The sequence below is a fragment of the Micromonospora sp. DT62 genome (assembly GCF_049847285.1).
GTDB classification, from domain to species: domain Bacteria; phylum Actinomycetota; class Actinomycetes; order Mycobacteriales; family Micromonosporaceae; genus Micromonospora; species Micromonospora reichwaldensis.
The window spans coordinates 1-57671 of record NZ_JBNCOB010000032.1 but is presented as its reverse complement, the minus strand read 5'-3'; the positions used below and the strand labels follow the sequence as shown (position 1 = coordinate 57671).

Sequence of the window (57671 nt, the reverse complement as noted above, 5' to 3'; positions counted from 1 at the left end):
TACCACGAACGGCAAGCTCGACCGCGCGGCGCTGCCCGCGCCGGACCTGACCGCGACGGTCGGCGGCCGTGCGCCCCGCGACCACCGCGAGGCGGTCCTGTGCGGTCTCTTCGCCGACCTGCTCGGCCTGCCGGAGGTCGGCATCGACGACGACTTCTTCTCGCTCGGCGGGCACTCCCTGCTCGTCGCCCGGCTGATGGGCCGGGTACGCGCCGAGTTCGGCGTGGAGATCAGCATCCGGACGGTGTTCGAGGCGCCGACCGTCGCGAAGCTCGCGCCGGCGCTCGCCACGGACGCCGGCGGCGGCTCGACGGAGGTGCTGCTCCCGCTGCGGACGCGGGGGAGCGGGCCGCCGCTGTTCTGCGTCGCGCCGGCGACCGGGCTGGCGTGGTCCTACGCCGCGCTGCTGGCGAGCCTGCCCGACCGCCCGGTGTACGGGCTCCAGTCGGTCGCCGCCGCCGAGTGCGCGAGCGTCGCCGACCTGGCCGCCGACCATGTGCGCCGCATCCGTGAGATCCAGCCCGCCGGGCCGTACCACCTGCTCGGCGCGTCGTTCGGCGGCCTGGTGGCGCACGAGATGGCCACGCAGCTCGCGGAGGCGGGCGAGGCGGTGGCCCTGCTCGCGCTGCTCGACTCGTATCCGGTGCCGGCCGCCTGGCGGGAGTTGCCGCCGCCCGCCGAGCACGACGCCGCCGCAGCCGTACTCGGTCAGGCCGTGCTCGGCGGCCTCGACGAGGCGCAGCGTCGCCTCGCGTACGACGCCTTCGCGCGCAACTCGCGGCTCGCCGCCGACTGGACGCCCCGGCGCCTCGGCGGCGACGTGCTGGTCATCGAGGCGACCGACGGCAAGACACCGGACTGGCCCGGCCCGCGGAGCTGGGAGCCACACGTCGACGGGCGCATCGACGTGCACCGGCTGGACTGCACCCACGACGGCATGCTCGCCGCCGGTCCCCTGGCGCGGGTCGGCGCCGTACTCGCACCTGTCGGCGACCTTCGGAGGGCAACATGAGCGAACGGCGTGAGTGGCTCGGACTCGGCGCGGTTCTCGCCGCGACGTTCATGACCCAGGTGGACGGCTTCGTCGTCAACGTGGCCAGCCCGTCCATCCAACGCGACCTCGACGCGGGCTTCGACCAGATCCAGTTCGTCGGCGCCGCGTACGTGATCGCCTTCGGGGCCCTGATGGTCACCGGCGCGCGGCTCGGCGATCGGATGGGCCACCGCACGGTGTTCCTCTGGGGCGTCGCCGGCTTCACGGTGACCTCGTTGCTGTGCGGCGTCGCGCCGGACGCCGACCTGCTCATCGTGGCCCGCTTCCTGCAGGGCGCCACGGCGGCGTTCATGGCACCCCAGGTGCTCGCGATCATCCGGGCCACGATGCAGGACCCGGACCGGCTGGCGAGGGCCATCAGCGTCTACGGCGTGGTCATCGGCCTGGGCGTGATCAGCGGCATCGCCGGCGGCGGTCTCATCGTCGAGGCCGACATCCTCGGGCTCGGCTGGCGGCCGGCGCTGCTCATCAACGTGCCCGTCGGGATCGCGATCCTGGCGCTGGGCGGGATCCTGCCGCGTACCGTGCCGAAGGCGCCGCACCGCCTCGACCTCGCGGGCGCGGCGCTCACCATCGTGGCGGCCCCCGCCCTGCTCGTGCCCCTGGTCTTCGGGACGGACGGCTCGCCGTGGCTGTGGCTCGGCGTGCCGCTCGCCCTCGTCCTGTCCGTCGTGCTGGTGCGCCAGCAGCGGCGCCTGCACCGCGAGGGCGGCGAGCCGCTGTTCCCGCCGCGGGTCGTCACCGCCCCCGGGATGCGGCTGTCCCTGGTGACCGTGCTGGCGCTGTTCGCCACGAACTCGGGGCTCTTCCTCGTGTTCACCTACTACCTGCAGACGGGGCTGCGCTTCACGCCGCTCACGGCGGCGCTGATGTTCGTACCGCTCGGGATCGGCTTCTCGCTGGGCTCCGCGGCGAGCCGCCGGGTGGCACGCCTGGTCTCGGCGCCGACCCCGGCCGTGGGCTGCGGCCTGCTCGCCGCCGTCCTGCTGGCCAGCGCGGCCGTCGTCCAGGCGCCCGAGTCCGCGCAGGCGCCCATGCTCGTCGCGGTGATCACGCTGGCCGGCTTCGGGCAGGGCCTGGTCGTCTCACCCCTGGTGGCCGGGATCCTCGGCCGGGTCAGGCCCGCCGAGGCGGGCGCGGCGTCCGGCATGGCGACCACCGTGACGCAGTTCGGCCTGGCGTTCGGGGTCGCGGTCGCGGGGGTCTGCTACCGCACCGTGCTCGGCGCGACGCCCGGCGACCCCGACGTGCCCTTCGCCGACCACGCGACGGCCTTCGCGGTCACCGCGCTCCTGCTCGCGGCCTCCGCGATCTGCGCCGGCCTGGTCAGTGTCCGTCTGCACCACCTGCCCAAGCCCGCGGCCGCGGCAGCGGAACCGGAAGAGGCGGCGGCGCCGTCGCCCGTCGCCACGTCAACTGCTCGGAGGACCGGATGAAACTCAAGCGACTCCCCCTCGCGGCGGCCATCGCCGCCCTGCTTCTCACGACGGCATGCTCGACGGCCAAGAGCGAGGCCGGCCAGTCGAACGACCCGCCGAAGGCGGGCTACCCGGTGACGATCACCAACTGCGGCAAGAAGTACACCTACCAGCAGGCGCCGAGCCGCGTGGTCGTGATGAACGGCGGGTCGGTCGCGGAGGTCTCCGCGCTGCTGGAACTCGGCGTCGCCGACCGGATCGTCGCCAACGCGCAGTCGTACGGCGCCTCCGAGGTCGACGGCCGGGTCGACGCGATCAAGAAGCTGCCGACGGGGAACATCAAGCTCAACGACATGTCGGACATCCCGCGCGAGGCCATGATCGGGCTGACGCCCGACTTCGTGATCTCCACGTACGACGGCGGCTTCCGCGCCGAGGCGGGCTTCGCCACCCGCGACGACCTCGCGGCCGTCGGGGCCAACACGTACGCCCCGAAGAGCTCGTGCGGCGAGGTCGGCACGGTCTCCGGCACGCCGACCGTCGAGGACAGCTACGCGCTGCTGCGCGACCTCGGGGCCATCTTCGGGGTGTCCGAGCGCGCCGAGAAGATCATCGCCGACTCGAAGGCGCGCATCGCCGAGGTCGGGACGAAGACCGCGAGCCTGCCGAAGCAGAAGGTCATGCTGATCATCCCCGGCATGGCGATGGGCGGGGAGTTCAGCTCGGTCGGCGGCAACGGGATCTGGAACGACATCATGGCCAAGTCGGGTGCGGTGAACGCCTTCGAGGGCGCCACCGACCAGATGTTCGCCAACCTCTCCCGCGAGCAGGTCGCCAAGGCCGACGTGGACGTCCTGCTCGTCGTGAACTACATGTCGAAGGATCCGGACGCGGACGCGAAGAAGCTGCTCGCCCAGTTCCCGCAGTGGGACGCGGCGAAGAACAACCGCTACGTCGTGTTGTCCGACTCGATCTACCTCGGCCCCAGCAACCACCTCGCGGTCGCCAAGATCGCGCAGGCCGCGCACCCCGAGGCGTTCTGAGCGTCATGACCACCTTGTCGCGTTCCACGAACGGCCGGGTGTCGGCCGCGCCGAAGGGCCACACCACCCGGCCGGCCCCCCTGCACGGCGCGCCCCTCCCGCTGTGCCTGCTCGTGCTCGGCGTACTGCTGGTCGTCCTGATCCTCGTCGCGGCGGCCGTCGGCTCGGTGCCGGTCTCCATCGGCGACACCGGCCGGATCGTCTGGGCGCACCTGACCGGGGCGACCCCCGCCGTGGACCCGGCCCACGACCAGATCGTCTGGACCTTCCGGGTCCCACGGGTGCTGCTGGCCGCGCTGTGCGGCGCCGGGCTCGCGGTCGCGGGCGTCGTGCTGCAGGCCCTCGTGGCCAACCCGCTCGCCGACCCCTTCATCCTCGGGGTGTCGGCGGGCGGCTCGGTCGGCGCGGTCACCGTGATGGCGCTGGGCGCCGGCGCGGCCGGCGGACTCGGAGTGTCCGGCGCGGCGTTCGTCGGCGCGATGCTGGCGGTGGCGCTGGTCTTCACCCTCGGGCAGCAGCACGGCCGGCTCAACCCGGTGCGACTCGTGCTCGCGGGGGTCGCGATCAGCTACGTGTTCACCTCGATCACGAGCCTGCTCCAGTTGCAGACGACGCCCAACAACATGCGTCAGATCATGTTCTGGCTGCTCGGCAGCGTCGCGGGCGCCCGTTGGGAGCAACTCCAGGTCGCGGGCGTGGTCGTCCTCGCGGTGACCGTGCTGCTGACCCTGTACGCCCGGCAGTTCAACGCGCTCGTCACCGGCGACGAGTCGGCGACCGCCCTCGGGATCGACGTCAAGCGACTGCGGATCGTGTCGATCGTCCTGACGTCGCTGCTCGCGGGCGTGCTCATCGCCGTGGCCGGCGGCATCGGCTTCGTCGGGCTGATGGTGCCCCACCTGGTACGGCTCGCGTTCGGCGTGGACCACCGCCGGGTGCTGCCCCTCGCGGCCCTCGTCGGCGCGGTCTACCTCGTGGTCGTCGACCTGCTGTGCCGGACGGTCGACCCGCCGAACGAGTTGCCCCTCAACATCCTGACCGCCCTCTTCGGCGCACCGTTCTTCATCTGGCTGATGCGCCGGGATAGGAGCCTGTCCCACTCTTGACTTCCTACCCACGTCTGGAGGCGGGGGATTTCAGCGGTCGCCCGCTGGGTTTCCTGCTTCACCGACGGCCGCCCCGTCCGGACGTTCGTCCGTTGGGGTCTTACACCGCCTCCACAGGCAATCACGGAGAGCCCCTCCGCGAGGATGTTGCGGGCCGCGTTGACGTCGCGGTCGTGGGTCTGCCCGCATCGGCAGGTCCACGACCGCATGTTCAGCGGCATCCGCTGCGCGAGCGCACCGCACGCCGAGCACAGTTTGGACGACGGGAACCAGCGGTCCACGACAACGAGGTTGCGGTCGTACCAGTTGGTTTTGTATTCGAGCAGGGTGCGGAACTGCCGCCAGGCCGCGTCGCTGATGGCGCGGGCCAGGCTGCGGTTTTTGACCATGTTGCGTACGGTCAGGTCCTCGACGACGATCGTTTGGTTCTCACGAACGAGTCGAGTGGTCAACTTGTGCAGATGGTCCCGCCTGCGGTCGGTGATCCGGGCGTGCACGCGGGCGACCTTGAGTCGGGCCTTGGCCCGGTTCGCGGAGCCCTTCTCCTTCTTGGACAGGTTCCGCTGCGCCTTGGCGAGTGCGGCCCGGTCGCGGCGTTCGTGCTTCGGGTTGACGACTTTCTCACCGGTGGACAGCGTGAGCAGGCTGTCCAGGCCGGCATCGACCCCGACGGCCGGGCTCGGCGCCGGAGCCTGCTCGATCCGGTCGTCGCACAGCAGCGACACGAACCAGCGACCGGCCGAGTCCTGCGACACGGTCACCGTGGACGGCTTCGCGCCCTCGGGCAGCGGCCGGGACCACACGATATCCAGCGGCTCGGCCATCTTCGCCAGCGTCAACTGGCCGTCGCGGTAGCGGAACCCGCTGGTGGTGTACTCCGCCGACCGGCGCGACTTTTTCTTGCTCTTGAAGCTCGGGTACCGGGCGCGCTTGGCGAAGAAGTTCGTGAACGCGACTTGCAGGTGCCGCAGCGTCTGCTGCAACGGCACGGACGACACCTCGTTGAGGAACGCCAGGTCGTCGGTTTTCTTCCACGCGGTCAACATCGCCGACGTGGTGTTGTAGTTGACCCGTTCCTGGCGCAGCGTCCACGCCTCGGTGCGGGCCTGCAATGCCATGTTGTAGACCAGCCGGACACAGCCGAACGTGCGGGCAGGCTCACAAGCCTGCTCGGAGCTCGGGTAGAAGCGGAACCTGAAGGCCCGTTTCACAGCCCTGGCCATGGCTCATGGCCTAGCAAGATAGCCAGTAAGCCTTGCGGTGACATGCGGGTGGACGCCCATCCTCCTTGGCCGCGGATCGGCCTTTCCTGTCCTGCTCCGCAGGAGTTCCGTTTCCTCTCCACGGCTAAAGCCGGGGGTTTCCACGGAGGTTTTCGATGAAGCTTCAGGTGCAGCAGGTGTGCGTCTCCATCGGTGGTACGCCGATCCTCCGCGACGTCAGCATGGAGGTCGCGCCCGGCGAGGTCGTCGGCCTGATCGGCCCCAACGGCAGCGGCAAGTCCACGCTCCTGCGGACCATCTACCGGTCGGTCCGGCCCGCCGGCGGGCAGGTGCTGCTCGGCGACGAGGACGTCTGGTCGCTGTCGGCGCGGGCGGCCGCGCGGCGGACCGCCGCCGTGTTGCAGAACAGCCCCACCCCGCCGGGCCTGACCGTGCGGGAGGTCGCCGCGCTGGGCCGGACGCCGCACAAGGGGGTGTTCGACCGCGAGACGGCCGACGACCACGACATCGTCGTCGACGCGCTGGAGCGCACCGGCATGCTGGGGCACGCGGAGCGGATCTACGGCTCGCTGTCCGGCGGCGAGCGGCAGCGGGTGCTGCTCGCCCGGGCGCTGGCCCAGCAGCCGCAGCTCCTGGTGCTCGACGAGCCGACCAACCACCTGGACATCCGGGCCCGGTTCGAGCTGTTGGAACTGGTGCACACGCTGGCCGTCACCACGTTGGCGGTGCTGCACGACCTGGACCTCGCGGTGCGCAGTTGCGACCGCCTCGTCGTGCTGGACCGCGGGGAGGTGGTCACGTCGGGCCCGGTGCTGGAGGCGCTCACGCCCCAGGTGCTGTCCGGGGTCTTCGGGGTCACCGCCGAGACGGAACGTCACGAGGACGGGGTCGTCCGCGTCACGTACGGCGCCCGGCCGCTCGCCAAGACGGGCTGAGCCGGGTGCGGCGGACGTGCCCGCCGCCCGGCCGGACCCGGCCGGGCGGCGCCTCGACGGGCGGGCGGCGCGCCCCGGGCGCGCGGCCCTCGTCGGGCGCGCGCCCGTCGCCGCCTTCCCCGCGCCCGTGCGCCGCGCGGTCCCCGGGACGCCCGGCACGCTGGTCGAACGGTTCCATCGAATTCTGGTTCCCGGCGATGAGGCCGGCTGGACCGCCGCTGGAATCCGTTCTCCTCGGCATCCCGCATGGTTACCGTGAATTCATGTCGGAGCCACTGGAAGAAAGCGCGGTCACGGCTCTGGCCCTGGCCGTCGGACGCGGCGACCGTTCCGCGGCGGATCCTCTCGTTCGCAGCACGCAGCGTGACGTCTGGCGATTCCTGGTCTACCTGGTGGGGCACGCCGACGCCGAGGACCTGACGCAGGAGACGTTCGTCCGCGCGCTGGGCAGCGCGCACCTGTTCACCGGGCGCCACCACGCACGGTCCTGGCTGCTGGCCATCGCGCGGCACGTGGCCGCCGACCACTTCCGCGCCGCCGCGAGCCGGCCCCGGATCGTGTCCGGCCAGGACTGGCAGGCCACCGCGGAGCGTTCCGCGGCCCACCATCTGCCCGGCCCGGACGACACGGTCGCGCTCAACCTCGCGGTACGCACGCTGCCCGCGGCCCGCCGCGACGCGTTCGTGCTCACCCAGGTCGTCGGCCTCGGATACGCGGAGGCGGCCGAACTGTGCGGCTGTCCCGTCGGCACGATCCGCTCCCGCGTCGCGCGGGCCCGCCGCGACCTCGTGTCGCTCCTGGCACCGGCCCCTCGGCGGCGTCCGGCGCTGCCCCGGTAGGCCCTGTCCGCCGCGCGGCGGCCCCCGCGTCAAATGTCCCTACTAGAGGATATGACGTGACGGTGGCAAATGTTCCCTAGCATCGATTAGGACCCTTTCGCGCTGCGGCGGCCAGGGGTGGACAGCTTGACGGCCGTCATTTTTCTGTGGAAAGGTCGACACTCAAGGGGGAAGGTGTCCGTAAGGGCACATCGCAATTCGGGGCTGGGAATCCGTCAAAAACGTTTGCGTTGCGTAACAACTCTGTGAGGTGCGACGCCTGTCGGCGTCCGATCGGCCGCACCGGGTTCTTGCGCGGGTCGACGAGGCATTCCCGACCTCGGGTCGATCACTGGGGAGCGTGTCGTGGTTGTTGGATCGACGCCCGTTACCGGGCATCGCGGCTGGCGGGGGGCCGGCCATACCGGGTACGGGGCCGGTTGGCCTCTGGGCGTACTCCGGCTGCGCTAGAGCAAACGAGAGCGCTGCTGCCGTGAACCTCTCCGTCACACCAGGGCGCTCATCATCGCGAGGGGCCGCGCCGCTACCGGCGCCCCGGGTCGCGATGGGCGTCGTCACCGCCGTCTTCGCAAGCATCAGTCTCATCGGCTTCATCCACGTCATGTTCCTGCCGGTCGGTCCGGTCGCCATCGCGCTGTCGTTCACGTGCATCGCCGTCCTGATGACGATGCAGTTGCTGTGGTACGGCCGGGACAACGGACGCCTGCGCACGCCGCTGGGCTACGGCGTCCTCGCCACCCAGGCCGCGCTGGTCTACCTGCCGATCCTGACCTTCGGGCAGGCGTGGGTCGGCATGCCGGGCTTCCTGGCGGGCAGCGTGCTGCTCGTGCTGCGGGCGGTCACGGCGTGGGTGACCTTCGTCCTCATCGTCGCCTCGATGGCCGTCGCACAGTGGATCTTCACCCGCGCGCCGATCGACATGCTCTACACCGCGATCTCCACCGTCACGACGGGGCTCGTGGTGTACGGGTTGTCCCGGCTGACCGCCCTCGTCGTCGAGGTGCAGGAGAGCCGTGCGGAGATCGCGCGCATGGCGGTGCTGCGGGAGCGGCTGCGGTTCGCCCGCGACCTGCACGACCTGCTCGGCTACAGCCTGTCCGCCATCTCGCTCAAGATCGAGCTGGTGCACCGGCTGATGGAGAAGTCACCGCAGGAGGCGAGCGACCAGCTGCTGGAGATCCTGGAGATATCGCGGGTCGCGCTCTCCGACGCGCGGACCGTCGCCAGTGGCTACCGCGAACTGTCGCTGGAGGAGGAGTGCCGGTCCGCCGTGTCCGTGCTGTCCGCCGCGGACATCCAGGTGCGGCTGGACAGCGACCACCTGGACCTGCCGGTCCAGGTGAGCACGGTGCTCGCCACGGTGCTGCGGGAGGGGGTGACCAACATCCTGCGGCACAGCAAGGCCAAGCGCTGCGACATCACCATCCGGCAGACGCAGGACGACGCCTGGATCGAGATCGTCAACGACGACCTGGCCGTCGGGCCGCCCAGGGACCCGGGCAGCGGTCGGAACGGGCTGCGCAACCTGTGCGTACGCGCCGAGGAGATCGGCGGTTCGCTGACGGTCGACCAGCAGCCGGACCAGTTCCGGCTCTGCGCCAGGGTGCCACTGCGGCTGGAGCGCCACGGGGCGTCCCGGTCACAACCAGCCGGCCTCCCGGGCGACCCGGATGGCGTCGACGCGGTTGCGCGCGGAGAGCTTGTTGACGATCGTGGTCAGATAGTTGCGGACGGTGCCGACTGACAGGAACATCTGCGCCGCGATGTCGACGGCCTGGAGTCCCTCCGCCGTGAGGCGGAGGACTTCGGTCTCGCGCGCCGTGAGGGGGCACTCGGCGCTGTCCCAGGCGGACATCGCGAGCTGGCTGTCGACGACCCGGCGGCCGGCGGCGACGCTGCGGATGGCGTCGACCAGTTGCTCGGTCGGGGCGTCCTTGAGCAGGAAGCCGGTCGCCTTCGCGGACAATGCCCGGCGCAGCGTGCCCGGTCGGCCGAGCGCGGTCAGGACCAGGGTGCGGATCTCCGGCAGGTGGGCCTGGATGTCGGCGATGGCGGAGAGCCCGTCCTTGCCCGGCAGGTCGATGTCGATCACGGCGACGTCGGGCCGGAACCGCCGCGCCATGGGGAGGATCTCCGTGCCCGAGGCGACCGCGGCGACGACCTCGATGTCCGGCTCCAGGTTGAGCAACGCGACCAGCGCATCGCGGACCATGTGCATGTCCTCGGCCAACAACACCTTGATCAACTTGGCATCCCCTGTCGGGCCGGCGCAATTAACCCCGTTCTATCACGCGCCCGCCCACATCCTGAATGCTGTTTTCGCGCCCGCGTGCGAAGGGTCGTCAAGCCATTTGCCGACGGTCGATCGACCCATTCACATTCCGTGTACGCCCAGGTACTCCTCGTTACAGGAGATGTCGTTTTCGGGTAGTCCGATGGCGAATTCGCCGACCCCGACCTCCGCCGGCCAGTCGAGCCCGAACGCCGACGCGGAAACCCTGGCGTCGCCCATGGTCAGGGCGCACGTGGCGAGCCCCAGCATCGTGGCGACGAGGCAGAGCGTCTGCTGGAGCATGCCGACATGCTTCAGGGTGGTGGCGTAGGAGATGCTGTCGTACACCCAGGAGAGCCTGCCCACCCGCGCGGTCATGGTGATCAGCACCGGCGGGGGCCGCCGGCCCCCGACGGCCACCCGGGCGTTGTCGAGCATCTCGTCGATGTCGGCCGAACTGGCGTTGACGAGGGTCAGCGCGTGCTCGACCGGGCTGTAGTGGTAGATCCCGCGCCGCAGGTCCGGGCAGCGGTCCACCGTCAGGTACAACTCCAGCTCGTACAGCGAACCCGCGCTGGGATACGGCCGTCGCGTCACCGTGTACCGCACGTTGTCCGGAGCCGTGGCCACCGTCTGCATCCGGACCCGGGCCGCGTGGAACAGCAACTCCCCGAGTTCGCGGGTCGACGGCGCCGCCTCGGCGAACGCGCGGGTGGACCGGCGCCGGTCCACGGCCTCGGTGAGCGTCATCCCGTGCGGAACCGAGACGGGCGGCCGGTACATCGGGATCCGCGGCCCGACGGGCGCCGGCTTGACGGCGGCCGGGGGCGGCAGGGTCGCGAGGTGACGGAACGTCGCGCCGGCGGGTTCGTCGTGCGTGCCGAGCCTGCTGCGCGAGTGGAACAGCAGGTCGTACGGCGACCACATCGCCAGCGTGGGGTCGGAGTCCTCGTGGAACCGCGACGTGCCGGCCTCACCGACGACGACCATGCCCGTGCCGACCAGATAGGCGACGATGTCGGCCACCCCGGCAAGCGCCAGGCCGACCCGCCGCGCCACCTCGACAACGGTGGACGCGCGGGGGAGCGCGCCGAGCACCAGCGACACCTGCGGCCGGTGCAGCACCACCCGGTGGTGCGACAGCGGGGACTCGAGCACCAGCTCGCCGTCCCGTTGGTGGGCGAACGCGAAACGGGACAGCCTGACCGGTTGGTCCTCGGCCACCTCCGGCAGCTCGAACACCCCCAGCGGGGACACCGGCTGGACGGACAGCAGCGGCACCGGCGAGTCCCGCGAGCCGAGCGAGCGGACTATCCGGCCGGGCAGCCGGTCGAGGACCGACCGGAGGGCGCGCCCGTCCAGCCCGGCGACGTTGCCGAGCGCGACCGGCCCGTACGTCATGCGGTGCAGGACCTCCTCCACGGCGGGCGCGGGGCGGCCCACCGGGACGTCGCCCCAGCGGGTGAGGATGGTCAGGCTGCCGTCCTCAGCCGTCTCGATGGTCACGTCGTCCCGGAAGGACCACAGCGACAGGCTCGGTCCGGGGCGGGACGTGTCGGCGTCGGATGGCAACCTGGCTCCTCGACGGGCGTGGCTGGGGCCACGTGCGCCCCCGCTCTACACGAAAAGTGGTATCGGGTTGAGGTTCTCGTACTCCGTGGGACGGTCGAGCCTGCCGAGCTGCACCGGGACGTCGAAAAGCCTGCCCGGCGCGAACCTCGCCCAGAAGCCGCGCATCCCCGGCACGATGGCCTTCACCACGGGGAGCCCGACGTCCGGGCGGGTCTGGTCGAGCACGAGCACGTCGAGTCCCAGTGCCTCCAACCTGTGCTGCACCGAGCGGACGTCGGCCAGCAGATCGTCCGTCGGGGTGTGGCGGTAGTCGGCGAGCCGGCGAGCCGGCACCGCCGGATCGGGCCGCAGGTAGGCGTCCCCGGCCCAGGTGGCGGTGCGCCACCACCGTACGGCGTCCGGATCGGACCAGCCGTACCCGCCGTCGTCGTCGCCGCCGACCTCCGCCACGGTCGGCATCAACTGGTTCATCTCGGTGAGCGCGCGGACCAGCGCCGCCCGCGGGTCGGGGTGGGTGCCGAAGCCGAACATGATGTCCTCGCACCGCTTGTCGGTGCGCCGGGACAGCGCGGCCATGGTGGGGATCCCGACGTCCGACGACACGTCCAGCACCCACACCTCGCGGTGCAGGCCCGCGTAGACCTCCCGCAGCTCGTCGATCCAGCGGTCGCGGAAGCTGTCCAGGTCCACCGCGGGGGCCTGGGTGCGGTTGTACCACCAGAGGGCCACCGCGTCGCGTTCCACCACCTCCAGCAGGCCCTGGAGCAGCGCGTCCTCCAGGCTGCTGCCGGCGGCGTTGCCGTTGGAGTCCGCGCACAGCGACATGCCGCCGTGCTGCTCCGGCACGTTGAAGTAGAGCATCGAGGTGGGCAGCAGGCGGTGCCGCTGCTCGGTGAGCGACCACACCGGGGTCCAGCTCGTCACGGCCGCGTCGTCGAACGGCGCGCACACGTACTGGAACGGCGAGCAGGTGGCGTTCCAGCGGTCGCGGTCGGCGTACTGCCGCTCGTCGAACAGCAGGCAGTCGTCGGGGTGGACGGCGGTGCCAGCCAGCTCGGTGTAGCTGCCGGTGACCCGGGCCTCGTCGCCGTGGAAGTACGCGCTGTGCCGCTCGATGGCCTCGCACAGCGCGCTCACCTCGGCGTGCACCGGGGTCACGCCCTTTCCGCCGTTCTCGGCCCGCAGCGCGAAACGCATCTGCTCGGCGTTCCTGCGCGTGGTCATCGCGAGATTCGGCCCGGAGCGGAACGAGTTGAAGAAGGCCGGGCCCCGCCCGTCGCGGGTGATCTCCTTGACCACGCCGCTGACCGGGCTCACCAGGTGCCCGTAGTCGCGCAGCACCCGCTCCGGCGGCAGGGCGCGGTGGCTGCCGCCGCTGCGGGACGCCTTCGGCCGGCTGCGCAGCGGCACGGGGCGGAACGCCCGGTCCCGCTCGATGCCGGGGTCGCCGCACTCGGGGCACTGCGGCCGGGCGCGCACCTCGTGGTGGGCGCCGTGCAGGGTGACGCTGTCCAACGTCCACACCGCGCGCTGCCCGTCGTGCCGGAGCCCGGCCGTCCACTTCGCGGCCTCCAACGCCACCAGGTGCAGGGCGGCGGCGCCGAGCGGGGGCAGCGACACCGGCGGGGTGCCGATCGCCGTGTCGGAGCCGACGACGGCGCGCAGGCGCGTCTCGGCCTGGCGGTGGCCGCGCAGCCGGTGCCCCAGGCAGTGCCAGCACCCCGTCGCGGCGGCAGGGTCGAACACGGGCCCCACCCACACCTGTGCGCCGCCCGGCTTCGCGAGGAGCCAGGGCCGGCCTGCCGCGCGATGCGCGGCGTCGACGGCAGCCAACCCCTCGTCGAGGTAGTCCTCACAGAGCACAATCGATAAGTCGGCGGGCGAGGCCGAAAAGTTCCCGGACACCGGCGTCACCGTCAACCCGGCCGCGCGCAGCGCGGCTGTCGCCGCCCCGGCATCCGCCGTACGGCCGCCGACGCGGACGAGGTCGACCCGGGCGGCGGCGGTGGCCCGTACGGCGGCGGTGGGGTCCAGACCCGCCGCCTCCCAGTACGCGAGCGCGGGCTCGTCGGCCTCCGCCTCCGGCGCCGGCCGCAGCGTCACCAGGCCGGCGTCGACGAGCCGCCGGACGACCGTGCCGATCTCGGCGGACGACATCCCGGCCGGACTGTCCCGGACGAGTTCCGTCAGGTCACGGGTGCCGTCGAGCAGCGGGGCCAGGGCCTCGACGTGCGCCCCGCTGACCGAGGTCGCTCCGCGCTCGGAGAGCAGGTAGACCGCGTCACCGCGTACCACGTGGGCCCGCAGGTGCCGCTTGAACCCGACGCGGAGCTGTGCGTCCCCACCCGACATGGCTGCTCCCTGCTCGACCAGTGCCGCTCCAGCGACACTCCAGCGTGCCTCCAGCCCAGCCTCGCGGCAGCGCAGGCTGCGGGCAAGTGCCGCGGTCACATGCTGCTCCCTCGTTTGGTCATGCCCGTCCATGACGCGGTCACTATCGGCTCGACCTTCGCTTGGAATAGCGTGGAAGCCTGTCCTGACTCCCCCTGGTCGGAATCGTCGCTCCCGTCACGGAACCAGTACGCCGACACGCTCGTCGGCGGTGGAAAGTGCGGTGGATCCGACTGATAGCGAGGTCGGCGAAATGATTACCAAGTTTGCGGAACTGGGATCGATGTCGCACGAGGAGAAACTGACGCTCCTCGCCGCGTTGCTGGAGTCGGCGGCCGAACCCGCGACGGAAGTCCGGCGCCCCGAGCCGCCGCCGGTCGTGCCGCCACGGCACCCGGCGGGGAACCCGCTCGCCGGACTGCGGTTCGAACTGCTCGGCCCGCTCGTCATCCGGCACGACGGGGTCGACATCGCACCGAGCGCACCGAAGCTGCGGCTGGTCCTGTCCGCGTTGCTGTTCAACGTGAACCAGCCGGTCGGCGCGTCGGTGCTCGTCCGGGAGCTGTGGAGCACGGGGGCGCCCCGCACCGCCCATGCCACCCTCCAGACGTACATGTTCAAGGTGCGCAAGCTCTTCCGCGGCGTGCTCGGCGGCTCCGTCGAGGACATCGCGCGCGACGTCCTGCTCACCTGCTCCGGGGGCTACACGCTGCGGGTGGACCCGAAGCAGCTCGACATCGTCGAGTTCGACGAGCTGGTCACGGCGGGCACCGCGGCGATGCACGCGGGCGACTACGAACAGGCGGGCGCGCACCTGCGCCGGTCGCTGGCGCTCTGGCGCGGCAACGTCGTGCACCAGGGCCAGTGGGGCCCGCAGCTGCGCGCCCAGGCCGCGCGGCTCGAGGAGCGGCGGTTCTACGCGTACACCACCAGGATCGACGCCGACCTCTGCCTGGGCCGGCACCGGGAGGCGACCTCCGAGCTCGCGTCGCTGGTCGTGGAGCACCCGCTGCACGAGTCGGCGCACACGATGCTGATGCTCGCGCTGCACCGCTCCGGGCGCACGCCGGCGGCGCTGGATGTCTACCTGCGGTTCCGGCGGCGGATGATGAACGAACTCGGCATCGAGCCCTCGGAGCGGATCCAGGCGCTGCACCTGGCGCTGCTGTCAACCGACCCGCTGCTCGCGGACCTGTCGCTCACCTCCGACATGCTGCTGGACCGGCTCGTCGGCCGGGTCCGCCACGGGCGTCGGCTGAGTTCTTCCGCTGTTACCGGCTGATGGGCCGGCCGCGATTACCTTCAATTTCGCACTCGTGCGCAAAGGAGGAATAGCAATGACCACATCGCCGGTGAAGAACAGTGCGCCTATCGGGCGTGCGACATTTGCCAACGACCCGGGACTGCTTTCGGACGTGCTGCGCCCGTACGCGAGGCCGAAGACCCAGTACCTGAAGTCCGCGACGGTCACCGTCGCCAACGGGCTGGCGAGCGCGGAGGGCGAGTTCGCCATCCCGTACCCGTGCTACATCGACGACACCGGTCACCTCAACTCGGTCGAGGTGAACATCTGCTTCAACCAGCTCATGTACTACCTGATCGCCAAGTGCGTCCAGGACCGGGCGGTGCCCGCGCTGGCCGCGTGGACCATGGAGGACTACTGGGCCAAGCAGCTGCCGGACATGCTCATCGCGAACTTCACCAGCAGGTTCCGCCGGCCGATCGACTCGTCGTCGTTCCACGGCGAGGTCTCCTTTGCCGAGTTCAGCGAGCGCAACCGCAGCAAGCCGGTCCAGATCATCGACATGCCCTGGCGCTTCTGGGACACCCAGGGTGGCATCGCCGACGGCGAGGTACGGATGGCGCTGGTCAACCCGCCCGGCATGCGTCTCCAGGCCGACGCGGCGTGAGCCGCCCCCACCCGCACGTCCCCTGAGGAGGACCCCGGTGACTGTTCAGTTGCGCACGCTCGTCGACGTGGTGCGCAGGCACGCCGTCCAGCAGCCGGACGTCGTCGCCATGGTCTGCGAGGGCCGGCGCGTCGACTACGCCACCCTGCACCGCGTCAGCAACCAGGTCGCGCGCGCCCTGCAGGCGGCGGGCCTGCGCCCGGGGGACCGCATCGCCTACCTGGGCAGGGAGTCCGAGCACTACTACGAGCTGCTCTTCGGCGCCGCGAAGACCGGCGTGGTGCTGGTGCCGATCAACTGGCGGCTGGCCGCCGGCGAGGTCGAGCACATCCTGCGCGACTCGGGCGCCGCCCTGCTCTTCGTCGACTCGGACTCGGCCGCCGTCGCCGAGAAGCTGGCGGCGGAACTGCCGACGCTGACCGGGGTGGTCGGGCTCGACGAGCCGGGTGCCGCCGGGGCCGGCTTCACCGCCTGGATGTCGGCGCAGCCGGACGCGAACGTGCTGGCCAGGGTCACCCCCGACACGCCGTTGGTGCAGATGTACACCAGCGGCACGACGGGCCTGCCGAAGGGCGTCGTCCTCGCGCACCGCAGCTTCTTCGCGGTACGCCAGGCGCTCGCCTCGGCGGAGCTGGACTGGATCGACTGGCGCGAGGGCGACGTCAGCCTCGTCGGCATGGCCGGTTTCCACATCGGCGGCCTGTGGTGGGCGACGCAGGGCTTCGTGGCGGGCGTGACGAACGTCGTGATGCGCGAGTTCACCACGGCGGGCGCGGTCGAGCTGATCAGGACGCTGCGCGTCACCACCGCCTGCCTGGTGCCCGCGATGCTGCGGCTGCTGCTGGCGGAGCCCGGCGTGTCGCGGGAGGACTTCACCTCGCTGCGCAAGGTGGTCTACGGCGGCGCGCCCATCTCGGCGGCGCTGCTGGCCCGCTGCGTCGAGGGTTTCGGCTGCGAGTTCGCCCAGATCTACGGCCTGACCGAGACCGGCAACACGGCCATCTGCCTGCCCCCGGCCGACCACACGCCGGACAGCGGCCGGATGCAGGCGGCGGGGCGCCCCTACCCGGGTTTCGAGGTCAAGATCGCCGACAGCCGGGGCGAGCCGCTGCCGCCCGGCGAGATCGGCGAGGTCTGGCTGCGTACGCCGGCGGCGATGGTCGAGTACTGGAACCTGCCCGAGGCCACGGCGAAGACGCTTGTCGACGGCTGGGTCGTGACCGGTGACGCGGGCGTGCTGGACGAGGACGGCTACCTGTTCATCCGGGACCGGATCAAGGACATGATCATCGTGGCGGGGGAGAACGTCTACCCGGCGGAGGTCGAGCACGTCATCGGGCGCCACCCGCTGGTCGCCGAGTCGGCCGTCGTGGGCGTGCCGGACGAGCGCTGGGGCGAGGCCGTGCACGCGTTCGTGGTGCCGGTGGAGGGGCAGCAGCTCACCGAGAGTGACCTCGCCCTGCACCTGCGCGGCAAGCTCGCCGCCTTCAAGCAGCCTCTGCACTACGAGTTCATCGACCGGGTGCCGCGCAACCCCAGCGGCAAGATCCTGCGCCGCGAGCTGCGCGAGCGATTCTGGCAGGGTCACGAGCGCAGGGTGAGCTGATCGCGATGACCACCGAGCGCGAATGCCGCGCCCCGCTGCACCGGCTGCCCCGGCCGGCACGGCGGCGCGGCGCCACGCTGCTCGACACCACGCTGCGTGGCGCCACGCTGCTCGACACCACGCTGCTCGACGCCCTCGCCGAGGTCGCCGCCATCCACCGCACGACGATCGCGGCGCCCGGCCGGACCGGACGCCGCGAACTCGTGGCGCGGGGCGTCGCAGACCACGTGCGGGTCGTGAGCGGCCCCGACCGCGTACCCGACCTCGGCGTGGTCGACGAGGTCGTCCGCCCGGAGGACACCCGGGCCCGTCCCGTGTCCGCGCTCGCCGCCGGCCCCGTCCGGCGGCGCGGCGCGCACGGGCACATCCCGCTCTAGCACACGATCCCCCACCGGTCCGCCCTTGGAGTGACGTCGATGCCCGACAACGAGGAAAAGCTGCTCGACTACCTCAGGCGGACGACAGCGGAGCTGCGCGAGACGCGGCGGAAGCTGCGTGACGCGGAGGAGGCCGCGCACGAGCCCATCGCGATCGTCGGCATGGCGTGCCGGTATCCGGGGGGCGTGCGTACGCCGGAGGACCTGTGGGACCTGGTCGCCGCCGGACGCGACGGGATCGGGGGCTTCCCCACGGACCGGGGCTGGAACGTGGGGGAGCTGTACGACCCGACCCCGGGCACGCCGGGCCGGTCGTACACCCGCGAGGGTGGCTTCCTGCCCGACGCCGCGGACTTCGACGCCGAGTTCTTCGGGATCAGCCCGCGCGAGGCGTTGACCACGGACCCGCAGCAGCGGCTGCTGCTGGAGACCTCGTGGGAGGCGTTGGAGAACGCGGGCATCGACCCGGTGGGACTGCGGGGCAGCGCCACCGGCGTCTTCGCCGGGATGATGTACCACGACTACACGGGCAACAGCTCCACGGGCTCGATCGCCTCGGGCCGGGTGGCGTACACGTTCGGGCTGGAGGGGCCGGCGGTCACCGTCGACACCGCCTGCTCGTCGTCGCTGGTCGCCCTGCACCTCGCCGGGCAGGCGCTGCGCAACGGCGAGTGCACGCTGGCGCTGGCCGGCGGCGTGACGGTGATGGCGACCCCGGAGACGTTCATCGAGTTCTCCCGGCAGCGCGGGCTGTCGCCGGACGGCCGCTGCAAGTCCTTCGCCGCCGCCGCCGACGGGACCGGCTGGTCCGAGGGCGTCGGCGTGCTCGTGCTGGAGCGGCTGTCCGACGCGCGGCGCAACGGCCACCGGGTGCTGGCGGTGGTCCGGGGCACGGCCGTCAACTCCGACGGCGCCTCGAACGGCCTGACCGCCCCGAACGGGCCGGCGCAGCAGCGGGTGATCCGGGCCGCGCTGGCCAACGCGCGACTGTCGGCGAGCCAGGTCGACGTGGTCGAGGCGCACGGCACGGGCACCGTCCTGGGCGACCCGATCGAGGCGCAGGCGATCCTGGCCACCTACGGGCGGGACCGGGACCGGCCGCTGTGGCTGGGCTCGATCAAGTCGAACATCGGGCATACCCAGGCCGCGGCCGGCGTCGCCGGCCTGATCAAGATGGTGGGCGCGCTGCGGCACGGGCTGCTGCCGCGCACCCTGCACGTCGACGAGCCGTCCCCGAAGGTCGACTGGTCGGCGGGGGCGGTGTCGCTGCTGACCGAGCCGGTGGCGTGGCCCGCCGGCGACCGTCCGCGTCGTGCCGCCGTGTCGTCGTTCGGCATCAGCGGCACCAACGCGCACGTGGTGCTGGAGGAGCCCGAGCCGGCGGAGGCCCCCGAGCCGGCCGCCGCGGCCGAACCGCCGGTGATCCCGTGGGTCCTCTCCGGACGGACGCCGGAGGTGGTGCACGCGCAGGCCGCGCGCCTGGCCGGCGCGGTGGCGGGCCGCGATCCCGAGGACGCCGGGTTCGCCCTGGCCGTCGGGTTCACGCTGGCCGTCGGGCGCACCGCGTTCGAGCACCGCGCCGCGGTGGTGGGCCGCGACCTCGCGGAGCTGGTACGCGCGCTGGAGGCCGGCGTGCAGCCGACCCCCGCCGGCACGGGCGGGCGGCTCGCCTTCCTGTTCACCGGGCAGGGGGCGCAGCGGCCGGGCATGGGCGCCGAACTCGCCGCCGCGTACCCCGTCTTCGCCACCGCCTTCGACGAAGCCTGCGCCGCCCTCGACAAGCACCTCGACCGGCCGCTACGCGACGTCATCGACACCGACGAGCTGCACCAGACCGGCTACACCCAACCCGCCCTGTTCGCCTTCGAGGTCGCCCTGCACCGACTCCTCGAATCCTGGGGCGTCCACCCCCACGCCGTCGCCGGGCACTCCATCGGCGAACTCGCCGCCGCCCACATCGCCGGCATCCTCGACCTCACCGACGCCGCCACCCTCGTCGCCGCCCGCGCCCGCCTCATGCAGGCCCTCCCCGCCGGCGGCGCCATGATCGCCATCGAGGCCACCGAGGACCAGGTCACCCTCCACCTGAACGACCAGGTCGGCGTCGCCGCCGTCAACACCGCCACCAGCCTCGTCATCTCCGGCGACGACACCGCCACCCGCACCGCCGCCGACGCACTCGCCGCGCAGGGCCACCGGACGAAGCGCCTCACCGTCTCGCACGCCTTCCACTCCCACCTGATGGACCCGATGCTCGACGACTACCGGGCCGTCGCCGCGTCCGTCACCCACCACGAGCCCCGCATCCCCCTCATCTCCACCGTCGACGGCCAACCACTGCGACCCACCGCCGACCACTGGGTCGACCAGGTCCGCCAGGCCGTCCGCTTCCACGACGCCGTCACCACCCTCACCACCATCCACAACGTCGACACCTTCCTCGAGGTCGGCCCCGACACCGTCCTCGCCACGGCCGCCGCCACCGGCGACGCCACCGCCATCGCCACCACCCGCCGAGGGCAACCGGAGACGCACACCCTCACCAGGGCCGTCGCCGCCCTCCACACCCGCGGCGTCCCGGTCGACTGGCCCACGTTCTTCGCCGGCGCCCGGACCACGGAGCTGCCGACGTACCCCTTCGAACGCCAGCGGTACTGGGTGGAGAACGCCGCCGCGACCGGGGCGGCGAGCCGGCTCGGGCTCGCCGACACCGAGCACCCCCTGCTCGGCGCGGCCGTCGCGCTGCCCGACTTCGACGGCGTCGTCTACACCGGCCGGCTGTCGACCGGCACCCACCCGTGGCTCGCCGACCACGTCGTCGCGGGCGTCGTGCTCGTTCCCGGCGCGGCGCTCGTCGAACTCGCGGTGCACGCCGCGGACGCGGTCGGCTGCCCGGTGCTGGAGGAGCTGACCACGGTCGCCCCGCTGGTCCTGCCCACCGACGGCGCGGTGCAGCTGCGGTTGCGCGTCGGCGAGCCGGACGAGGAGGGCCGCCGCACCGTCGAGATCCACTCGCGGGGCGAGCACACCGGGACCTGGACGGCGCACGCCACCGGGCTCGTCGCCGCGGAAGCGGTCACCGCGCCGGACACCGTGACCGAGTGGCCCCCCGCCGACGCCCGGCCGGTCGACCTGACCGACGCCTACGACCGGCTCGCCGACTCCGGCTACGAGTACGGGCGGGCGTTCCGTGGCGTCACGGCGGTCTGGGAGCGCGGCGACGAACTGTTCGCCGAGGTCACCCTCCCCGAGGCGGACGAGCGGTTCGCGCTGCACCCCGCCCTGCTGGACGCCGCGCTGCACGCCCCGCTGCTGGCCGACCCCGCCGGTACGGGCAACACCGTGCTCCCGTTCTCGTGGCAGCAGGTGGTGCTGCACGCCACGAACGCCACCGCCCTTCGGGTCCGCATCGCCCCCGTCGACTCCGGCTGGGCGATCACCGCGACCGACGGCACGGGTGCCCCCGTGGTGTCGGTGGGCCGGCTGGAGACCCGGCCGGTCGGCGCGCTCGACGCCCGCCCGACCCACCACGACTCGCTGTACGAGCTGACCTGGACCCCCGTGCCGGCCGCCGCAGGGCAGGACGGGGACGTACGCCTGCTCGACACGACCACGTTCCCGTCCGGCCCCGCCCCGACGGCCACCCCGGCCGGCGTCCGCGCCGTGCTGCACCGCGTCCTCGACGAGCTCACGTCGTGGCTGGCCGAACCCGCCGGCTCCCGCATCGTCGTGCGTACCCGCGGCGCGGTGGCCCTGCCCGGCGAGGACGTCACCGACCTCGCGGGCGCCGCCGTGTGGGGGTTCGTCCGCTCGGTCCAGGCCGAGCACCCCGACCGCGTCGTCCTGGTCGACGGCGACGTGGTGCTGGCCGACGACGAGCCGCAGCTCGTGGTCCGCGACGGCGTCCCGTACGCCGCCCGGCTGGCCCGGGCAGCCACCGCCGACCCGGTCGCCACGGACTTCGGCGCCGGAACGGTGCTGGTCTCCGGCGCGTCCGGCGCGTTGGGCGCGGTGGTGGCCCGGCACGTGGTGGCGGTGCACGGGGTGCGCGACCTGCTGCTGGTGTCCCGCCGTGGCGCGAGCGCCCCGGGCGCCGAGGAGTTGGCGGCGGAGCTGACCGCGTCGGGCGCGTCGGTGCGCTGGGCGGCCTGCGACGTGGCCGACCGGGACGCGGTGGCGAAGCTGGTCGCCGGCTGCGACCTGTCGGCGGTCGTGCACGTCGCCGGCGTGGTGGACGATGGTCTGCTGGCGTCGTTGTCGCCGGAGCGCCTCGACCGGGTGCTGGCGCCGAAGGTGGACGCGGCGTGGCACCTGCACGAGGTGACGGCCGGGACGCCCCTGTCGGCGTTCGTGGTGTTCTCGTCGGCGGCGGGCGTGTTCGGCAACGTGGGCCAGGCGGCGTACTCCGCCGCGAACGCGTTCCTGGACGCGCTGGTCGTGCGACGCCGGGCGGCCGGCCTGACCGGGCAGTCCCTGGCGTGGGGCATGTGGGACGGGGGGATGGCGGGCGAGCTGACCGGCGCGGAGCGGCAGCGGCTGGCCCAGGCGGGCGTACGCGCCCTGCCGGTCGACGAGGGCCTGCGCCTCTTCGACGCCGCGCTCACCTGCGCCGCGCCGGTCCTCGTACCCATCGGGCTCGACCTCGGTGTGGTCGACGGTCCGCTCTACCGCGGCCTGGTCCGCGCCCGGACCCGGCGGGCGGCGTCCACCGGCGACGGCCTCGCCGCGCGCCTGGCCGGCCTGTCCGGACCGGAGTGCGCGGACCTGCTGCTGGACCTGGTCCGCACGAACGTCGCGACGGTGCTCGGGCACCGCGACCCCGACGCCGTCGACCCCGGGCGCGCCTTCACCGAGCTGGGCTTCGACTCGCTCGCCGCGCTGGAACTGCGCAACCAGCTCAACGCCGCGACCGGCCTGCGGCTGCCCGCCACCCTGACCTTCGACCGGCCCAACACCCGCGCGGTCGCGGAGCTGCTGTACGAGCGGCTCGTCCCCGACACCGGCGGCGACGGCGGGCTGCCGGAGGACGAGGTCCGCCGCATCCTGCTCGCCATCCCCCTCAGCCGGCTCCGGGACGCCGGCCTGATGGACAGCCTGCTCGAACTGGGCGGCGTCCGGGTCGCCGCCGCCGAGCCGGACGCCGCGCCCAGCGGATCCATCGACGACATGGACGCCGACGCACTGATCAGCATGGCGCTCGCCGACCTCGGTGAAGCGACGACGGAAGCGGGGAGCTGACCACATGGCCAACTCGGAGGAGAAGCTCGTCACCGCGCTGCGGGCCTCGCTCAAGGAGAACGAGTGGCTGCGGGAGCAGAACCGCAAGCTCAACTCGACGCTGCGCGAGCCGATCGCCATCGTCGGCATGGCCTGCCGCTACCCCGGCGGGGTGCGGACCCCCGACGACCTGTGGGACCTCGTCGCCGCCGGCGGGGACGGCATCACCGGCTTCCCCACCGACCGCGGCTGGAACGTCGCGGAACTCTACGACCCCACGCCCGGCACGCCGGAGCGGTCGTACACCCGCGAGGGCGGCTTCCTGCACGACGCGGCCCAGTTCGACCCGGAGTTCTTCGGGATCAGCCCGCGCGAGGCGTTGACGATGGACCCGCAGCAGCGGCTGCTGCTGGAGACGTCGTGGGAGGCCCTCGAGAACGCCGGCATCGACCCGACCGGGCTGCGCGGCAGCGACACGGGCGTCTTCGCCGGGATGATGTACCACGACTACGCGGAGAACAACGCCACCGGCGCGATCGCCTCCGGCCGGGTGGCGTACTCCTTCGGCCTGGAGGGGCCCGCCGTCACCGTCGACACCGCGTGCTCGTCGTCGCTGGTGGCCCTGCACCTGGCCGTGCAGTCCCTGCGCAACGGCGAGTGTTCGCTCGCGCTGGCCGGCGGGGTCACCGTGATGGCGACCCCGGAGACCTACGTCGCGTTCTCGAAGCAGCGCGGGCTGTCGCCGGACGGCCGGTGCAAGTCGTTCGCCGCCGCCGCCGACGGCACCGGCTTCGCCGAGGGCGTCGGCATGCTGATCGTGGAGCGGCTCTCCGACGCCCGGCGCAACGGGCACCAGGTGCTCGCCATCGTCCGCGGGACGGCGGTCAACCAGGACGGCGCCTCCAACGGCCTGACCGCCCCGAACGGGCCGGCGCAGCAGCGGGTCATCCAGGCGGCGCTGGCCAACGCGCGGCTGTCGGCCAACCAGATCGACGTGGTCGAGGCGCACGGCACCGGCACCACCCTGGGCGACCCGATCGAGGCCCAGGCCATCCTCGCCACCTACGGCCAGGAGCGGGACCGGCCGCTGTGGCTCGGCTCGGTCAAGTCCAACATCGGTCACACCCAGGCCGCCGCCGGCGTCGGCGGCATCATCAAGATGGTGCTCGCCATGCGGCACCGGCTGCTGCCGAAGACGCTGCACGTGGACGCCCCCAGCGACCAGGTCGACTGGACCGAGGGCGCGGTCGACCTGCTGACCGAGGCCGTCGCCTGGCCCCGGGGCGCGGAGCCGGCCCGCGCCGGCGTCTCGTCGTTCGGCGTGAGCGGCACCAACGCCCACGTGATCATCGAGGAGCCGCCCGCGCCGGAGGCCGCGCAGCCCGCCGTGGCGGCGACCGGGCCGGTGCCCTGGGTGGTGTCCGGCCGTACGCCCGAGGCCCGGCGCGAGCAGGCGGCCCGGCTGGTGGCCCACCTCGACCTGCACCCCGCCGCCCCGGCCGACGTCGCCGCCGCCCTGGCGACGCGCGCCCGGTTCGAGCACCGCGCGGTCGTGGTCGGCGCGGACCCCGCCGAGCTGCGGGCCGGCCTGGCCGCCGTCGCGTCGGACGAACCCGGGCCGACCGTCGCCACCGGCGCCGTGCTGGGCGCCGAGCCCCGGGTCGTCTTCATGTTCCCCGGCCAGGGCTCGCAGTGGGCGGGCATGGCCGTCGAGTTGATGGACACCGCCGAGGTGTTCGCGGACCGGATGGACGAGTGCGCGCGGGCCGTCGACGCGTTCACCGACTGGTCGCTGCTGGACGTCGTCCGGGGCGTGCCCGGCGCGCCGTCGCTGGAGCGGGTGGACGTGGTGCAGCCCGTGCTGTTCGCCGTCATGGTGTCGCTCGCGGCGCTGTGGCGGTCGTACGGCGTGCGGCCCGCCGCCGTGGTGGGGCACTCGCAGGGCGAGATCGCCGCCGCCGTCGTCGCCGGCGCGCTCACCCTCGACGACGGCGCCCGGGTGGTCGCGCTGCGCAGCCGGGCGATCGCCGCCGGCCTGGCCGGGCGCGGCGGCATGGCCTCGGTGGCGGCGCCCCGGGCGGACGTGGAGGCGCTGCTCGCCCGGTGGGGCGAGCGGATCTCCGTCGCGGCGGTCAACGGTCCCACCGCTACCGTCGTCTCCGGCGAGCCCGACGCCCTCGCCGAGCTGCTCGCCGCATGCGAGGCCGACGGCGTGCGGATGCGGATGATCCCCGTGGACTACGCCTCGCACTCCGCGCAGGTCGAGGCCATCCGGGACGAGCTGCTGCACGTCCTCGCCGACGTCCGGCCGCGAAGCGCCGACGTGCCGCTGTACTCCACGCTCACCGGCGAGGTCGTCGACACCGCCACGCTCGACGCCGACTACTGGTACGCGAACCTGCGCGGCACCGTCCGGTTCGAGGATGCCATCGACCGCCTGCTCGCCGACGGGCACGACGTCCTCGTGGAGATCAGCCCCCACCCCGTGCTCGGCATGGGGGTACGCGAGATCCTGGACCGCGCCGACGCCCCGGCCGCGCTCGTCGGCTCGCTGCGGCGCGACGAGGGCGGCCTGTCGCGCTTCCTGCTCTCCCTGGCCGAGACGTACGTGCGCGGGGTCGCCGTCGACTGGTCCCCGCACACCCGCGGCGTCCCGGCCCCGCTGCCGACGTACGCGTTCCAGCACCAGCGGTACTGGCAGCTCGCGGCGGCGTCCGCCGTGGACGCCCGCGGCCTCGGCATCGACGTCGTCGGCCACCCGCTGCTCGGCGCCGCGCTCACCGTCCCGGAGCGGGACCTCGTCGTGCTCGCCGGCCGGATCGGCCTGGAGACGCACCCGTGGCTGGCCGACCACGCCGTCCTGGACACCGTCCTGCTGCCCGGCACGGCGTTGGTCGAGCTGGCCGTCCGCGCCGGCGACGAGGTCGGCTGCCCGGCCGTCGAGGAACTCGTCATCACCGCCCCGCTCGTCGTGCCGGCGCACGGCGGGGTGGCCCTGCGGCTCACCGTGGAGGCGCCGGACGAGCACGGCCGCCGCGCGCTCGGCGTCTACGGGCAGACCGACACCGAGGCGAGGATCGGCATGTGGACCCGGCACGCCACCGGTGTCCTCGCCGCCGCCACGGCAGCGGGGGAGCAGCTCACCGAGTGGCCGCCCGCCGACGCGCTGGCCGTCGACCTCGGCGACCTGTACGACCGGCTCGCCGGGCTCGGCCTGCGGTACGGACCGGTGTTCCAGGGCCTGCGGGCCGCGTGGCGGCGCGGCGACGAGACGTACGCCGAGGTGGCCCTGCCGCAGGGCGTCGACGTCGACGGGTTCGGCCTGCACCCGGCGCTGTTCGACGTCGCCCTGCACGCGCTCGCCGCGGACGTCGGGGACGGGGCGGCGAAGCTGCCGTTCTCGTGGAACGGCGTGACGCTGCACGGGGCCGGCGCGACGAGCCTGCGCGTCCGGCTCACCAGGACGGGGGCGGACAGCGCGACCCTGCTCCTCGCGGACCACACGGGCGCCCCGGTCGCCTCCGTGGCGGCGCTCACCGTACGCACGGTGGCCCCGCAGGCGCTCAAGGGACGCAGCGGCTTCGTCGAGTCGCTGTTCCGGCTGGAGTACGTGCCGCTGCCCGCCGGCCGGGCCGAGCGCGGCACGTGGCAGACGCTGGGCGACACGGCGGTCTTCGGCGCGCCGCCGGTGGCGCTGGCCGACGTGGCCGCCGACACGCTCTTCCTGCCGTGCTTCTCCGACGCGCCCGGCATCGCCGCGGTGCCCGACCTGACGGCGTACGCGCTGAGCACGATCCAGCAGTGGCTCGCCGATCCCCGCCAGGCCGAGACCAGGCTCGTCGTGGTGATCCGCCCGGACGACCTCGCCGGCGCGGCGGTGCACGGCCTGGTCCGCTCCGCGCAGGCGGAGAACCCGGAGCGGATCGTCCTGCTGGAGGCCGACGACACCGCCGACGAACTGGTGGCGGCGGCGCTGGCGACGGGCGAGCCGGTGCTCGCCGTCCGCGACGGCGTGGTGCGCGCGCCCCGCCTGGCCCGGGTGCCCGAGCAGGACGTCGCCGGGCCGGCGGTGTTCGGCCCGGACAGCCGGGTGCTCGTCACCGGCGGCACCGGCACCCTGGGCGGGCTGGTCGCCCGCCACCTGGTCACCGGGCACGGCGTACGCGACCTCGTGCTGACCAGCCGTCGCGGCCTCGCCGCCGCCGGCGCGGAGGAGCTGCGCGACGAACTCGCCGAGCTGGGCGCGACCGTGACGGTGCTGGCCTGCGACGTCGCCGACCGCGACCAGGTCGCGGCGCTGCTGGCGGCCCACCCGGTCACCGGCGTCGTGCACACGGCGGGCGTGATGGGCGACGCCACCATCACCACGCTCACCCCCGACCAGCTGGCCGCGGTGCTGCGACCCAAGGTGGACGCGGCCTGGCACCTGCACGAGCTGGCCGGGGACGTCACCGCCTTCGTGCTGTTCTCCTCGGCCGCCGGCATCTTCGGCAGCCCCGGCCAGGGCGCCTACGCCGCCGCGAACGCGCTGCTCGACGCGCTCGCGGCGCGACGCCGGGCCGCGGGACTGCCCGCCCACTCGCTCGCCTGGGGACTGTGGGCCGAGCGCAGCGAGATGACCGCCGACGTGGGCGGCGCGCAGCTGGGCCGGATGGCGCGCAGCGGCATGAGCGAGCTGTCCAGCAAGGACGGCCTGGCGTTGTTCGACGCCGCGGTCCGGTCGGCCGACGCGCTGCTCGCGCCGGTGCCGGTGGACCTCGCCGCGTTCGGCCGCGACGACCGGGAACCGCCGGAGCTGCTGCGCGGCCTGGTCCGCGCCCCGGCCCGCCGGGCGGTGGGCGGCTCCTCCCTCGCCCAGCGGCTGGCCGAGGTGCCCGGCGAGCGCTGGACCGAGGTCGTGCTGGAGGTGGTGCTCACCCGGGTCGCGTCCGTCCTCGGCTACGCCCGGGCGGACAAGCTGCCGGCCGGACGCCCCTTCAAGGAACTGGGCTTCGACTCGCTCACCGCGCTCGACCTGCGCAACCAGCTCGGCGTGGCGACCGGGCTGCGGCTGCCGGCGACCCTGGTGTTCGACTACCCGACGCCGGAGGCGCTGGCCGGGTACCTGGTGTCGCAGCTGGCCGGCGGGCGGACCGCGACGGCGGACGTCGCCGTGACCCGGCACGACCACGAGCCGGTCGCGATCGTCGGCATGGCCTGCCGCTTCCCCGGCGACGTGCGTACGCCCGAGGACCTGTGGCGGCTGCTGGTGGGCGGCGGCGACGCGATCGGGCCGTTCCCCGGCAACCGGGGATGGAACCTCGACGCGCTCTTCGACCCCGACCCGGACACGTCGGGCACCAGCTACGTCGACCAGGGCGGCTTCCTCCACGACGCGGCCCACTTCGACCCCGGCTTCTTCGGCATCTCCCCGCGCGAGGCGCTGGCGATGGACCCGCAGCAGCGGCTGCTGCTGGAGACCTCGTGGGAGGCGCTGGAGCGGGCCGGCATCGACCCGACCAGGCTGCGCGGCAGCCGCACCGGGGTGTACGCGGGCGTCATGTACAACGACTACGGCACCGTGCTGAGCGCCTCCGCCGAGTCGGTCGACGGGTTCCTCTCCACCGGCAACTCCGGTGGCGTCATCTCCGGCCGGATCTCGTACACGCTCGGGCTGGAGGGCCCGACGATGACCGTCGACACCGCCTGCTCGTCGTCGCTGGTCGCCCTGCACCTCGCCATCTCCGCGCTGCGCAACGGAGAGTGCTCCCTCGCGCTCGCCGGTGGCGTGTCGGTGATGTCGACGCCGGGCACCTTCCTGGAGTTCTCCCGACAGCGCAACCTCGCCCCCGACGGGCGGTGCAAGTCGTTCGCGGGCGCGGCCGACGGCACGTCGCTCTCCGAGGGCGTCGGCGTGCTGGTGGTCGAGCGGCTCTCCGACGCCCGGCGCCACGGGCACCCCGTCCTGGCCGTGGTGCGCGGCTCGGCCGTCAACTCCGACGGCGCCTCCAACGGGCTCACCGCACCCAACGGGCCGTCGCAGCAGCGGGTGATCCGGGCCGCCCTGGCCGACGCGCGGCTGTTGCCGTCCGAGGTCGACGTGGTCGAGGCGCACGGCACCGGCACCACCCTGGGCGACCCGATCGAGGCGCAGGCCGTCCTCGCCACGTACGGGCAGGACCGGGCCACGCCCGTGCTGCTCGGTTCGGTCAAGTCGAACCTCGGGCACACGCAGGCCGCCGCCGGAGTCGCCGGCATCATGAAGATGGTGCTGGCGCTGCGCCACGGCGTGCTCCCGCAGACCCTGCACGTGGACGAGCCCTCGCCGCACGTGGACTGGTCCGCCGGCGCGGTACGCGTCGCCTCGGAGACCGTCCCGCTCACCGCCGCCGACCGCCCGCTGCGGGCCGCCGTGTCGTCCTTCGGCATCAGCGGCACCAACGCCCACGTCGTACTGGAGCAGGCCGACCCGGCGCCGCCGGCCGACGAGCCGGCCGTGCCGTTCACGCCGTGGCTGCTCTCCGCGCGGACCGAGGAGGGGCTGCGGGAGCAGATCCCGCGGCTGCGCGCCCACGTCGCCGCCGACCCGACGCTGCGCCCGGTCGACGTCGCGTACACCCTCGCCACCGGGCGGGCCGGGTTCGCGCACCGCGCGGTGCTGCTCGGCGACGAGGTGGTGACCGGCACGGCTGACGGCGGCAAGCTCGCCATGGTCTTCACCGGTCAGGGGTCGCAGCGGGTCGGCATGACGACGGAGCTGATGGGCTTCCCGGTGTTCGCGGCGGCGTTCGACGAGGTGTGTGCGGAACTCGACCGGCACCTGGAGCGGCCGTTGCGGGAGGTGTTGGACACCGAGGAGGTGCATCAGACGGGGTGGGCGCAGCCGGCGTTGTTCGCGGTGGAGGTGGCGCTGTTCCGGTTGTTCGAGTCGTGGGGGGTGCGGCCGGACTTCGTGGCGGGGCACTCGATCGGTGAGTTGGCGGCGGCGCACGTGGCGGGGGTCTGGTCGCTGGCCGACGCCGCGAAGGTCGTCGCGGCGCGGGGCCGGCTGATGCAGGCGCTGCCGACCGGTGGCGCGATGGTGGCCGTACGGGCCACCGAGGACGAGGTCGTCCCGCTGCTCTCCGACGCCGTGGCGATCGCGGCCGTGAACGGGCCGGAGTCGGTGGTGCTCTCCGGCGACGAGACCGCCACCCTCGCCGTGGCCGAGAAGCTGTCGGGGAAGGGCCGCAGGGCGCGGCGGCTGACCGTGTCGCACGCGTTCCACTCGCCGCTGATGGACCCCATGCTGGACGAGTACCGCGCGGTCGTGGCCCAGGTGGACTGCCGGGAGCCGGCCATCGAACTGGTCTCGACCGTCACGGGCGAGCCCACCACGCTGGACGCCGAGCACTGGGTGCGGCAGGTGCGCGAACCGGTCCGGTACGCCGACGCGGTCGCCACGCTGGCCGCGTCCGGGGCCACCACCTTCCTGGAGATCGGCCCCGACGCGGTGCTGACCGCGCTCGGTCGCAACGTGGCCGACGGCGAGTGGATCCCGGCGTGCCGCAAGGGCCGCGCCGAGGCGGAGACGGTCGCCACCGCGCTCGCCCGGCTCGCGGTGCGCGGCACGACCGTCGACTGGCCCTCGGTGGTGCCGGGGCGGACCGTCGAACTGCCCACGTCCGCGTTCCAGCACCAGCCGTACTGGCCCCGGGCGGGCGCCGGCACCGGCGACGCGAGCGGGCTGGGCCAGACGCGGGCGAACCACCCGCTGCTGGGCGCGGCGATCGAGCTGCCGGACGGCGGCGCGGTCTTCACCGGCCGGCTCGCGCTGACCACCCACCCGTGGCTGGCCGACCACGCGGTGGCGGACCTGGTGCTGCTGCCCGGTGCGGCGCTGGTCGAACTGGCGGCCCACACCGGCCGCGAGGTCGGCTGCCCGCGCGTCGAGGAGCTGACGTTGGAGGCGCCGCTGGTGCTGCCGGACTCCGGCGGCGTCCAGGTGCGCGTGACGGTGGGCGAACCGGCGCCGGACGGCGGCCGGGAGGTGGGCGTCCACTCGCGGACCGAGGACGGGGACGGGTGGACCACCCACGCGGTGGGCCGGCTGACCCCGGCCGGGGCCGCCGGCGCCGACCTGCGGGCCTGGCCGCCGGACGCGGAGCCGGTCGACGTCTCCACGGCGTACGACGACCTGTTCGCGCGCGGCCTGCGCTACGGCCCGGTCTTCCAGGGCCTGACCGCGGCGTGGCGGCGCGGCGACGAGGTGTTCGCGGAGCTCACCCTGCCCGAGCAGGCCCACGACGACGCCGGCCGCTTCGGCCTGCACCCGGCGCTGCTGGACGCCGTCCTGCACGCGGTGGCGTCGACCGGCGACGGCGACCCGGTGCTGCCGTTCTCGTGGCGCGGATTCACCGTGCACGCGGCGGGCGCCGACCGGCTGCGGGCCCGGATCGTGCCGGGCGACGGCACGGCGGCCATCACCCTGGCCGACGCGACCGGCGCCCCGGTGGCCTCCGTCGAGGCGCTGGCGGTACGCCCCGTGTCGCCCGAACAGCTGGCGGCACTGCGCCGCGACCGGCACGAGTCGCTGCTGCGCCTGGACTGGACGCCGCTGACCGGATCGCCCCGGCCGCGCACCCTCGCGGTGCTCGGGGAGCGGATCGACGGCCTCGACGCGACCGCGTACCCGGACCTGGCGGCCCTCGCCGCCGCCGTCGACGCCGGCGCCGCGGTACCCGAGGTGGTGGTGGCGCGGTGCGCCCCGGACCGGGGCGTCGCGGAGGACGCGCGGGCCCGTGCGGCCACCCACCAGGTCCTCGCCCTGGCGCAGCAGTGGCTCGCCGACGAGCGGTTCGCCGCCGCCCGCCTCGCCGTCCTGACCGGCGGCGCGGTGGCCACCCGTCCCGACGGCGACGTCACCGATCTCGCCGGGGCGGCGGCCTGGGGCCTGGTCCGCTCCGCGCAGTCCGAACACGGCGACCGGTTCGTCCTGGTCGACGTCGACGACGACCAGGGCGCCGGGACCGGCCTGTCGGCCGCGCTCGGCTCCGACGAGCCGCAGCTCGCCGTCCGCGGCGCCGACGTCCTGGTGCCCCGCCTGGCGCGGGCCGGCGCCACCGACGAGATCGCCGCGACCGGGTTCGAGGGGACCGTCCTGGTCACCGGCGCCACCGGCGCACTCGGCCGGCTCGTCGCCCGGCACCTGGTCACCCGGCACGGCGTGCGCGAGCTGGTGCTGGTCAGCCGCAGCGGCCCCGCCGCCGAGGGCGCGACCGAGCTGCGCGACGAACTCGTCGCCCTGGGCGCCGAGGTCACCGTCGCCGCGTGCGACGTCGCCGACCGGCCCGCCCTCGCCGCGCTGCTCGCGGCGCACCCGGTGCGCGGGGTGGTGCACACGGCCGGCGTCGTCGACGACGCCGTCATCTCCTCGCTCACCCCGGACCGGATCGACCGGGTGCTGCGGCCCAAGGTCGACGCCGCGACGAACCTGCACGAGCTGACCCGGGACCTGACCGCGTTCGTCCTGTTCTCGTCGGCCTCCGGGGTGCTCGGCGGCCCCGGCCAGGGCAACTACGCCGCCGGCAACGCCTACCTGGACGCGCTCGCCCAGCACCGGCGGGCGAACGGCCTGCCGGCCGTGTCGCTGGCCTGGGGCCGCTGGGAGCAGGCGGGCATGGTGGAGCAGTTGACCGAGGCCGACCTGCGGCGCATGTCGCGCTCCGGCGTCGACGCGCTCCCCGTCGAGGAGGCGCTGGACCTCTTCGACGCGGCGCTGCACACCGGGGGCATGGTGGCGCCCATCAAGCTCGACCACCGGGCCCTGCGGGAACGCGCCGTCGCGGGCATGGTGCCACCGGTGCTGAGCGGGCTGGTCCGGGTGCCCGCCAGGCGGGCGGCCGACGCCGACGCGGGAGCGGCCGACGCGCTGCGGCAGCGGCTCGCCGGCCGGGACGCCGAGGAGGCCGAGGCCCTCCTGCTGGACCTGGTGCGTACCCAGGTGGCGGGGGTGCTGGCCTACCCGGACCCGGGTGCGGTCGCCGCCGACCGGCCGTTCAACGAGCTCGGCTTCGACTCGCTCACCGCGGTCGAGCTGCGCAACCGGGTGAACGCGGCGACGGGGCTGCGACTGCCCGCGACGCTGGTGTTCGACCACCCCACGTCGAAGGCCCTCGCCGCGTACCTGCGGGCCGAACTCTCCGGCGAGGCGGGCGACACCAACGCGGTGCTGGCCGCGTTCGCCGAACTCGACCGTCTCGAGGCGGCCCTGTCGGACGTCGACGAGCAGTCCCGCACCCGGCTGACGCTGCGGCTGCGCGACGTGCTCTCGAAGCTGGGCGGCGAGCCGGCGTCCACCGGCAACGACATCGATTCCGCGACCGACGACGAGGTCTTCGCTCTCATCGACAGCGAGCTGGGGATCTCATGACAGTGCGAGGAGGGCGACCGTAGTGGCCAACGAGGACAAGCTCCGGGACTACCTGAAGCGGGTCACGGTCGACCTGCAGAAGACCCGGCAGCGCCTGCACGAGGTGGAGGCGTCCGCGCACGAGCCGGTCGCGATCGTCGGCATGGCCTGCCGCTACCCCGGCGGCGTGACGAGTCCCGAGGACCTGTGGCGGCTGGTGGAGTCCGGGACCGACGCCACCGGCGCGTTCCCGACCGACCGCGGCTGGGACCTGGAGTCGCTGTACGACCCCCAGTCGCAGCGGGAAGGCACCTCGTACACCTCGCGCGGCGGTTTCCTGTACGACGCGGCGGACTTCGACCCGACGTTCTTCGGCATCAGCCCCCGCGAGGCGGTCGGCCTGGACCCCCAGCAGCGGCTGCTGCTGGAGGTCGCGTGGGAGACGCTGGAGCGCGCCGGCATCGACCCCACCTCGCTCGCCGGCAGCCCGACCGGCGTGTTCACCGGCCTGATGTACCACGACTACGCGGGCAGCAACAGCTCCGGCAGCGTGGTCTCCGGCCGGGTCGCCTACACCCTGGGACTGGAGGGGCCGGCGGTCACCGTCGACACCGCCTGCTCGTCGTCGCTCGTCGCGCTGCACCTGGCGATCCAGGCGCTGCGCCGGGGCGACTGCACCCTCGCGCTCGTCGGCGGCGTCTCGGTCATGGCGACGCCGCTGACGTTCGTCGAGTTCTCCCGCCAGCGTGGCCTGTCACCGGACGGGCGGTGCCGCTCGTACTCGGCGGACGCCGACGGCACCGGGTTCGCCGAGGGCGCCGGCGTGCTGCTGGTGGAGCGGCTGTCGGACGCGCTCGAGCACGGCCACCGCGTCCTGGCGGTCGTGCGGGGCTCCGCGGTCAACCAGGACGGCGCGTCGAACGGGCTGACCGCGCCCAACGGGCCGTCGCAGCAGCGGGTCATCGAGGCCGCGCTGGTCGACGCGGGCCTGTCGACGCGCCAGGTCGACGTGGTCGAGGGGCACGGCACCGGCACGACCCTGGGCGACCCGATCGAGGCGCAGGCGCTGCTCGCCACGTACGGCCAGGACCGGGAGGACCCGCTCTGGCTCGGCTCGGTGAAGTCGAACATCGGCCACACCCAGGCCGCGGCCGGGGTCGCCGGGATCATCAAGATGGTGGAGGCGATCCGGCGCGGCGTCCTGCCCGCGACGCTGCACGCCGAGCAGCCGTCGGACCAGGTGGACTGGACGGCCGGCAACGTACGGCTGCTGACCGCCGCCACCGAGTGGCCGCAGACCGGGCAGCCGCGCCGGGCCGCGGTCTCGTCGTTCGGGTTCAGCGGCACGAACGCCCACGTGATCGTGGAGCAGGCGCCGGCCGCCGCCGCGCCCGAGCCGGCCGCCGCGCCGGTGACGTCGCTGCTGCTCACCGCCCGCGACACCAACGCGCTGCGGGACCAGGCGCGGCGGCTCTCCGCCGTGGTGTCGCAGGTGGAGCCGGCCGAGCTGGGGTACGCCCTGGCCACCACCCGGTCCCGCTTCGCGCACCGGGCCGCGGTGCTCGGCGGCACCGCCGAGGAACTGGCCGCCGGCCTGGGCGCCCTGGCCCGCGACGAGCAGGCCGCCAACCTGGTCCGCGGCCGGGTGGCCGACGGCGGGGTCGCGATGCTCTTCTCCGGGCAGGGCGCGCAGCGGCTGGGCATGGGCCGTGGGCTGTACGCGGCGTACCCGGAGTTCGCGGCGGCGTTCGACGAGGTGTGCGCCGCCCTGGACCCGCACCTGGACCGGCCGCTGCGCGACGTCCTCGACACCGAGGACCTGCACCTGACCGGCTGGACCCAGCCCGCCCTGTTCGCCGTCGAGGTGGCCCTGTACCGGCTCGTCCGGTCGTGGGGCGTCACCCCCTCGGTCCTGGCGGGGCACTCGATCGGCGAGCTGGCCGCCGCACACGTCGCGGGGGTGTTCACGCTCGCCGACGCGGCCCGCCTGGTCGCCGCCCGGGGCCGGCTGATGCAGGCGCTGCCGGCGGGCGGGGCGATGCTCGCCGTGCAGGCCACCGAGGACGAGGTCGCGCCGCTGCTCGGCGCGGACGCCGACATCGCCGCCGTCAACGGCCCGGACTCGGTGGTCGTCTCCGGCACCGAGGAGGCGGTGGCGGCGGTGGCCGCGCGCTTCGCCGACCGCCGTACCCGGCGGCTGACCGTGTCGCACGCCTTCCACTCGCCGCTGATGGACCCGATGCTCGCGCAGTTCCGGGCGGTGGCCGAGACGGTCTCGTACGCGCCGCCGAGCATCCCGCTGGTCTCCACGGTCACCGGCGCGCCCGCGGGCGACGAGCTGGCGACGCCCGACTACTGGGTCGGGCAGGTCCGCGCGACCGTGCGCTTCGCGGACGCGGTACGCGCCGCCGCCGCGACCGGCGCCACGACGTTCCTCGAACTGGGCCCGGACTCGGTGCTCGCCACCATGGCGGCGGACTGCCTGGACGGCGACGTGCTGGCCGCGCCGGTGCTGCGCCGGGACCGCGACGAGCCGAGTGCCCTGGTGGAGGCGCTGGCGCGGCTGGAGACCCGGGGCGTCGCGCTGGACCCGGAGGCGTTCTACCACCGGTCCGGGCGGTCCCGGGTGGACCTGCCGACGTACCCCTTCCAGCATGAGCGTTTCTGGCAGGACAGCGTGGACCCGGCCGGCTCCGGCCAGGCCGGCGACGACGACGGCCTGTGGGCGGCGGTGGACAGCGGTGACCTCGACACGGTGGTCACCACGCTCGACGTGGACCCGCAGGCGCCCCTGGCGTCGGTGCTGCCCGCGCTCTCCGCGTGGCGCAGGGGACGGCAGGAGCGCTCCGCGCTGGACCGCTGGCGCTACGAGGCCCGGTGGGAGCGCCGCCCCGGCGGCACCCCGGCGGCGCTGACCGGCACCTGGCTGCTGGTGGTCGCCGACCCGGCGGTGCCGGGCGACGCGGGCGCAGCGGTGGCCGACGCGCTCACCGCGCACGGCGCCACGGTCGTCACCACCTCCCCTGCGGACCTGGCCGGCCACCTCGACGCGGAACCGGCCGGCGTGGTCTCCCTCCTCGCGCTCGACGAGGCGTTCCTGCCCGCCCACCCCGGCGTTCCGGCGGGCGCCGCCGCCACCCTCGACCTGATCCGCGCGCTCGCCGGGCGGGGTGCCAGGCTGTGGTGCCTCACCCGTGGCGCCGTCGCCACCTCCCCGGCCGACCCGGTGACCGGCGTGGCGCAGTCGCAGGTGTGGGGCCTCGGCCGGGTCGCCGCGCTGGAGCTGCCCGACACCTGGGGCGGCCTGGTCGACCTGCCCGCCGAGCTGGACGGGCGCACCGCCGCCGCGCTGGCCGCCGTGCTCGCCGGCATCGGGGAGGACCAGGTCGCGGTGCGCCCCGACGGGGTGTTCGTCCGCCGGCTGCACCGCGCGCCGGTGACCGGCGCCCCGCGCTGGCGCGGCGCGTCCGGCACCGTGCTGATCACCGGCGGCACCGGCACCCTCGGCATCGAGGCCGCCCGCCTGTACGCGCGCCACGGCGCCGAGCGGGTCGTGCTGCTGAGCCGGCGCGGCACCGCCCCCGCCGAGGCGCTCGACGAGCTGCGCGGACTGGGCGCGCAGGTCGACGTCGTCGCCTGCGACGTGGCCGACCGGGCTGCCCTGGCGGCGGTCGTCGACGGCTACCCCGACGTACGCGCCGTGGTGCACGTGGCGGGGCTGGCCCAGCTCACCGGCATCGTGGACATGGACCTCGCCGAGTACGCCGACGTCGTCTCCGCCAAGGTGGCCGGCGCCACCCACCTCGACGCGATCTTCGCCGATCGCGACCTCGACGAGTTCGTGCTCTTCTCCTCCGTGGCCGGCGTCTGGGGCAGCGGCGGCCAGGCCGCCTACGCCGCCGGCAACGCGCACCTGTGCGCCCTCGCCGAGGCGCGGCGCGCCCGGGGGCAGGTCGCCACCGCCCTCGCCTGGGGCCCGTGGGCCGAGAGCACGCTGGTGGACGACGAGATCTCGGCCTCGCTGCGCAAGCGGGGCCTGGCGCCGATGGCGCCGGAGCGGGCCGTCGCCGCCATGCGTACGGCCCTGGCGGCCGGGGACACGGACGTCGTGCTCGCCGACGTGGACTGGGCCGCCTTCGTGCCGTCGTTCGCCGCGCTGCGGCCGAGCCGGCTGTTCGACACCATCCCCGAGGCCGTGGTCGACGAGGAGCCGACCGAGACCTCCACCTCGTCGGACTTCGCCCGCCGGCTCGCCGACCTGCCCGAGGCGGAGCGCCTCGACCACGTCGTCGGGCTGGTCCGCACCCAGGTCGCGCTCACGCTCGGCTACGCGGGACCGGAGGCGGTCGAGCCGGCCTCCGCGTTCAAGGAACTGGGCTTCGACTCGGTCACCGCCGTCGAGTTCCGCAACCGGATGGTCGAGGCCACCGGCGTACGGCTCTCCGCGGCCGTCGCCTTCGACTACCCGACCCCGGTCGCGTTGGCCGAGCACCTGCTGGAGACCGGTCGCACCGAGGTGGTCGTCGGCACCGTCGCCGCCGACGAGCCGATCGCCATCGTTGGGATGAGCTGCCGCTTCCCCGGGGGCGTCAGCTCGCCCGAGGAACTGTGGGCGATGCTGCGCGAGGGGCGCGACGGCATCGGCCCGTTCCCCACCGACCGCGGCTGGGACCTCGACGGCCTGTTCCACCCCGACCCGGAACACTCCGGGACCAGCTACGTCCGCGAGGGCGGCTTCCTCGCCGACCTGCCGGGCTTCGACGCGGCCTTCTTCGGCATCAGCCCCCGCGAGGCGGAGGCCATGGACCCGCAGCAGCGGCTGGTGCTGGAGGCGTCCTGGGCGGCCTTCGAGGACGCCGGCATCGACCCGACCACGCTGCGGGGCAGCGCGACCGGCGTGTACGTCGGCGCCAACAACGTCGACTACGCCCGGATCACCGGCGCGGCCGGGGCGAGCGCGGAGGGCTTCATGGCCACCGGCAACGCCGCGAGCATCCTCTCCGGTCGCCTCTCGTACGTGCTGGGGCTGGAGGGCCCGGCCGTGACCGTGGACACCGCCTGCTCGTCGTCGCTGGTGGCGATGCACCTGGCGGTGCGGGCGCTGCGCTCGGGCGAGTGCGCGATGGCGGTCGCTGGCGGCGTCACCGCCATGTCGACGCCGGGCGCGTTCCTGGAGTTCAGCCGGATGCGCGGGCTCGCCCCGGACGGGCGCTGCAAGGCGTTCGCGGCCGGCGCGGACGGCACCAACTGGGGCGAGGGCATCGGCATGGTCGTCCTCGAACGGCTCTCCGACGCGCTGGCGGCGGGCCACGAGGTGCTGGCCGTGCTGCGCGGGACCGCCGTCAACCAGGACGGCGCGTCCAACGGGCTGACCGCCCCCAACGGCCCCTCGCAGCAGCGGGTCATCCGGCAGGCGCTCGCCGACGCCGGGCTCTCCACCGCCGACGTGGACGTGGTCGAGGCGCACGGCACCGGCACCACGCTGGGCGACCCCATCGAGGTCGACGCGCTCTTCGCCACGTACGGCCGGGACCGCGCCGCCGAGCGCCCGCTCTGGCTGGGCTCGGTCAAGTCGAACATCGGGCACACCCAGGCCGCCGCCGGCGTCGCCGGGGTGATCAAGGTCGTGCTCGCGCTGCGCCACGGCGAACTGCCCCGGACCCTGCACGTGGCCGAGCCGACGGCGCACGTCGACTGGTCGGGCGGCGTACGGCTGCTCGCCGAACCGCAGGCGTGGGAGCGCAACGGCCACCCGCGTCGCGGCGGCGTCTCGTCGTTCGGGTTCAGCGGCACCAACGCCCATCTCGTCATCGAGGAGGCACCGGAGGCGACCGAGGCCGAGCGGACGCCCGACGACGGGCCGGTCGCGCTCGTGCTCTCCGCCCGCTCCGACGGGGCGCTGCGCCGGCAGGCCGCCGACCTCGAGCCGCTCCTGGCCGAGGTGGCGCCCCGCGACCTGGCGTACTCGCTGTCGCTGCGGGCCACCCACCCGCGCCGCGCGGTCGTGGTGGGCGGCGCCGACGAGCTGCGCGCCGGCCTCGCCGCGCTCGCCGCGGGGGAGCCCGCGCCGAACCTGGCCACCGGGGTCGCCGCCGGCACGCCGGGGAAGGTGGCGTTCTCCTTCCCCGGGCAGGGCTCGCAGTGGATCGGCATGGCCGTGGAGCTGCTCGACACCGCCCCGGTCTTCGCCGCTCGGATGGCCGAGTGCGAGGCCGCGCTGGCGCCGCACGTCGACTGGTCCCTGGAGGCCGTCCTGCGGCAGGGGGAGGAGCTGGACCGGGTGGACGTCGTCCAGCCCGTCCTGTTCGCCGTCATGGTGTCGCTGGCCGAGCTGTGGCGCTCCCACGGGGTCGAGCCCGCCGCCGTGGTGGGGCACTCCCAGGGCGAGATCGCCGCCGCCTGCGTGGCGGGCGCGCTCTCCGTGGCGGACGCGGCCAGGGTCGTCGCCCTGCGCAGTCGGACGCTGCTGCGCCTGTCCGGCAAGGGCGGCATGGTCTCCGTGCCGCTGCCGGTGGCCGAGGTGCGCGACCGGCTGGAGCGCTTCGACGGCCGGGTGACCGTGGCGACCGTCAACGGGCCGCGCTCGACGGTGGCGGCCGGCGAGCTGGACGCCCTCGACGAGCTGCTGGCCGAGTGCCAGCGCGACGGCGTGCGCGCCAAGCGCATCGACGTGGACTACGCGTCGCACTCGGCGTACGTGGAGGAGCTGCACGAGGAGCTGCGCGACGTGCTGGCCGGGCTGGAGCCCCGCCGGCCCGAGGTGCCGCTCTACTCGACCGTGGACGACCGCTGGCTGGACGACGTCGCGATGGACGCCGAGTACTGGTACCGCAACCTGCGCCAGACCGTCTGGTACGAGCCCGCCGTCCGGGCCCTGCTCGACACGGGCGTCACCACGATCGTCGAGGTCAGCCCGCACCCCGTGCTCACCATCGGCGTGCAGGACGTCATCGACGACGCGGAGGCCACCGCCACCGTGGTCGGCTCGCTGCGCCGGGACGAGGGGGGACTGGCGCGCTTCCTGCTCTCCCTGGGCGAGGCGCACGTGCACGGCGTGCACCCCACGTGGGGCGTCGAGGGCGCGCGACGGGTCCGGCTGCCCGGCTACCCGTTCCAGCACGAGCGGTACTGGCCGGCCGTCGGCCAGGCCACCGCCGACGCGGCCGGGCTGGGGCTCGCCGCCACCGAGCACCCGCTGCTCGGCGCGGCGGTCGCGCTGGCCGACACCGACGGCCTGCTGTTCACCGGCCGCATCTCGGTGGCCGCGCACCCGTGGCTGGCCGACCACCGGGTCGGCGGGCAGGTGTTCGTGCCCGGGACCGCGCTCGTGGATCTCGCGGTCCGCGCCGGCGACGAGGTCGACTGCGGGCGGGTCGAGGAGCTGACCCTGACCGCGCCCCTGGTGCTGCCCGAGAAGGGCGGGGTCCAGGTGCAGCTGCGCGTCGGCGCGCCCGACGAGAACGGGCAGCGGCAGCTGACCGTCCACTCCCGGCCTGACGGGGTCGCCACCGACGCGGCGCCGTGGGTGCGCAACGGCGTCGGCCTGCTCGCCCCCGGGGAGCCGGCGGGCGGCTTCGACACCGCGTGGCCGCCGGCGGCCGAGCCGGTTCCGTCCGACGAGCTGTACGCCACCCTGGCCGCGGCCGGTCTCACGTACGGCCCGACGTTCCAGGGCGTACGCCGGGTGTGGCGGCAGGGCGAGGAGATCTTCGCCGAGGTGGCCCTGCCGGCGGAGGCCGCCCGGACGGCGGCCGGTTACGGCCTGCACCCGGCGCTGCTCGACGCCGCGCTGCATCCGCTCGCGCTCGTCACCAGCGGCACCGAGGCGCTGCTGCCGTTCGAGTGGAGCGGCGTCTCCGTGTACGCCGTCGGCGCGACGGAGCTGCGCGTCCGGCTGCGTCCACGCGGCCGGAACACGGTCGCGGTGACCGTCGCCGACCAGAGCAACACCGTGGTCGCCGAGGTCGAGTCGCTGGTGCTGCGGGAGGCCAGCGCCCCCGCGCGGCCGAGCACGCACCACGACGCCCTGTTCCGCCTGGAGTGGACCCCGGTGGCCGCGCCGGCGACCGCGCCGGACGCCCGCTGGGCGGCCCTCGGCGGGTGCACCCTGCCGCAGGACGCCGGTCTCGTCACCGACGCCTACCCGGACCTGGCGACCCTGCGGGCCCGGGTGGCCGACGGCGCGCCGACGCCCGCCCTGGTCGTGCTGCCCTGCGCGGCCGGCGCGGCCGACGACCCCGCCGGGGCGGCCCACCGGGTCGTCCACGACACCCTCGCGGTGCTGCGCGAGTGGCTCGCCGACGAGCGGTTCGCCGACGCCCGGCTGGTCGTCGTCACCCGGGACGCGGTGAGCGTGCACGAGGCGGCCCCCGACCTGCCCAGCTCGCCGGTGTGGGGCCTGCTCCGGTCGGCTCAGAGCGAGCATCCGGACCGCTTCGTCCTGCTCGACGTCGACGACCGCGAGCCGCACCGGCTGCTCGCGGCGGCCGTGGCGGCCGACGAGCCGCAGCTCGCCGTCCGCGACGGCGTCCTGCTGGCCCCGCGGCTCGCCCGCGCGGCGAGCAGCCCCGCGCTGGCGGCGCCGCCGGTCGAGCGCTGGCGGCTGGACGTCACCGAACGCGGCACGCTGGACAACCTGGCGCTGCTGCCCGAGGCGGAGGAACCGCGTCCGCTGGGGCCGGGCCAGGTGCGCATCGCGATGCGGGCCGCCGGCCTGAACTTCCGGGACGTGTTGATCGCCCTCGACATGTACCCCGGCGGCGGCGTGATGGGCGGCGAGGGCGCCGGCGTGGTCGTCGAGACCGGGCCGGACGTGACCGGCGTCGCGGTCGGCGACCGGGTCATGGGCCTGTTCTACGGCGCCTTCGGCACCGAGGTGGTCACCGACGCGCGGATGGTCGTGCCGGTGCCGTCGGGCTGGTCGTTCGCCACGGCGGCGTCGACGCCGATCGCGTTCTGCACCGCCTACTACGCGCTGGTCGACCTGGCCCAGGTCAAGCCGGGGGAGCGGGTGCTGGTGCACGCCGCGGCCGGTGGCGTCGGCATGGCGGCGGTCCGCCTCGCCCGGCACCTCGGCGCGGAGGTGTACGGCACCGCCAGCACCGGCAAGTGGGACGCGCTGCGGGCGATGGGGCTGCCGGACACGCACATCGGCAACTCCCGCACCCTGGAGTTCGAGGAGCGCTTCGGCGCGGCCGGCATCGACGTGGTGATCGACTCACTGGCGAAGGAATTTGTCGACGCCTCGCTGCGCCTGCTCCGCGCGGGCGGCCGGTTCGTCGAGATGGGCAAGACCGACGTGCGGGACCCGGACCGGGTCGCCGCCGACCACCCGGGTGTCGCCTACCAGGCGTTCGACCTGCTCGCCATCGACCCGGACCGGGTCGGCGCGATCCTGCGCGACGTGGTCGCCCTGTTCGGGACGGGCGACCTCACGCCGCTGCCGGTGCGGCCGTACGACATCCGTCGCGCCCCGGAGGCGTTCCGGTTCATGTCCAAGGCCCGGCACGTCGGCAAGCTCGTGCTCACCGCGCCGCCCCGGCGGGACCCCGACGGCACGGTGCTCGTCACGGGCGGCACCGGCACCCTCGGCGGTCTGCTGGCACGGCACCTGGTGACCCGGCGCGGGGTGCGGCACCTCCTGCTGACCAGCCGTCGTGGCCCGGACGCCCCCGGGGCCGCCGAGCTGGTGGCCGAGCTGACCTCGTACGGCGCGGAGGTCACCGTCGCGGCGTGCGACGCGGCGGACCGCGCGGCGCTGGCCGAGACCCTGGCCCGGGTGCCCGCCGCGCACCCGCTGACCGCCGTGGTGCACACGGCGGGCGTCCTCGCCGACGGCCTGGTCGCCGCGCTGACCCCGGAGCAGGTCGACGCGGTGCTGCGACCCAAGGTCGACGCGGCGGTCAACCTGCACGAGCTGACCCTGGGCGCCGAGCTGGCCGAGTTCGTCGTGTTCTCCGCGGCGGCCGGCACGATGGGCGGCCCCGGGCAGGGCAACTACGCGGCGGCGAACACCTTCCTGGACGCGCTCGTGGCGGGGCGCCGGGCGGCCGGGCTGCCCGCCCGTTCGCTGGCCTGGGGCCTGTGGAGCGAGGCGAGCGGGATGACCGCGCACCTCGACGCCAACGACCGCGCCCGGATGGCCCGCGTCGGCCTGCTGGAGCTGTCGGTGGAGCAGGGCATGGCGCTGTACGACGCGGCGGAGCTGGTCGACGAGCCGCTGCTGGTGCCGATGCCGATGGACCCGGCGGCGCTGCGCGAGCTGGGCCGGGCGGGCCTGCTGCCCGCGCTGCTGCGTGGCCTGGTGCGGGGCCCGTCCCGACGGTCGGTGGAGCAGGCGGCGCAGTCGCCCGGCGCCCTGCGCGACCACCTGGCGAGCCAGAGCGGCCCGCAGCGGCGGCACACCGCGCTGGAGTTCGTCAAGGCACAGGCCGCCGCCGTGCTCGGGCACGCCGGCGCGAGCGCGGTGGACCCCGACCGGCCGTTCACCGAGCTGGGCTTCGACTCGCTCACCGCGGTCGAGTTCCGCAACCGGCTGAAGGCGGCCACCGGCCTGAAGCTCTCCGCGACCATGGTGTTCGACCACCCGACCGCCGCGGCGCTCACCGACCACCTGCTGACCGGGCTGGCCCCGGCCGAGGTGGACCCGGCCGCGGGGCTGTTGGCCGAGCTGGACCGGCTGGAACGCTCGTTCGCCCAGGCCGGTGCGGCGGGCCTGGAGGAGGCGGTCAAGGCACGGATTACCGAACGGTTGCACGCGGTGATGTCGAATTGGCGTGGCAGGTCCGACGTGGACGCCGAACCCGACGGACCGGACGTGGGCCTGGTGCTGAAGACCGCCTCCGCCGACGAGCTGTTGCGGTTCATCGACGACGAACTCGGCGCCGCCTGAACCGGACGCGCTGAGGAGGGCTTACTGATGGCGAACGAAGAGCAGCTTGTCGAGTACCTCCGGCGCGTGACGGCCGACCTGCACGAGACGCGGCGGAAGCTGCGTACCGCCACGGAGCGGGAGCCGATCGCCATTGTCGGCATCGGCTGCCGCTTCCCCGGCGGCGTGCGCTCGGCCGACGACCTGTGGGAGCTGGTGTCGTCCGGCGGCGACGGCATCACCGACTTCCCCACCAACCGGGGCTGGGACCTGGACGACCTGTTCGACCCGGACAGCGGCTCCGGCACCAGCTACGTACGGCGGGGCGGCTTCATCCCGGACGCCACCGACTTCGACGCGGGCTTCTTCGGCATCAGCCCGCGCGAGGCGCTCGCCATGGACCCGCAGCAGCGGCTGATGCTGGAGACGTCGTGGGAGGCGTTCGAGCACGCCGGGATCGACCCGCACTCGCTGCGGGGCAGCCGGACCGGCGTGTTCGTCGGCGCGAACAGCGTCGAGTACCTGAACGCCATGCAGCGCGACGTGGACGCGCTGATCGGCTACACGATGACCGGGGTCGCGGGCAGCGTCGTGTCCGGCCGGGTGTCGTACGTGCTGGGGCTGGAGGGCCCGGCCGTCACCGTGGACACGGCCTGCTCGTCGTCGCTGGTGGCGATGCACGTGGCCGCGCACGCGCTGCGCAGCGGCGACTGCGACCTCGCGCTGGCCGGCGGCACCTGCGTCATCTCCACGCCCGGCACGTTCATCGAGTTCTCCAGCCAGAAGGGGCTCGCCTCGGACGGCCGGGTGAAGGCGTTCGCCTCGGCGGCGGACGGCACCGCGTTCGGCGAGGGCGTCGGCGTACTCGTGCTCGAGAAGCTGTCGGACGCGCGCCGCAACGGGCACCGCGTCCTGGCGGTGGTACGCGGCTCGGCCGTCAACCAGGACGGCGCGTCGAACGGCCTCACCGCGCCGAACGGGCCGTCGCAGCAGCGGGTCATCCGGGCCGCGCTGGCGAACGCCGGGCTCACCACGGCCGACGTGGACGCGGTGGAGGCGCACGGCACCGGCACCACGCTGGGCGACCCGATCGAGGCCCAGTCGCTCATCGCCACCTACGGCCAGGAGCGTGACCGGCCGCTCTGGCTCGGCTCGGTGAAAACGAACTTCGGGCACACCCAGGCCGCCGCCGGCGTCGCGGGCGTGATCAAGATGGTCATGGCGCTGCGGCACGAGGAGCTGCCCCGCACCCTGCACGTCGACAAGCCGTCGCACCACGTGGACTGGGCCGAGGGCGCCGTCCAGCTGCTCAGCGAGCCGGTGCGGTGGCCACGGGGCGAGAACCCGCGGCGCGCGGGCGTCTCGTCGTTCGGCATCTCGGGCACCAACGCCCACGTGCTGATCGAGGAGCCACCGGCCGCCGAGGCCCCGCAGAGCGCCCCGCCGGCCGAGGGCCCCGCCACGTGGGTGCTGTCGGCCCGGACGGAGGCGGCGCTGCGCGAGCAGGCGCTCCGGCTGCGCGACCGCCTGACCGACGACCTCGGCACGCACGACGTCGCGTACGCGCTCGCCAGCACCCGCGCCCGCCTCCCGCACCGCGCCGTCCTCGTCGGGGACCGGGACGAGCTCTCCGCCGCGCTCGACGCGCTCGCCGACGGCGGCGCGGCCCGCAACCTCGTCACCGGGCTCGCCGACGCCGGCGAGCGCACCGCGTTCCTCTTCCCCGGCCAGGGCTCGCAGTGGCTGGGCATGGCCGCCGAGCTGCTGGACACCGCACCCGTCTTCGCCGCCCGGATGGCGGAGTGCGCCACCGCCGTCGACCGGCACACCGACTGGTCGCTGCTCGACGTGCTGCGCGGCGTCCCGGGCGCCGCCTCCCTGGACCGGGTGGACGTCGTCCAGCCGGCGCTGTTCGCCATGATGGTCTCGCTGGCGGCGCTGTGGCGCTCCCACGGGATCGAGCCCGCCGCCGTCGTCGGGCACTCCCAGGGCGAGATCGCCGCCGCCTGCGTGGCCGGCGCGCTCACCCTGGACGACGCCGCCCTGGTGGTGACCCTGCGCAGCCAGCTGATCGCCGTGGACCTCGCCGGGCGGGGCGGCATGGTGTCCGTGTCGGAGCCGGTCGCGAAGGTCGCCCGGCGCCTGCGGCCCGGGCTGTCGGTCGCCGCCGTGAACGGGCCGTCCACCGTGGTCGTCTCCGGCGCGCCCGAGGCGCTCGACGAGCTGCTCGCCGAGTGCGAGCGCGACGAGGTCCGCGCGCGGCGCATCGACGTCGACTACGCCTCGCACTCCGCGCACGTCGAGTCGATGCGCGACGAGCTGCTCCGGGTCCTCGCCCCCGTGCGGCCCCGCACCGGCGACGTGCCGCTCTACTCGACCGTCACCGGTGAGCTGCTCGACACCGCCGAGCTGGTCGCCGAGTACTGGTACCGCAACCTGCGGCAGACCGTCGAGTTCGAGCAGACCGTACGCGGCGTCATCGCCGACGGCATCGACTCCTTCGTCGAGGTCAGCTCGCACCCGGTGCTCGTACCCGCCGTGCAGGACCTGCTCGACGAGGCGGGCGGCGGCTCGGTCGTCGGCACGCTGCGCCGCGACGAGGGCGGCCTGCGCCGGTTCCTGCTGTCGCTGGGGCAGGCGCACACCCGGGGCGTGCAGCCGGACTGGGCCACGCTGGTCACCACCCCGGCCCGACCGGTCGCCCTGCCCACGTACGCCTTCCAACGCCGGACCTACTGGCCCAGCGGGGCGGGCGGCCCGGTCGACGCCACCGGCCTCGGCCTCGGCTCCACCGGCCACCCGCTGCTCGGCGCGACCGTGTCGCTGGCCGGCGCGGACGGGGTGCTGCTCACCGGCCGGCTGTCGACCTCGGCGCACCCGTGGCTCGCCGACCACCGGGTGGCGGGCCGGATCTTCCTGCCCGGCACGGCCTTCGTCGAGCTGGCGGTCCGCGCCGGCGACGAGGTGGGCGCCACCGAGGTCGAGGAGCTGACGCTCGAAGCGCCCCTGGTGGTGCCGGAGCGGGGCGCGGTGCAGGTCCAGCTCCGCGTCGGCGAGCCCGGCCCGGACGGCGCCCGGCGGCTGACCGTCCACTCGCGGCCCGACGGTGACGGCCCGTGGACCCGGCACGCCACCGGCACCCTGGGCACCGGGACCTCCGGCGCCGACGACCGCGCGGCGGCCCCGGCGGGCGTCTGGCCGCCCGAGGGCGCCGAGGCGCTGGACACCGCCGAGCTGTACGACCGGTTCGCGGCGCTCGACGTGACGTACGGCCCCGCCTTCGGCGGCCTGGGGTCGGTGTGGCGGCGGGGCGACGAGCTGTTCGCCGAGGTCACCGCCCCCGAGGCGGCGAAGGTGACGGGCTTCGGCCTGCACCCGGCGGTGCTCGACGCGGCGCTGCACCCGCTCGGCCTGGGCGTGTTCACCTCCGACGACGACGGCGAGGGCGGGCCCTGGCTGCCGTTCGCCTGGCACGGGGTGACCCTGCACGCCACCGGTGCCGCCCGGCTCCGGGTCACCATCCGGTCGGCGGGCCCGAACGCCGTCGCGGTGACCGTCGCCGACCACGCCGGTGCGCCGGTCGCCACGATCGACGCGCTGGCCGTCCGCCGCCTGCCCGCGAACGCGCTCGCCGACCTGACCAACCCGCGCCACCAGGCGATGCACGTGCTCGACTGGGTGCCCGTCCCGGTGGGCGACGGCGCGGCCACGGTCGCGGTCGTGGGCGGCGAGCTGCCCGGCGCCACCGCGTACGACAGCCTCGCCGCGATCGGCGAGGTCCCCGACTTCGTGGTCCTCCCGGTCACCGCCGACGGCGACGACCTGGTCGGGGCCACCTACCGGGCGGTGGAGCACGCCCTCGCCGCCGTCCAGGAGTGGCTCGCCGACGACCGGTTCGCCGCCGCCCGCCTGGTCGTGCTGACCGAGGGGGCCACCGACGCGACCCGGCCGGCGCTCGCCGCCGTGTGGGGCCTGCTGCGCTCGGCCGCGTCCGAGAACCCCGGCCGGATCGTGCTCGTCGACGTGGCGGGCGGGCAGTGGGCGCCGAACCTCGTGCCGGCGCTGCGCTCGGGCGAGTCGCAGCTCGCCCTGCGCGGCACCGAGGTCCTCGTACCCCGCCTCGCGAAGGCGTCCGGGCAGCCGGGCACGCCACCGGAGATCACCGGCACGGTCCTCGTCACGGGGGCGTCGGGCACGCTCGGCCGCCTCGTCGCCCGGCACCTCGTCGCGCGGCACGGCGTGCGCCGGCTCGTGCTCGCCGGCCGTCGCGGCATGACCGAGGACCTGCGGACGCTGCACGACGAGCTGACCGCCCAGGGTGTGCACGTGACGGTCGCCGCCTGCGACGCCGCCGACCGCGCGGCGCTGGCCGCGCTCGTCGCGGAGCACCCGCCCACGGCGGTCGTGCACACGGCCGGCGTCCTGGACGACGGGATGATCCCGTCGCTCACGCCGGAGCGGATCGCCACCGCGCTGCGCCCCAAGGTCGACGCGCTCGTGAACCTGCACGAGCTGGCCGGCGACGTGAGCGCCTTCATCGTCTTCTCCTCCGCCGCGGGCGTCCTCGGCGGCCCCGGTCAGGGCAACTACGCGGCGGCCAACGCGTTCGTCGACGCGTTCGCCGCGTACCGGCGCGCCCAGGGCCTGCCCGCGGTGTCGCTGGCGTGGGGCATGTGGGCGCAACGCACCGGCCTCACCGGCGCGCTCGACGACGCCGACCTCGCCCGGATGCGGCGCTCCGGCGTGCGGCCCCTCTCCACCGAGGACGGGCTCGCGCTCCTCGACGAGGCGCTCGGCGCGCCCGAGGCCGCCCTCGTGCCGATCCACCTGGACCTCGCCGCCCTGCGGGAGCAGGCGACCGGCGGCGTGCTGCCCCCGGTGCTGCGCGGCCTGGTCCGCACCCCGGCGCGACGCCAGGTCTCCGCCGACGCCGCGGCGGCCTCCGACCTGGTCGCGGCCCTCGCCGGTCGCGGCCCGGCCGAGCGCCGCAAGGAGCTGGTCGACATCGTCCGTACGCAGGTCGCGGTCGTGCTCGGGCACGGCGGCGCCGAGGCGGTGGGCGCGACGAAGGCGTTCAAGGAGCTGGGCTTCGACTCGCTCACCGCCGTCGAGTTCCGCAACCGCCTCAACGCGGTCGTCGGCCTGCGGCTGCCCGTCACGCTGGTCTTCGACTACCCGAACCCCACCACGCTGGCCGAGCACCTGGACGCGGAACTCTTCGCCGGAGGGTCGGCCGCAGCCGTGGTCGTGGCCGCCACCGACGGCACCGACGACCCCATCGCGATCGTCGGCATGGGCTGCCGGTTCCCCGGCGGCGCCACCTCCCCGGAGAAGCTGTGGGACCTGGTCGCGGGGGGCGTCGACGCGGTGGCCGGCTTCCCGACCGACCGTGGCTGGGACATCGACAACCTCGTCGACCCGGACCCGGACAAGCCCGGCCGCACCTACTGCGGGGAGGGCGCCTTCCTGTACGACGCGGCCTGGTTCGACGCCGAGTTCTTCGGCATCTCCCGCCGCGAGGCCCTGGCCATGGACCCGCAGCAGCGGCTGTTCCTGGAGACCTCGTGGGAGGCCGTCGAGCGCGCCGGCATCGATCCCACCACCCTGCGCGGCAGCCGCACCGGGGTGTTCGCCGGCCTGATGTACCACGACTACACCGCGCACCTCCAGCACCTGCCTCCCGAGCTCGACGGCTTCATCGGCACCGGCGTCGCCGGCGGCGTGGTCTCCGGCCGGGTGTCGTACGCGCTGGGGCTGGAGGGGCCGGCGGTCACCGTCGACACGGCGTGCTCGTCGTCGCTGGTCACCCTGCACCTGGCCGCCCAGTCGCTGCGCCGGGGCGAGTGCACGCTCGCCCTGGCCGGTGGCGTGACCGTGCTCGCGACGCCCAACGCGTTCATCGACTTCAGCCGCCAGCGGGCCCTCGCGCCGGACGGCCGGTGCAAGTCCTTCGCCGCCGGCGCCGACGGCACCGGCTGGGGTGAGGGCGTCGGGGTGCTGGTGCTCGAACGGCTCTCCGACGCGCGCCGCAACGGCCACCCGGTGCTCGCCGTCGTACGCAGCACCGCCGTCAACCAGGACGGCGCGAGCAACGGCATGACCGCGCCGAACGGGCCGTCCCAGCAGCGCCTGGTCAACCAGGCGCTCGCCGACGCGGGGCTGCGACCGGCCGACGTGGACGCCGTCGAGGCGCACGGCACCGGCACCACCCTCGGCGACCCGATCGAGGCCCGGTCGCTCATCGCGACGTACGGCCGCGACCGGGGCGAGCACCCGCTCTGGGTCGGCTCGATCAAGTCGAACATCGGGCACACCCAGGCCGCCGCCGGCGTCGCCGGGGTGATCAAGATGGTGGAGGCGATCCGGCACGGCCTGCTGCCGCAGACGCTGCACGTCGACGCGCCGTCGCCGCACGTGGACTGGGCGGACGGGGCGGTCCAACTGCTGACCGGGGCGGTGCCCTGGCCGGAGACGGGACGGCCGCGCCGCGCCGGCGTCTCCTCGTTCGGCATCTCCGGCACCAACGCGCACGCGATCATCGAACAGGCGCCCGAGCCCGTGGTGGTGGACTCGACGGCCGAGGTGCCGGTGGTGCCCCTGGTGGTGTCCGGCCGGGACCAGGCCGCGCTGCGGGACCTGGCGGCCCGGCTCGCCGCCCACCTCACCGACGCGGCGTCCACCGTGGACGCCGGCTTCTCGCTCGCCACCACCCGTACCGCCCTGCGGCACCGGGCGGCCGTGCTCGGCCGGGACCTGGCCGAGTTGCGCGCCGGACTCGCCGCGCTGGCCCGTGGCGAGAACGCCCCCGGGGTGGTCGGCGGGGTCGCCGACACCGCCGGGGCGACCGCCGTGCTCTTCACCGGGCAGGGGGCGCAGCGGGTGGGCATGGCGGGGGAGCTGATGGGCTTCCCGGTGTTCGCGCGGGCGTTCGGCGAGGTGTGTGCGGAGCTGGACGGGCATCTTGAGCGGCCGTTGCGGGAGGTGTTGGGTTCCGAGGAGGTGCATCAGACGGGGTGGGCGCAGCCGGCGTTGTTCGCGGTGGAGGTGGCGCTGTTCCGGTTGTTCGAGTCGTGGGGGGTGCGGCCGGACTTCGTGGCGGGGCACTCGATCGGTGAGCTGGCGGCGGCGCACGTGGCGGGGGTCCTCACCCTGCCGGACGCCGCCCGGCTGGTGGCCGCCCGCGGCCGGCTGATGCAGGCGCTGCCGACCGGCGGCGCGATGGTGGCCGTACGCGCCGCCGAGGACGAGGTCGTCCCGCTGCTCTCCGACGCCGTGGCGGTCGCCGCCGTCAACGGCCCCACCTCGGTCGTGCTCTCCGGCGAGGAGGCCGCCACCCTGGCGGTCGCCGAAAAGTTGGCCGCCAGCGGTCGCAAGACCAAGCGGCTCACCGTGTCGCACGCGTTCCACTCGCCGCTGATGGAACCCATGCTCGACGAGTTCCGCGCGGTGGCCGGGTCCGTCACCCACCACCCGCCGACGATCCCGGTGCTCTCCACGGTCACCGGTGAGCCCGCCGAGCTGACCCCCGAGTACTGGGTGCGTCAGGTACGGGCGACGGTCCGGTTCGCCGCGGCCGTCGAGGCGCTGGCGGCACGCGGCGTACGCACCTTCCTCGAACTGGGCCCGGACGCGGTGCTCACCGCGCTCGGCCGGGAGTGCGTGGCCGACGGCGAGTTCGTGCCCGCGCAGCGCGCCGACCGGGACGGGCCGCTGGTGGTGACCGAGGCGCTCGCCCGCCTGCACAACCGCGGCGTGCCCGTCGACTGGCCGGCCTTCTTCGCCGGCGCGCGCCCGGTCGCCCTGCCCACGTACGCCTTCCAGCGCACCCGCCTGTGGCCGGACCCGCCCGCCGCCGCCGCGCCCGGCGACGACTTCTGGGCCGCGGTCGAGCGCGACGACCTGGGCACGCTGCTGGGCCTGGACGACACCGCGACCCTGAAGGACGTGGCGGTGGCGCTGTCGTCGTGGCGGCGCGGGCCCGCGCCCGGCTACCAGCTGCGGTGGTCCCCGGTCACGGAGCTGCCGGTGCCCGCCCTGCGGGGCGTGTGGCTGGTGCCGGCGGACGCCGACCGGATCGCCGAGGCGATGGCCCGGCACGGCGCCGACGTGCGCGTGTACCGCGACGGCACGGTGGACGAACTGCTCGACCTGGTGCCCGAACACGTGGCCGCGGGGGTGCTGACGACGTCCGCCGTGCCCACCCCCGCCGGGCTGCTGCGGGCCCTCGACGAGTCCCGCGTCGAGGCTCCCGTGTGGTGCCTGACCCGGGGCGCGGCCGCGGTCACCCCCACCGAGCGGATCACCGACCTGGACGGGGCGGCGGCGTACGGCTTCGGCCGGTCCACCGCCCTCGCCACGCCCCGGGCCTGGGGCGGGGTGGTCGACCTGCCGGAGACGCTCGACGACCGGACGCTGACCGCCCTGTGCCGGGTGCTCACCCGGGGTGCCGGCGAGGACCAGGTGGCGCTGCGCTCGGCGGGCGTCTTCGCCCGCCGGCTCGTCGCGGCCCCCGCGCCGACCGGTGAGCCGTGGCGGCCGGCGGGCCCGGTCGCGCTGCACGGCGGGCCGCTGGCGGACCGGATCGCCGCCCTGCTGGAGGCGGCGGGCGCGACGGTCACCACGGGGGCCGCCGACACGGTGGTCGTCACCAGCGACGCCGACGACCCGGTCGCGACCGCCCTCGCCGCCCGCGCCGAGCGGCTTGTGCTCGTACACAGGGCCGACGAGATGTTCGGTGTCGCCGGCGCCGCCGAGACGGCGGCCGTGTTCGACGCGATCGCCCAGCAGCGCGACGGGGCGGTGTCGATCGCGGTCGGTCCGGACGTCACCGTCGAGCAGTTCGGCGCGGCGGTGGGCACGGGCGCGGCCGGCCGGGTCGCCGCCGCCGTGGACTGGCCCTCGTTCGTGCCCGACTACACCCGGTACCGGCCGAGCCCGCTGCTGCGGGACCTGCCGGACGCGATGCGCCACGTCACCGAGGCCGCCGAGGACACGCTCGACGCCGACAGCCCCGACGCGTTGCGCCGGCTGCTCGACGGCGCCGACGAGGCCGAGACCCGCGTGGTGCTGTCCCACGTGGTGCGGGCCCAGACCGCGTACACGCTCGGTCTGCCGTCGGCCGCCGCGGTCGACGAGAACCAGGAGTTCCTCGACATCGGTTTCTCCTCCCTCACCGCCGTGGAACTGCGGCGCCGGCTCGAGGCCCTCACCGGGCTGGAGCTGACCGCCGCGCTCGTCTACGACCACCCGACGCCTGCCGAGGTGGTCGAGGAACTGCTCGCCCAGCGGGCCCTCGTCGCGTAGCAGGCCCCCCACGACGAGGAGCGGACCTTCGTCACCCCCCTCACGGAAGGAAGCCATCATGAGCAAGTCCGCTCGGATGAGCACGCTGATCAAGCCGCCCAAGGTGGCGTGGAACCCGACGGAACGCCGGCTGCTGCGCGCGGCGGGCATCGCCGACCTGCGCGACGTGGCCCGCCGGGCGGTGCCCCGGATGGTGTTCGACTACTGCGACGGGGCGGCGGACAGCGAGCGCAGCCTCAGTCGCGCCCGGGAGACGTTCGCCAACATCGAGTTCCAGCCGTCGGTGCTGCGCGACGTGTCCCACCTGGACACCAGCCGGACGGTGCTCGGCAAGCGGCAGGAGCTGCCGTTCGCCCTGGCGCCGGTCGGCTTCAACCGGGTGATGCACGCCGAGGGCGAGCCGGCCGTCGCGTCGGTGGCGCAGCAGTTCGGCATCCCGTACTCGGTCTCCACCCTCGCGACCACGTCGCTGGCGGACGTCGCCGCCGCCGCGCCCGAGGGCCGGCACTGGTTCCAGCTGTACTTCGCCGAGGACCGGGCGATGGTCAAGGAACTGATCGCGCTCGCCGAGGAGGCGAAGTTCGACACCATCCTGCTGACGCTGGACACGCCGATCTCCGTGCCGCGCCGCCGCGACATCCGCAACGGCCTGACCATCCCGCCGTCGATGAGCGTCGGCACCATCGCCGAGGCGTTCCTGCATCCGGGCTGGTGGATGCGGCAGTGGCGGGCCGGCACCCCGTCCCCGCAGGTGCTCAAGGCCACCGGCGGGTCCGCGTCCGACATGATCAAGCGGGTGTTCAACCCGCGGCTGTCCATCGACGACGTCGAGTGGCTGCGCGGCGCCTGGTCGGGCAAGCTCGTCGCCAAGGGCGTGCAGAGCGTCGCCGACGCCAAACGGGTCGCGGACGTCGGGGTCGACGGGGTGTGGCTGTCCACGCACGGCGGACGCAAGCTCGACCGGGCCCCGGTGCCCGTCGAGCTGCTGCCGGACGTCGTGGACGAGGTGGGCGACCGGGTCGAGGTGCTCGTCGACACCGGCATCACCTCGGGCGCCGACATCGTGGCGGCGATCGCCCTGGGCGCCACCGCCGCCGTGGTCGGCCGGGCCTACCAGTACGGACTGATGGCCGGCGGCCGGCGCGGCGTCGTACGGGCCATGGAGATCCTGAGCCGGGAGATCGAGGTCACCATGAAGCTGCTCGGGGTCTCCTCGGTGGGCGAGCTGAACCGTTCGCACGTCAGGTTCCGCTGATTCCCGCCGCTTTCTCGATCCCCGGTCGGATCGATCGGGCTGTCGCATTTCGGGGCGTACGTGGAGGTTATTTGTGGCACGCATGAGCGGGAACGGTCACTGCCGTTCGTTCAACGGGGACGGGAGGATGGACATCATGGTCCGCGACGACGTCACGGGCGAACTGCTGGTCTTCCCGCACAGCGGCAGCTTCCGGGGTAGCGAGACCTTCGGCGAGCCGGAGCTGATCAGCACCGGCTTCCATCCGAACCGGAACCACGGGCTGGTCCGTCCCATCGACGTCAACGGCAACGGCCACGCCGACGTCATCGGCGTGAGCATGACGCACATGAACGAGACCCACGGGATCTTCCTCTATCCGAACAGGGGTGGACTGAACGGTCTCGACACCCTCGGCGAGCCGATCCGCATCTCCGGCGCCCGCGACGACAAGAAGTGGGAGACCCTCGGCATCGCGGACCTGGACCTGGACGGCTGTGACGACATGTTCGGCCGCGAGCAGGACGCGGGCCACGTCGACGCGTTCTTCAACCAGCGGCAGGTCACGCAGAACGAGACGTACGACCGCACCGCGCACCGCATGGTGACCGTCGACGTCGGCGACTTCCCGCTCGCGATGGCCGACTTCACCGGCACCGGCCGGGCCGACCTGCTGGTCCGGCGGGCGAACGGCGACCTCGACCTGTACGAGTTCGCGCACAACACCTCCGGCGAGGGCCCGTGGTGGCGCGGCGAGGGCCGGTGGTTCACGCTCGCCCACGGCTGGCAGGAGTACGAGATCATCACGGTGACCGACATCGACCTCGACGGCCGCCCGGACGTGCTGGGTCTGCGCCCCGACGGCACGCTCGTCGTCCACCTGCACCACGGCACGTTCGACCCGGACCGGCCGTTCGCGACGCTGTCCGCACCGGAGGTCGTCGCGACCGGCTGGCAGAAGTACTCGGTGGTGAGCTGACGTGGGCCGGCTCGCGCCGCCACGCACGCCCGGGGACCCCGACACAGTGGACGCACGACGAGAGGAGCAGTGGTGAGCGTGAATGAGGCCGGCGACCAGGCCGGGTGGCGGCTGGTGGTGGAATCGAAGCGCTGCATCAGCTCGGGTTTCTGCGTGGGCAGCGCGCCGGAGCACTTCGCGATGGACCCCGTCTCCCGGCCGCTGGCCGACGTGGTGGCGCCGTCCGACCAGGTGATCGAGGCCGCCGAGTTCTGCCCCGTGGAGGCCATCTCGGTGATCGACGCGCAGGACGGGACGCTGATCGCCCCGAAGCGATGACGGCTCGGCCCGCCGGGTGCGACCACGCCCGGCGGGCCGACGCCCCGCACAGACCGCCGTGGGCGGCCTTTCTTCGTTTCCGGCTGCGGCCGGGCCCGGGCAGTCCACCAGGCGGCCCGGGCCCGACACGACGCGGTCCGCCGGCCACCCGCCGAGATCGGCGAGGTGACCGGCGGACCGCGTCCTCCGTAGCGCTCAGACCGTGACCGGGAGGGAGATCAGTGCCGGCACCAACGGCGTACGCCTGACCTTCAGCGACTCCCGGGGCGCGGCGAGCTTGATGTTCGGGAAACGCATGAACAGCTCCCGGAGGGCGATGATCGTCTCCATCCGGGCCAGCTCCGAACCCGAGCAGAAGTGCGGGCCGCCGCCGAACGCCACGTGCCCCTTGTCCTCGCGGTCGATGTCGAGCACCTGCGGCTCGGGGAACCGCTTCGGGTCGTTGCCCGCCGCGGTCAGGTGCAGCAGCACCGTCTCGCCCTTGGCGATCTTCGTGCCGTCGATCTCCAGGTCCTCCGTGGCGAAGCGGCGGAAGCCGTGGTGCACGGAGCCGTTGCGGCGCAGCAGCTCCTCGACGGCCACGTCGAACAGGTCCGGGTCCTTGCGGAGCCGCTCCAGCGTCTCCGGGCTGTCGAGCAGCGCCAGCGCGCCCCGGCCGATCATGCCCGCGGTGGTGTCGTACCCGCCCAGCATCGTCAGCAGGGCCAGGGCCATCACCTGGTAGACGTTGAGTTCGGGCTCGCCGTCGGCGTTCTTGGCGTGGATCCAGTACGAGAAGAGGTCCTCGCCGGGCTCCTTCGTCTTCTCCTCGCGGACCATGTTCATGAAGTGCGACATCTTCGTGCGGACCATCGCGTTGGTCTCGTTGTCGCCGCTGAACACCAGGTCTGCCCAGTGCTTCAGGTCCTTGCGGTACTCCTCGCGGATGCCGAGCACGTCGCAGACGATCGTGATCGGCAGGATGGCCGCGTAGTCCTCGACCAGGTCGCCGCCGCCGGCCGCCTCGATCGCGTCCAGCCGGGCCTTGACCAGCTGGTGCACCCGGGGGCGGAAGGTCTCCAGGTTGCGGGGCAGGAAGGTGAAGTTGATCATCTTCTTGAGCCGCGTGTGCTCCGGCGGGTCGAGGGTGACGATCGTCCCGGTCGCCTCGCCTTCCGGGAAGCGCTTGCTGGTGAAGTCCCCGTTGCTGTACTCGCGGGGCCGCGCGAGGCGCCTGTCGCGCAGTGCGGAGTAGACCTCGGCGTGACCGGTCACCAGCCACACGGGGCCGTGGTCGGGCAGGCAGGTGCGGTGCACGGCACCCTTTTCGTGCAGTGACGCGTAGACCTCGTACGCCGCGTACGGGCTAGCGAAGTAGTCGTCGTCCATCACCATCTGATGCCCGTGCGCCGGGCACTTGTTCGCCATGTCGTCCTCGCTGTGGTCTGAGCAGGAATCGCCGTCGGCCTCCGGTGCGCCAGGCGTCACGGACCGCGCGCTCCTGATGTTGCCCGCAGACGGTCCACCCTCGGGTAATCGTGGAGGCGATCGTGGCTGGTGCGGAGTGGGTCGGTGGGTTAGTGGGTGAGTGCGGGGATTTGGATTTTGGCGTCGTGTTCGAGGATGCGTTGTTGGAGTTCTTGGAGGCTGCGGCCG

22 protein-coding genes and 1 pseudogene (1 of these 23 running past the window's edge) are annotated in these 57671 nt (G+C 74.3%); 18 read left to right on the top strand and 5 right to left on the bottom strand.

The genetic code is table 11. The features are described from left to right. The 4 genes in view from ACPXCB_RS28620 to ACPXCB_RS28605 are tightly spaced (at most 5 nt apart) and all read left to right on the top strand, a layout consistent with a single transcriptional unit that may run on beyond the window. Positions 1-1012, top strand: partial view of an amino acid adenylation domain-containing protein gene (locus ACPXCB_RS28620; protein WP_425878976.1) — the final stretch only. Its footprint begins 2819 nt before the window's first position; 1012 of the gene's 3831 nt are visible here — the last part of the coding sequence; its start codon lies beyond the left edge, outside the window; the stop codon is at positions 1010-1012. Then, positions 1009-2490: an MFS transporter gene (locus tag ACPXCB_RS28615; RefSeq protein WP_425878975.1), complete on the top strand. Its 1482-nt coding sequence runs from the start codon at positions 1009-1011 to the stop codon at positions 2488-2490. The genes ACPXCB_RS28620 and ACPXCB_RS28615 overlap by 4 nt, the downstream gene beginning before the upstream one ends. After that, the gene (locus ACPXCB_RS28610) at positions 2487-3515 is read left to right on the top strand and encodes an ABC transporter substrate-binding protein (protein WP_425878973.1); all 1029 of its coding nucleotides are present in this window, start codon (positions 2487-2489) and stop codon (positions 3513-3515) included. The genes ACPXCB_RS28615 and ACPXCB_RS28610 overlap by 4 nt, the downstream gene beginning before the upstream one ends. A gap of 5 nt (positions 3516-3520) precedes the next feature. After that, positions 3521-4621: a FecCD family ABC transporter permease gene (locus ACPXCB_RS28605; protein ID WP_425878972.1), complete on the top strand. Its 1101-nt coding sequence runs from the start codon at positions 3521-3523 to the stop codon at positions 4619-4621. Between the two features lie 149 nt (positions 4622-4770). Here the strand turns inward: ACPXCB_RS28605 and ACPXCB_RS28600 are convergent. Further along, positions 4771-5844 (bottom strand): annotated as a pseudogene (locus ACPXCB_RS28600) (RNA-guided endonuclease InsQ/TnpB family protein); the annotation flags it as partial. Positions 5845-5999: 155 nt separating this feature from the next. Between ACPXCB_RS28600 and ACPXCB_RS28595 the strand changes: the two are divergent. From ACPXCB_RS28595 to ACPXCB_RS28585, 3 genes are all read left to right on the top strand, one after another. Then, a complete protein-coding gene (locus tag ACPXCB_RS28595) occupies positions 6000-6779 on the top strand; it encodes an ABC transporter ATP-binding protein (RefSeq protein WP_425878971.1) in 780 nt (259 codons plus the stop codon). Between the two features lie 263 nt (positions 6780-7042). Further along, positions 7043-7618: a sigma-70 family RNA polymerase sigma factor gene (locus ACPXCB_RS28590; RefSeq protein ID WP_425878969.1), complete on the top strand. Its 576-nt coding sequence runs from the start codon at positions 7043-7045 to the stop codon at positions 7616-7618. Between the two features lie 544 nt (positions 7619-8162). Then, positions 8163-9362, top strand: a complete 1200-nt coding sequence (locus ACPXCB_RS28585; protein WP_425878967.1) for a histidine kinase — start codon at positions 8163-8165, stop codon at positions 9360-9362. On the opposite strand, the gene ACPXCB_RS28580 is transcribed toward ACPXCB_RS28585, so the two are convergent. The 3 genes from ACPXCB_RS28580 to ACPXCB_RS28570 form a co-directional block, all read right to left on the bottom strand. Next, positions 9258-9854, bottom strand: coding sequence for a response regulator transcription factor (locus tag ACPXCB_RS28580; RefSeq protein ID WP_425858299.1), 597 nt, complete (start codon positions 9852-9854; stop codon positions 9258-9260). The genes ACPXCB_RS28585 and ACPXCB_RS28580 overlap by 105 nt on opposite strands. A 138-nt stretch (positions 9855-9992) precedes the next feature. After that, positions 9993-11462 (bottom strand): SagB family peptide dehydrogenase, encoded by a 1470-nt coding sequence (locus ACPXCB_RS28575; RefSeq protein ID WP_425878965.1) that lies wholly within the window; start codon positions 11460-11462, stop codon positions 9993-9995. A 45-nt stretch (positions 11463-11507) separates the two neighbouring features. Beyond that, complete coding sequence (locus ACPXCB_RS28570; protein WP_425878964.1) at positions 11508-13913, bottom strand: TOMM precursor leader peptide-binding protein; 2406 nt, start codon at positions 13911-13913, stop codon at positions 11508-11510. Between the two features lie 193 nt (positions 13914-14106). On the opposite strand from ACPXCB_RS28570, the gene ACPXCB_RS28565 reads away from it, so the two are divergent. The 11 genes from ACPXCB_RS28565 to ACPXCB_RS28515 all read left to right on the top strand — a co-directional run bounded on the left by ACPXCB_RS28565 (position 14107) and on the right by ACPXCB_RS28515 (position 56036). Continuing rightward, positions 14107-15135 (top strand): AfsR/SARP family transcriptional regulator, encoded by a 1029-nt coding sequence (locus ACPXCB_RS28565; protein ID WP_425878963.1) that lies wholly within the window; start codon positions 14107-14109, stop codon positions 15133-15135. Between the two features lie 55 nt (positions 15136-15190). Beyond that, positions 15191-15763 carry an FcoT family thioesterase gene (locus ACPXCB_RS28560; protein WP_425878961.1) on the top strand — a complete coding sequence of 191 codons (573 nt, stop codon included), beginning with the start codon at positions 15191-15193 and terminating at the stop codon, positions 15761-15763. Between the two features lie 37 nt (positions 15764-15800). Then, a complete protein-coding gene (locus tag ACPXCB_RS28555) occupies positions 15801-17369 on the top strand; it encodes a fatty acid--CoA ligase (RefSeq protein WP_425878960.1) in 1569 nt (522 codons plus the stop codon). Positions 17370-17374: 5 nt separating this feature from the next. After that, positions 17375-17746 carry a hypothetical protein gene (locus ACPXCB_RS28550; RefSeq protein ID WP_425878958.1) on the top strand — a complete coding sequence of 124 codons (372 nt, stop codon included), beginning with the start codon at positions 17375-17377 and terminating at the stop codon, positions 17744-17746. 30 nt (positions 17747-17776) lie between these two features. Continuing rightward, a complete protein-coding gene (locus tag ACPXCB_RS28545) occupies positions 17777-22984 on the top strand; it encodes a type I polyketide synthase (RefSeq protein ID WP_425878957.1) in 5208 nt (1735 codons plus the stop codon). Next, entirely contained in the window at positions 22956-33353 is a 10398-nt protein-coding gene (locus ACPXCB_RS28540) for an SDR family NAD(P)-dependent oxidoreductase (RefSeq protein WP_425878955.1), read from the top strand. The genes ACPXCB_RS28545 and ACPXCB_RS28540 overlap by 29 nt, the downstream gene beginning before the upstream one ends. A 22-nt stretch (positions 33354-33375) precedes the next feature. Beyond that, positions 33376-44223, top strand: coding sequence for a type I polyketide synthase (locus tag ACPXCB_RS28535; protein ID WP_425878953.1), 10848 nt, complete (start codon positions 33376-33378; stop codon positions 44221-44223). Positions 44224-44250: 27 nt separating this feature from the next. Beyond that, entirely contained in the window at positions 44251-53505 is a 9255-nt protein-coding gene (locus ACPXCB_RS28530; RefSeq protein WP_425878951.1) for a type I polyketide synthase, read from the top strand. A gap of 58 nt (positions 53506-53563) precedes the next feature. Next, positions 53564-54760 carry an alpha-hydroxy acid oxidase gene (locus tag ACPXCB_RS28525; RefSeq protein WP_425878949.1) on the top strand — a complete coding sequence of 399 codons (1197 nt, stop codon included), beginning with the start codon at positions 53564-53566 and terminating at the stop codon, positions 54758-54760. An 82-nt stretch (positions 54761-54842) separates the two neighbouring features. Then, the gene (locus tag ACPXCB_RS28520) at positions 54843-55718 is read left to right on the top strand and encodes an FG-GAP repeat domain-containing protein (RefSeq protein WP_425878947.1); all 876 of its coding nucleotides are present in this window, start codon (positions 54843-54845) and stop codon (positions 55716-55718) included. Between the two features lie 72 nt (positions 55719-55790). Next, on the top strand, positions 55791-56036 hold the full coding sequence (locus tag ACPXCB_RS28515; RefSeq protein WP_425878945.1) for a ferredoxin: 246 nt from the start codon (positions 55791-55793) through the stop codon (positions 56034-56036). Positions 56037-56231: 195 nt separating this feature from the next. Here the strand turns inward: ACPXCB_RS28515 and ACPXCB_RS28510 are convergent, their stop codons facing one another. Beyond that, positions 56232-57443 carry a cytochrome P450 gene (locus ACPXCB_RS28510; RefSeq protein WP_425878943.1) on the bottom strand — a complete coding sequence of 404 codons (1212 nt, stop codon included), beginning with the start codon at positions 57441-57443 and terminating at the stop codon, positions 56232-56234. Between the last annotated feature and the right edge of the window lie 228 nt (positions 57444-57671).

Excerpts from the sequence above, each read along its gene's own strand:
- ACPXCB_RS28520 (WP_425878947.1), top strand. The coding sequence starts at position 54,843 with ATGAGCGGGAACGGTCACTGCCGTTCGTTCAACGGGGACGGGAGGATG.
- ACPXCB_RS28615 (WP_425878975.1), top strand. The coding sequence starts at position 1,009 with ATGAGCGAACGGCGTGAGTGGCTCGGACTCGGCGCGGTTCTCGCCGCG.
- ACPXCB_RS28510 (WP_425878943.1), bottom strand. The coding sequence starts at position 57,443 with ATGGCGAACAAGTGCCCGGCGCACGGGCATCAGATGGTGATGGACGAC.
- ACPXCB_RS28590 (WP_425878969.1), top strand. The coding sequence starts at position 7,043 with ATGTCGGAGCCACTGGAAGAAAGCGCGGTCACGGCTCTGGCCCTGGCC.
- ACPXCB_RS28530 (WP_425878951.1), top strand. The coding sequence starts at position 44,251 with ATGGCGAACGAAGAGCAGCTTGTCGAGTACCTCCGGCGCGTGACGGCC.
- ACPXCB_RS28585 (WP_425878967.1), top strand. The coding sequence starts at position 8,163 with ATGGGCGTCGTCACCGCCGTCTTCGCAAGCATCAGTCTCATCGGCTTC.
- ACPXCB_RS28560 (WP_425878961.1), top strand. The coding sequence starts at position 15,191 with ATGACCACATCGCCGGTGAAGAACAGTGCGCCTATCGGGCGTGCGACA.
- ACPXCB_RS28610 (WP_425878973.1), top strand. The coding sequence starts at position 2,487 with ATGAAACTCAAGCGACTCCCCCTCGCGGCGGCCATCGCCGCCCTGCTT.
- ACPXCB_RS28525 (WP_425878949.1), top strand. The coding sequence starts at position 53,564 with ATGAGCAAGTCCGCTCGGATGAGCACGCTGATCAAGCCGCCCAAGGTG.
- ACPXCB_RS28595 (WP_425878971.1), top strand. The coding sequence starts at position 6,000 with ATGAAGCTTCAGGTGCAGCAGGTGTGCGTCTCCATCGGTGGTACGCCG.
- ACPXCB_RS28565 (WP_425878963.1), top strand. The coding sequence starts at position 14,107 with ATGATTACCAAGTTTGCGGAACTGGGATCGATGTCGCACGAGGAGAAA.
- ACPXCB_RS28605 (WP_425878972.1), top strand. The coding sequence starts at position 3,521 with ATGACCACCTTGTCGCGTTCCACGAACGGCCGGGTGTCGGCCGCGCCG.
- ACPXCB_RS28550 (WP_425878958.1), top strand. The coding sequence starts at position 17,375 with ATGACCACCGAGCGCGAATGCCGCGCCCCGCTGCACCGGCTGCCCCGG.